Raw genomic sequence first — 56,052 nt, 5'->3', positions numbered from 1 at the left:
AGATCCACCAGGAAGGTCAGACCCGCTTTCGCGCCAGCGTTGTCCACGCCCACGTTTTTCACGTCATACTTGCCGTTTTCAAACTTGAACGCGTAACCGCCGTCGGCAGCAATCAGCGGCCAGGTGAAGTACGGCTCTTGCAGGTTGAACATCAGCGCGGATTTACCTTTCGCCTTCAGCTCTTTATCCAGTTTCGGGATCTCTTCCCAGGTTTTCGGCGGGTTTGGTACCAGGTCTTTGTTGTAAATCAGAGACAGGGCTTCAACCGCGATAGGGTAAGCGATCAGCTTTCCGTTATAGCGAACGGCATCCCAGGTGAACGGGAACAGTTTGTCCTGGAAGGCTTTATCTGGCGTCACTTCAGCCAGCAGACCAGACTGCGCGTAACCCCCGAAACGGTCATGCGCCCAGAAAATAATGTCCGGGCCGTCGCCGGTTGCTGCAACCTGCGGGAACTTCTCTTCCAGCTTGTCCGGGTGTTCTACGGTAACTTTGATGCCGGTATCTTTTTCGAATTTTTTGCCCACTTCGGCCAGGCCGTTATAGCCCTTGTCGCCGTTAATCCAGATAACCAGTTTGCCTTCTTCAATTTTGGCGAGCGCCGGTGCGGAAATCATCATTGCTGCGAGGGCGGACAATGCGAAAACGCGTGCGCCAGTCTTGATATTCATAGCTGCCATCCTTTTTGGTGATGTCTCGTGGTATGACTTCAGTGGTTCAACGTGTCTCAGTCTCCTTATTTGACATCCTCTTTCCATCCTCCCAACCCCTACGCCCCACCCCCCGTTTGTGTGATCTCCGTTGCATAAATTTAAGTTATGAGTGCTGGCGCACATAAAAACCCACCGAATTTTGCAGGCGGCTTCACGAATTTTGCCTCAGCCCGCCCACGGCGGTCGCAGAGCCTGCTCCCTCATCCTCCCGCCTCCTCCCCCATAAAAAAGGCGGGGGGTGGAGGATTCGGGAAAGTAATGAATACCCCATAGTGAACTTATCTTGAATGTTTCTGTCGGTGACAGGTTGTAACGAAGGGAGAAGGGCATGGCGAGCGTACAGCTGCGTAATGTAACGAAAGCCTGGGGTGACGTTGTGGTGTCGAAAGACATCAATCTGGACATCAACGAAGGCGAATTCGTGGTGTTTGTTGGCCCATCAGGCTGTGGTAAATCTACTCTGCTGCGTATGATTGCCGGTCTTGAAACGATTACCAGCGGCGACCTGCTGATTGGTGATACCCGAATGAACGACATCCCGCCTGCCGAACGTGGCGTAGGTATGGTGTTCCAGTCTTATGCACTCTATCCACACCTTTCCGTTGCCGAAAATATGTCCTTCGGCCTGAAGCTGGCCGGCGCGAAGAAAGAGGTCATTAACCAGCGCGTGACGCAGGTGGCGGAAGTGTTACAGCTGGCCCACCTGCTGGAGCGTAAACCAAAAGCGCTTTCCGGTGGTCAGCGTCAGCGTGTGGCGATTGGCCGTACGCTGGTGGCCGAACCGCGCGTGTTCCTGCTCGATGAACCTCTTTCTAACCTGGATGCCGCCCTGCGCGTCCAGATGCGTATTGAAATCTCCCGTCTGCACAAGCGTCTTGGCCGCACGATGATTTACGTCACCCACGATCAGGTGGAAGCGATGACCCTCGCCGACAAAATCGTGGTGCTGGATGCCGGCCGCGTGGCGCAGGTGGGTAAACCGCTGGAGCTGTATCACTACCCGGCAGACCGCTTTGTTGCGGGCTTTATTGGCTCGCCAAAGATGAACTTCCTGCCCGTCAAAGTGACCGCGACAGCCATTGAACAGGTACAGGTGGAGCTGCCAAACCGCCAGCAGGTCTGGCTGCCGGTCGACAGCGCCAACGTACAGGTCGGGGCAAACATGTCCCTCGGTATTCGTCCTGAGCACCTGCTGCCGAGCCACATCGCTGATGTGACCCTGGAAGGTGACGTTCAGGTCGTCGAACAGCTTGGTCACGAAACACAGATTCATATCCAGATCCCCGCCATCCGTCAGAACCTGGTCTACCGCCAGAACGACGTGGTGTTGGTAGAAGAGGGTGCCACATTCGCTATCGGCTTGCCGCCAGAGCGTTGCCATCTGTTCCGTGAGGATGGCACTGCATGTCGTCGGTTGCACAAAGAGCCAGGCGTTTAAGCAATCCCAAAAGAAGACACGAAACCGACAGGTGAAGTGTTCAAAGAAAAGCAATGATCTCAGGAGATAGAATGATGATTACTCTGCGCAAACAAGTCCCTCTGGCAATCGCCGTTGCGGCAGGCATCCTGTCTGCCCAGGCAGGCGCCGTGGACTTTAAAGGTTATGCTCGTTCCGGCATTGGCTGGACCGGGAGTGGCGGTGAACAACAATGTTTCCAGACCACCGGTGCGGATTCTAAATATCGTCTTGGTAACGAATGTGAAACCTATGCGGAAGTTAAATTAGGCCAGGAAGTGTGGAAAGAAGCGGACAAGAGCTTCTATTTCGACTCCAACATCGCCTATAAAACTGCTCAGCTTAACGACTGGGAAGACAGTAACACGCCAGCAGTGCGTGAGTTTAACGTCGTAGGTAAAAACCTGATTGATTCTCTGCCAGGGGCAAATATTTGGGCAGGTAAGCGTTTCTACCAACGTCACGACGTTCACATGATCGACTTCTACTACTGGGATATTTCTGGTCCTGGTGCTGGTCTGGAAAACGTTGACGTCGGTATCGGTAAACTCTCTCTCGCAGCAACTCGTTCTTCTGAATCCGGTGGCTCCTCAGCTTTCGGCGATCGCGATCCGAATACCGGTCTGCGTACCTATAACAACAAAGTGCCAAACGACGTGTTTGATGCGCGTTTAGCCGGTATGGAAATTAACCCGGGCGGTACGCTGGAACTGGGTGTTGACTACGGTCATACCAACATTCCTGACGATTACTACCTGCAGCCTGGTGCATCGAAAGATGGCTGGATGTTCACTGCAGAACACACCCAGAGCATGATGAAAGGCTTCAACAAGTTTGTGGTGCAATACGCCACTGACTCCATGATTTCTCAGGGCAAAGGTCAGGCGCGTGGGGGTTCTGTTGATAATGACGGCAGCCTGATCCGCATCCTCGACCACGGTGCGATCACGCTGGCGGATAAATGGGACCTGATGTACGTCGGTATGTATCAGGATATCGATCGTGACAACAATCAAGGTACCACCTGGTACACCGTGGGCGTGCGTCCAATGTACAAATGGACGCCAATCATGAGCACCTTGCTGGAAGTGGGCTACGACAACGTCAAATCTCAGCAAACCGGCGATCGTAACGACCAGTATAAAATCACTCTGGCACAACAGTGGCAGGCGGGGGACAGCATCTGGTCCCGTCCGGCGATTCGCGTGTTCGCAACCTACGCCAAGTGGGATGAAAAATGGGGCTACGTGAAGACCGACTCTGAGGGTAACTTCTCTTCCACTGCTGCAAGCAACAGCACTGTAACCCCGTTCGGTACGACCAGCCGTGGTGACAGCGACGAGTGGACCTTCGGTGCTCAGATGGAAATCTGGTGGTAATTTTAGACGTAAATGTATTTAAAAGAGGGGCTTAGGCCCCTCTAACTCATAATGCATTTCTCGGAAAGTATGCGCTATTGCCTGGCTACCATGCTTTCGAATAATGAGGTCATAACGATGAAAAAAAGTCTCTTAGCACTCTGTCTGACGGCGGGCATGTTTGCTGCATTACCAGCAGTGAGCTTGGCTGATGTCAATATCGTTCCGCAGAACACGACTGCTGCGCCTGCGATTCCCTCGACCACACTGCAAAGTCTGAACTGGATCCCCGTGAATGTTGCACAAACCCAGACCATCGAACTGGGTAATACAGGCCAGAGCCTGAATGTACCGGGAATTTCAGGACCGGTTGCTGCATGGAGTGTCCCTGCGAATGTGGGTGAATTAACGTTAACGCTGGTCAGTGAAGCCGACAAAACACCATCTGTATTTGCACCAAACGTGTTAGTGCTTGATCAAAACATGTCGCCTTCAGCTTTTTTCCCAAGCAGTTATTTTACCTATCAGAAACCTGGCGTCATGTCGGCTGACCGCCTTGAGGGCGTCATGAAACTGACACCCGCTTTAGGCCAGCAAAAGATTTATATCCTCGCGTTTACTACACCCGAAGATCTGCAGCGCACCACCAAAATGATTGATCCGGCTAAATCCTATGCTCAGGGGGCGGGTAACGCTATTCCTGATATTCCTGATCCGGTCGCACGCCACGTAACGAACGGTACGCTGAAACTCAAAGTTCAAACAAACACCAGCTCAAGTATTCTGGTCGGTCCGTTATTCGGATCCTCTGGCCCTGCTGCTGTCACCGTTGGCAACACTGCTGCACCTATACCTGCTAATGTGGCCCCGACAACGGCCGCTGCGGCTATTGCAGCGCCTGCCCCGGCGAAGAAAGCCGAGCCGGTACTGAACGACACCGAAGAGTACTTCAACAACGCCATTAAGCAGGCGGTGAAGCGCGGCGATGTCGATAAAGCGCTGAAACTGCTTGATGAAGCCGAACGTTTAGGTTCAACCACTGCCCGTTCCACCTTTATCAGCAGTGTAAAAGGCAAGGGGTAACCGTTTCCCCACAGTGCTGATTTGTTAGTAGTTTGGTGCGCCTGAGTGGGCGCACTTTTTTTCGTAGCCGCCAGGCTGTTGCGCCCATGTTGCGATCGTGATCGTTAAATAACGTTTGGCCCCCCTCAATCCGTGTTTCTGCGATACAATGCCATTACGTTATGTATCGGAGAGTCTGGCATGTCACACCCTGCGCTAACGCAACTGCGTGCGCTGCGCTATTTCGACCAAATACCTGCGCTTGATCCGCAGCAACTGGACTGGTTGTTGCTGGAAGATTCCATGACGAAACGTTTTGAGCAACAGGGTAAAACGGTCACGGTGACCCTGATTCAGGAAGGGTTTGTCTCGGGCGATGAGATCGCCAGCGAGCTGCCGCTGCTGCCGCAAGAGCCACGCTACTGGCTGCGCGAAATTTTACTCTGTGCTGATGGTGAGCCGTGGCTTGCCGGGCGGACGGTGGTCCCCGAGTCCACCCTTTCCGGGCCAGAGCTCGCGCTGCAACGTCTGGGGAAAACGCCGCTGGGGCGTTACCTTTTCACCTCGTCTGAGCTTACCCGGGATTTTATTGAGATTGGTCGTGATGCCGAACTCTGGGGGCGTCGTTCCCGCCTTCGCCTGAGCGGTAAACCGTTAATTCTGACGGAGCTTTTTTTACCGGCATCACCGTTGTACTAAGAGGAAGAAAAAATGGAGTGGAGCCTGACGCAGAATAAGCTGTTGGCGTATCACCGCTTAATGCGTACCGATAAACCCATTGGCGCGTTACTGCTGCTGTGGCCGACCCTGTGGGCGCTGTGGCTCGCCACGCCGGGCGTGCCGCCGCTGTGGATCCTGGCCGTGTTCGTTGCCGGCGTCTGGCTGATGCGCGCGGCGGGCTGCGTGGTGAATGACTATGCCGATCGTAAATTCGACGGTCATGTTAAGCGTACTGCCGGACGTCCGTTACCCAGCGGGCAGGTCACCGGGAAAGAAGCCCGCGTGCTGTTCATTGTTCTGGTGCTGCTCTCTTTCATGCTGGTGCTGACCCTCAACACCATGACCATTCTGCTTTCCGTTGCGGCGCTGGCGTTGGCCTGGGTGTATCCGTTTATGAAGCGCTATACCCACCTGCCTCAGGTGGTGCTGGGTGCGGCGTTTGGCTGGTCGATTCCGATGGCGTTTGCGGCGGTTAGTGAGTCCTTACCGCTAAGCTGCTGGCTGATGTTCCTGGCGAACATTCTCTGGGCGGTGGCGTATGACACGCAATACGCGATGGTAGATCGCGACGATGACCTGAAAATTGGCATCAAATCCACCGCCATCCTCTTTGGTCGTCAGGACAAGCTGATTATCGGTATCCTGCAGGTCGCGGTACTGGCGCTGATGGTTGCGATCGGTCGCCTGAACGGGCTGAACTGGGAGTTTTACTGGTCCGTGCTGGTGGCGGGACTGCTGTTTGCGTACCAGCAAAAGCTGATTGCGAAGCGTGAGCGTGACGCCTGTTTTAAAGCGTTTATGAACAACAACTACGTTGGTCTGGTGCTGTTTTTAGGCCTGGCGATGAGCTATTTCTTATAAAAAAGTCGGGTGGCGGCTTCGCCTTACCCGACCTACGAGTTAGCAGGACATGGAGGCCCGGTAAGCGTTAGCGCCACCGGGCTTTTTTTACCGGCGACGCAGCAGCCGAAGCGCGTTCGCCGTCACCAGCACCGTTGCTCCGGTATCCGCCAGCACCGCCAGCCACAGTCCGGTCATGCCGAGCAGGGTCGTCACGAGGAAAATTCCTTTCAGCCCGAGCGCAATGCCGATGTTCTGACGGATGTTGGCCCGCGTCGCGCGCGCCAGGCTAATCATCTGCGCCAGCCCGGTCAGGCGGTTGTGCGTCAATGCCGCGTCAGCCGTTTCCAGCGCCACGTCGGTACCACTGCCCATTGCAATACCGATGGTGGACGCTTTCATCGCCGGGGCATCGTTAATCCCGTCACCGACCATCGCCAGCGGCGCGCGGGCGTTCAGCGCCGTCACGGCGCTGACCTTATCCGCAGGCAACAGTCCGGCTTTAAACTCCAGCCCCAGCTCACTGGCAATCGCTGCCGCCGCGCGAGGGTTATCACCGGTAAGAATAACGCCCTGCACGCCCAGCTTGTGCAGCGCCGCTACGGCTTCTTTGGCGTCATCGCGCAGGGTATCGCGCAGCGCCAGCACTCCCTTCGCGACGCCGTCCTGCAGGACGGTCACGACGGTTTGTCCGGTCTGTTCTAACGCCTCAACCTCTGGACTGGAAGACTTGCCCGCCGCGACAATCAGCACCTTTTTACCGTCAACGGTGGCCTCAATCCCTGACCCGACCAGCGCCCGCTGGGCGGTTGCCGGAGGGATGTTCAGCCCGCGCGACTGCGCTTCTCGCACAATCGCCTGCGCCAGCGGGTGAGTGGACCCCTGCTCAACGGCGGCGGCCAGTGTAAGCAGCTCATCTTCACTGACGTCCTGCGGATAGACACCGGTTACCTGCGGCTTACCCACGGTCAGCGTGCCGGTTTTATCGAAGGCGATATGCTGAACCTGGCTCAGCTGTTCCAGCGCCGCGCCGCCCTTAATCAGCGCGCCGCGACGCGCCGCCGCCGCCAGACCTGAGGTAATCGCCGCCGGGGTGGAAATCACCAGCGCGCACGGGCAGCCAATCAGCAGCAGCGTCAGCCCTTTATAAATCCAGCCCTCCCACGGCGCGCCAAAGAACAGCGGCGGGACGACGGTGACCAGCAGGGCAACCAGCATGATGGCAGGGGTATAAATCCGACTGAAGCGATCGATAAAGCGTTCGACCGGCGCGCGGCGCTCTTCGGCCTCTTCAATCAGCTTAAGGATACGGTCGATGGCGCTGTCGCCCGGCTCGGAAAGCACGGTGAGCTGCACCAGACGGTCGACGCTGGTGGCGCCAGCAGGCACTTTTTCACCCGCGGCGCGCTCTACCGGAATGGATTCCCCGGTCAGGGCGCTTTCATCAAAGCTCGCGGTGGCGGTAAGCAGCGCGCCGTCTGCGGGCAGACGCCCCCCTGCGGCCACCTCAATCACGTCGCCCGGGCGCAGCGTATTGATGGCGACCGTTTCACGCGTGCCGTTTATGACGCGAGTGGCGGTTTCCGGCTTCAGCGCCATCAGCGCGCTGACCCCTTTTCGCGCGCGGCTCGCCGCCCAGCCCTCAAGGCGTTCGCCGATTAAGAACAGCAGCAGCACCATCGCCGCTTCTGCCGTCGCGCCAATGAACAGCGCGCCGATCGCCGCCACGCTCATCAGCGTTTCGATTGCAAACCAGCTGCCGCTTTTCATCAGGCGCAGCGCCTGACGGGCAATCGGGAACAGGCCGACCAGCGTGGTGGCGATAAACGCCAGATTGCCGAATGGATGGTTAATCTGCTCCAGCCCCCAGCTCAGGGCCATCATGATGATGAGGGTAATGAGCGGCAGGTTTTCTTTCAGGGAGGAGGCTTTTTCAACGGGCGCCGTTTCGCTGCGCAGGGTATAGCCCGCCTGGCTGACGGCGGCTTCAACCTGCTTGCTGACGTCGTTATCGGCGCTGACCAGCAGCTTTTCGGTGGCGAACAGCACCTGAACGTGACTCACGCCCGGCACCTGCTTGACGGCGTTTTCCACCTTGCGGGCGCAGGCCGCGCAGTCCATGCCGTTGACGACCCAGCTGTAGCGGTTGCCGCTTTCAGGAAGGGGTTGAGTTGGCGTTTCGCACGCGCCTTCGCAGCAGCAGTCGTCTTTCGACGGCACCGGGCTGAGCTTAAGTGCCGAGAATTGAGGAACTTTTTTAGGTATTTCTGGAGTCGACATAGCAGTCTCCGGCAATGATAATTTTCTCATTAACCGCAGCATACACTCTGGAGTCGACTCCAGAGTCAAGCGCTATTTAGATATACAGCGAACGCACAATCAGGAAATGCCCGGCAAAGTAACACGCGGAGGCTATCGCGTTATCCGCCCGGAAGCGGCGGCGATAGTGGCTGCCCAGCCAGACGACATTCCCGATCAGCAGCAGCGCGGCGCCGAAGAACGCGGACATCGCCGGAGCGGTCGGACGGAAGAACCACAGTTCGCCCGCCAGCCACACCATCACCAGCGTCATGGCGATAAACGTACAGACCGGCAAACGCATCTCTTCCAGACGCGACCAGATCACCGCAATCAGCAGGGCGCCAATCACCAGCAGCACCAGCGGCAGCGGCCAGAAGAAGGAGAGCGTCATCTGGCTGGCAAAGTAGATGGTATAAAGCAGATGGGAGAGGAAGAACGCCCCAACGGCGTACAGCAGGCGCTGGCGCGGCAGCAGGGTTAAGGCATCGCCAATCAGGGATGCACACAGCCCGGCGAGCACCAGATAGCTGACGGCGTTAAACATCGGCGCTTGCCAGGCCAGCAGCAGCAGGAGCAACAGCGTGACCGGTTTAAACAACCAGCGCTGCCAGGTGGGACCGCGGTACGACGCATCGACATAAAGCCATGCGGAAAAACAGACAGCGATAAATGACCAAAGCATATTAACTCCCTGTATCTGTTAAGTCTGAATAATCAGTTTCTGATCCAGTGTAGTGACGCGGGTGGGCGTTTGGCAATGGCGGGGGAGGCAAGGTATCCTGAATTCCGCAAAATCTGATGGGATTGTCGAATGAGCAAGATGCCGCTTTTTTTCATTATCGTGGTGGCGATTATCGTCATTGCCGCCTCGTTCCGTTTCGTTCAGCAGCGCCGCGAGAAGGCGGATAACGATGCCGCACCGCTGATGCAAAAGCGCGTGGTGGTGACCAACAAACGCGAGAAACCTCTCAACGACCGCCGCTCGCGCCAGCAGCAGGTGACGCCTGCGGGCACGGCAATGCGCTATGAAGCGAGCTTTAGGCCGGAAACGGGCGGCCTGGAGATAACCTTCCGCCTGGAGGCGCAGCAGTACCATCAGCTGACGGTGGGGGAGAAAGGGACGTTGAGCTACAAAGGGACGCGGTTTGAAGGGTTCAGGACGGAATAATGCACGAACGGTCCCCTCTCCCTGTGGGAGAGGGTTAGGGTGAGGGCATCAGGCCGCCCCTTACTTCTTCACCTGCGCCTTAAACTTTTTCATCCACACCAGCAGTTCAAACACCCCGAAAATAAACACGCGCAGCTGCTGCCAGCCCGTCATCTGCGGGCCGTCTTTCGGCAGGCCGTTTTTCAGCATCACCATCTGCAGGGCGTGCATAAACGACGTGAAAATCAGCGCCACGTTAACGAAAATATTCATCGGGCGCGGGAACGGGTGCACAAGATTTAAAATCAAAAATGCCCAGACGCCCAGCATCAGCAAACGTCCCAGGTTAGTCAGTACCGGCATCGGAGCCTCCTTGTGCCTGACGGTGATAAAGACGGTAAGCGACCTGGCCTGCGACCTTTTCGCGGTGCAGATCCCAGTGAGTGGGAACCGGCGGCAGACCGTTTTCCACTTCGCTTTCAACGTAAATTAGCGCGTCATCCGCCAGCCAGCCGTTTTGCTCAAGCAGGGATAACGTCTCTTCCAGCAGCCCCTTGCGGAACGGCGGATCGACAAACACCACGTTATGCGGCGTGCCTTTCTGCGCAAGAAAACTCAGCGTGTTGGTGTTCACGACTTTGGCGTTGCTCGCCTTCAGCGTCGCCAGATTTTGCTGCAGCGTCTGCGCCACGCCGCGCTCCATCTCCAGCAGCGTGGCGCTGGCGGCATAGCGCGACAGCGCTTCCAGGCCGAGCGCGCCGCTTCCGGCGAAGCAGTCCAGGCAGTGGGCGTCTACCATTGACGGGGCCAGCCAGTTAAACAGCGTCTCGCGCACGCGGTCGGTAGTAGGGCGTAAACCGGGGCTGTCCGGCACCGGTAATTTCCGGCCTCGCCACTGACCGCCGATAATACGAATTTGACCGGCCGGGGCGCGGTTGGGTTTCTTCATCTCAGGAAAGCTCTGTTAACAATTGGCCTGCGATTGCGGGCGGTGATGTCAATTAAGTAAAGTGTTAGACTATTTCATCATTTTTTTAGCTTCCATGTATATAGCGCCGCGAGGAGTGTAGTCGCAGATGGCAAAACAAAAAAAACGTGGCTTCTTTTCCTGGCTGGGCTTCGGTGAAAAAGAGCAAGAAACAGAACAGAAAACCGAAGAGCAACAAGCCGTTGAAGAGCAGTCACAGCCTGAAACGCCTGTAGAAACCGCCGCGGTTGTCGAAGCGGAAGAAACGGCGCACAGCAAAGAAGAGATTGAAACCTTTGCACAAGAGGTGGTTGAGGTCACGGAACAGGTTCAGGAGAGCGAGAAGCCAGAGCCGGTTGTCATTGAGGCCCTTGCCGAAGCTCCGCAGGCCGTTATCGAGCACGAAGAGCTGCCGCTGCCGGAAGAGGTGAAAGCCGAAGAGGTTTCTGCCGAAGAGTGGCAGGCGGAAGCGGAAACCGTTGAAATTGTTGAGGCGGTGGAAGAAGAAGCGGCACTCGAGCCAGAGCTGACCGACGAAGAGCTGGAAGCCCAGGCGCTGGCGGCAGAAGCCGCGGAAGAAGCGGTCATCGTCGTGCCGGTTGAAGAACAGCCGGAAGAAGAGAGCATACAGGAGCAGGAAAAACCGACCAAAGAAGGTTTCTTCGCGCGCCTGAAGCGCAGCCTGCTCAAAACCAAAGAAAACTTAGGTTCCGGATTTATCAGTCTGTTCCGCGGCAAGAAGATCGACGACGATCTCTTTGAAGAGCTTGAAGAACAGCTGCTGATTGCGGACGTCGGCGTGGAAACCACCCGTAAGATCATCGCCAATCTGACCGAAGGGGCGAGCCGCAAACAGCTGCGCGACGCCGAAGCGCTGTACGGCCTGCTGAAAGACGAGATGGGTGAAATTCTCGCAAAAGTTGACGAACCGCTTAATATTGAAGGCAAAACGCCATTTGTTATTCTGATGGTTGGCGTGAACGGCGTGGGTAAAACCACCACCATCGGCAAGCTGGCGCGTCAGTTCGAACAGCAGGGCAAATCGGTGATGCTGGCGGCGGGCGATACCTTCCGCGCGGCAGCGGTTGAGCAGCTGCAGGTTTGGGGCCAGCGCAACAACATTCCGGTGATTGCCCAGCATACCGGCGCGGACTCCGCGTCCGTGATCTTCGATGCCATCCAGGCGGCGAAGGCGCGCAACGTGGACGTGCTGATTGCCGATACCGCAGGGCGTTTGCAGAACAAATCGCACCTGATGGAAGAGTTGAAGAAAATCGTCCGCGTCATGAAGAAGCTGGACGAAGACGCGCCGCATGAAATTATGCTGACCATTGATGCCAGCACCGGACAGAACGCCATCAGCCAGGCGAAGCTGTTCAATGAAGCGGTAGGACTGACGGGGATCGCGCTGACCAAGCTGGACGGCACCGCGAAAGGCGGGGTGATCTTCTCCGTGGCCGATCAGTTCGGTATTCCTATCCGTTACATCGGTGTGGGCGAGCGTATTGAGGATTTGCGTCCGTTTAAAGCGGACGACTTTATTGAGGCATTATTTGCCCGAGAGGACTAACAATGATTCGCTTTGAACACGTCAGCAAGGCCTATCTCGGTGGGAGACAAGCGCTGCAGGGGGTAACATTCCACCTGCAGCCGGGCGAGATGGCATTCCTGACCGGCCATTCCGGCGCGGGGAAAAGTACCCTGCTCAAGCTTATCTGTGGGATCGAGCGGCCAAGCGCCGGGAAAATCTTTTTCGGCGGCCATGAGATCAGCCGCCTGAAAAACCGTGAAGTGCCGTTCCTGCGTCGTCAGATCGGCATGATTTTCCAGGATCACCACCTGCTGATGGATCGCACCGTTTTCGATAACGTGGCCATTCCGCTGATTATTGCCGGCGCCAGCTATGACGATATCCGCCGTCGCGTCTCTGCGGCGCTGGATAAGGTCGGGCTGCTGGACAAAGCGAAGAACTTCCCGATCCAGCTCTCCGGCGGTGAACAGCAGCGCGTGGGCATCGCCCGCGCGGTGGTGAACAAGCCTGCCGTACTGCTGGCGGATGAACCAACCGGTAATCTGGACGATGCCCTGTCCGAAGGGATTTTGCGTCTGTTTGAGGAATTTAACCGCGTAGGAGTCACCGTATTGATGGCGACGCACGACATCGGGCTCATTTCACGTCGTTCGTACCGCATGCTGACCCTGAGCGACGGGCATTTGCACGGAGGCCACGGTGAATAAGCGTGATGCAATAAACCAGATTCGGCAGTTCGGAAACCGGTTTGACCGTTTCCGTAAGCCGCAGGGCGGTGGTGACGGCAATCGTAATGCGCCGAAGCGCCAGAAGGCCGCGCCAAAACCGGCCTCCCGTAAAACCAACGTGTTTAACGAGCAGGTGCGCTACGCGTTCCACGGCGCGCTGCAGGACCTGAAAAGCAAACCGCTGGCGACGTTCCTGACGGTGATGGTGATTGCCATCTCCCTGACGCTGCCAAGCGTCTGCTATATGGTCTATAAAAACGTCAACCAGGCGGCCTCACAGTATTATCCGTCCCCGCAGATCACGGTCTATATGGATAAAGCGCTCGACGATAACGCCGCCGCGCAGGTGGTCGGGCAAATCCAGGCCGAGCAGGGCGTGGAGAAGGTCAACTATCTCTCCCGTGAAGACGCGCTGGGCGAGTTCCGTAACTGGTCTGGCTTTGGCGGCGCGCTGGATATGCTCGAAGAGAACCCGCTGCCCGCCGTGGCGGTGGTGATCCCGAAGCTGGATTTCCAGGGGACCGATTCGCTTAACACCCTGCGCGATCGCATCACGCGCATTAAGGGCATTGATGAAGTGCGCATGGACGACAGCTGGTTTGCGCGCCTTGCTGCCCTGACCGGGCTGGTCGGACGCGTCGCGGCGATGATTGGCGTGCTGATGGTGGCGGCGGTCTTCCTCGTCATCGGTAACAGCGTGCGCCTGAGCATCTTTGCCCGTCGCGATACCATTAACGTGCAGAAACTGATTGGTGCGACGGATGGTTTCATCCTCCGACCGTTCCTTTACGGTGGCGCATTGCTCGGTTTTTCCGGTGCATTTCTTTCACTGATATTGTCAGAAATTTTGGTGATGCGCCTTTCTTCCGCCGTCACTGAAGTGGCGCAGGTTTTCGGAACGAAGTTTGATATCAGTGGCTTAGGCTTCGATGAGTGCCTGTTGCTGCTGCTGGTTTGTTCGATGATTGGGTGGGTGGCAGCCTGGCTGGCAACCGTTCAACATTTACGTCACTTTACTCCCGACTAATAAAAGCGTGATATAATCTTTCCCTGCACCGAGATGCTCGCTCTGCAGGGAAAGCGTCCCTGTTGTCGCTTCCCCTGTTTTCATCTCCATGTCACAATTTGTGCGTAATTTATTCACCGTTGCACCTGGAACTTGTGGATAAAATCACTGTCTGATAAAAGAGTGAATGCTAATCTCGTTGCTCAAACGCTTTGGCATGGTTGTTGCCTGACGGGGACGACCAGGACCAGAAGAAACATTGAGAGGAATGAATGACCAAAGAAATGCAAACTTTAGCTTTAGCCCCTGTTGGTAACCTGGAATCTTATATCCGGGCTGCGAACACCTGGCCGATGTTAACGGCCGAGGAAGAAAAGGAGCTTGCTGAAAAGCTGCATTACCAGGGCGATCTGGAAGCAGCGAAAAAGCTGATCCTGTCTCACCTGCGCTTTGTTGTTCACATTGCTCGTAACTATGCGGGCTATGGCCTGCCGCAGGCGGACTTGATTCAGGAAGGTAACATCGGCCTGATGAAGGCTGTGCGTCGCTTTAACCCGGAAGTGGGTGTGCGACTCGTCTCCTTCGCTGTGCACTGGATCAAAGCAGAAATTCATGAATACGTGCTGCGCAACTGGCGTATCGTGAAAGTCGCCACGACAAAAGCGCAACGCAAACTGTTCTTCAACCTGCGTAAAGCCAAGCAGCGTCTGGGCTGGTTCAACCAGGATGAAGTGGAAATGGTGGCGCGCGAGCTGGGCGTATCCAGCAAAGACGTGCGTGAGATGGAATCCCGTATGGCCGCGCAGGACATGACCTTTGATATGTCCTCCGACGACGACGCATCTGACAGCCAGCCGATGGCGCCGGTTCTGTATCTGCAGGATAAAACCTCTAACTTTGCTGACGGCATCGAAGAGGATAACTGGGAAGATCAGGCCGCGAACAAGCTGACCCATGCGATGGAAGGCCTCGACGAGCGTAGCCAGGATATTATCCGCGCCCGCTGGCTGGACGAAGACAACAAGTCCACGCTGCAGGAGCTGGCCGACCGCTACGGCGTTTCTGCGGAACGTGTCCGTCAGCTTGAAAAGAACGCCATGAAAAAACTTCGCGCCGCTATCGAAGCGTAATTTCCGCGAAGTACACCGAGAACCCCTGGATGAAAGTCTGGGGGTTTTGTTTTTTTAGCGCCCGCTCTGGCGAATTCCCTCCCCCTGGCAAACACTTACTGATGCGCTAAGCAGGCGACTTTCTCAGGGGGACAGGGTGAAAAATAACGAACTGAACGACCGGCGTTTACAGGCGACGCCGCGCGGCATCGGCGTGATGTGTAACTTCTATGCTGATAAAGCTGAAAACGCCACGGTGTGGGACGTGGAAGGTAACGAGTACATCGACTTCGCCGCCGGGATCGCGGTGCTGAATACCGGCCATCGCCATCCAAAAGTCATTTCCGCCATTGAAAAACAGCTCCATGCGTTTACCCATACGGCGTACCAGATTGTGCCGTACGAAGGCTATGTGGCGCTTGCCGAGCGCATCAACCAGCGCGTGCCCGTTGACGGTCCGGCCAAAACCGCGTTCTTCTCCACGGGGGCAGAGGCGGTCGAAAACGCGGTCAAAATTGCCCGGGCGTACACCAAACGTCCCGGCCTTATCACCTTCGGCGGCGCGTTCCACGGCCGCACCTTTATGACCATGGCGCTGACCGGCAAAGTTGCGCCGTACAAGCTCGGCTTTGGCCCGTTCCCCGGTTCGGTTTATCACGCGCAGTATCCGAATGAACTGCACGGCGTCAGCACGGCGGAAGCGTTGAAAAGCCTGGAACGCATCTTTAAGGCGGATATCGCACCCGATCAGGTCGCGGCCATTATTCTCGAACCGGTTCAGGGAGAGGGCGGTTTCAACATTGCGCCAGCTGATTTTATGCAGGCGCTGCGCGCCCTGTGCGACACCCACGGTATTTTGCTGATTGCCGACGAGGTGCAAAGCGGCTTTGCCCGTACCGGCAAGCTGTTCTCGATGGAACACCATTGCGTGAAGCCCGATCTGATCACCATGGCGAAAAGCCTGGCGGGCGGGATGCCGCTCTCAGCGGTTTCTGGCCGTGCGGAGGTCATGGACGCCCCTGCACCGGGCGGGCTGGGCGGTACCTACGCCGGGAACCCGCTGGCGATTGCGGCGGCGCATGCCGTGCTCGACGTGATTGATGAAGAGGATCTCTGCACGCGCTCGGCGCATCTTGGCCATCACCTGGTGGAAGTGCTGAACAAAGCGAAGGAACACTGCCCGTATATCGCTGACATTCGCGCGCAGGGATCGATGGTGGCGGTGGAGTTTAACGACCCGCAAACGGGCCAGCCTTCGCCGGAATTTACTCGACAGGTGCAGGAGCGCGCGTTGCAGGAAGGGCTTCTTCTTCTGAGCTGCGGCGTCTACGGCAACGTCATTCGTTTCCTGTATCCGCTGACTATCCCTGAAGCGCAGTTCCGTAAAGCGCTGGACATTATCTCCGCGTCGCTGACACGTTAAAGCCATATGCCCGGCGAAAATCCCTGCCGGGCTTATCATATATTCATTTCAAATTAGCTATTCCAAAATCATAAAAATCGGGTATGTTTTAGCAGAGTATGCTGAAAAAGCGCGGACAGCACACCTATAACTGATATAAAGCGCTGCACAACAACATCACAACAATCGTAATAACCATAATAATGGGGAATCTCAGGATGAACATGAAGGGTAAAGCGTTACTGGCAGGATGTATCGCGTTGGCATTCAGCACCATGGCACAGGCAGACATCAAGGTGGCTGTGGTTGGCGCAATGTCCGGTCCGGTAGCACAGTACGGCGACCAGGAATTTACCGGCGCTGAACAGGCGGTTGCAGACATTAATGCTAAGGGCGGTATCAAGGGCGAAAAACTGCAGATCGTAAAATATGATGATGCCTGTGACCCGAAACAAGCGGTCGCGGTCGCGAACAAAGTGGTGAACGACGGGATCAAATACGTTATCGGTCACCTGTGCTCTTCCTCGACTCAGCCTGCGTCTGACATCTACGAAGACGAAGGTATTCTGATGATCACCCCGGCAGCGACCGCACCGGAGCTGACCGCGCGCGGCTACAAGCTGACCCTGCGCACCACCGGTCTGGACTCTGACCAGGGCCCAACCGCGGCGAAATACATCGTTGAAAAAGTGAAGCCGAAGCGCATTGCCATCGTTCATGACAAGCAGCAATACGGTGAAGGTCTGGCGCGTTCAGTGCAGGATAACCTCAAGAAAGCGAATGCCGACGTGGTGTTCTTCGACGGGATCACTGCCGGTGAGAAAGACTTCTCCACCCTGGTGGCGCGTCTGAAGAAAGAGAATATTGATTTCGTTTACTACGGTGGCTACCACCCGGAAATGGGCCAGATCCTGCGCCAGGCGCGCGCTGCGGGCCTGAAAACCCAGTTTATGGGCCCGGAAGGCGTGGCGAACGTTTCCCTGTCTAACATTGCGGGTGAATCAGCCGAAGGCCTGCTGGTAACCAAACCGAAGAACTACGACCAGGTCCCTGCGAACAAACCTATCGTAGATGCCATCAAGGCGAAGAAACAGGATCCAAGCGGCGCGTTCGTCTGGACCACCTACGCGGCGCTGCAGTCTCTGCAGGCGGGCCTGAACCAGTCAGCCGATCCGGCTGAGATTGCCACCTGGCTGAAAGCGAATACCGTCGAGACCGTCATGGGACCACTCTCCTGGGACGCGAAGGGCGACCTGAAGGGCTTCGAGTTCGGCGTGTTTGACTGGCATGCTAACGGTACGGCGACAGACGCAAAATAAACGCAAATGGCAACCGTAAGGTTGCCATTTTAGTGTTTGCACCCTCTCCCCGTGGGAGAGGGTCGGGGTGAGGGCATCAGGCCGCACCGCACGCACCAAGCCGCACAAATCAGCCCTGGCGCTTCTCCCACCCGCTCTCCTGCGCCGTAAACCCTAACGCCTGCATAAACGCCGCCATCACGCCGCGGTCTTCCACGCCCACATCAGCCATCCACCATGAGGTCACGCTCGGGTTTTCGCGGATCACTTCTTCAATTAAATACTGTCCCACACCGCGACGACGGGTGACGTCACGCACGCGCAGCGAGTCCAGCGCCCCTTCCGTACCGCTTAGGGTTACGCGAACCGCTGCCAGCAGGCGTTCGTTAAAACGCGCGGCATAAATGCGGTGGGTCTCATCAACGTGCAGCGACGAAGGGGAATATTCCGGCCAGATCTTGCCCAGGTCGATATGATCCTGGTCGCTAAAGGTCACCAGACGCACGATAGTCAGTTTCATTAGCCACTTGTCCAAATCAGATTGAGTAGGGGCAGTGTACTCAATTTATTCACTCAGCGGCTTCCTCTTTTTATTCTCATTAACCAGGTGATTAGTTTTTTGGCAACGCGTTGGGCAGTTTGAAAACACATGGATCGAAAAATAAGCAGAATTTTAACCTGAAAGGTAGTGATTTATTCGGCGCTTTGTACCGTTATTTTATGCTGCAAACTGCACTTTTATTTGTTTATCTCTGCCTGATTTCAGAATATTATCTTTGCTTAATCGCCTGAAAAATAGAGATTTTAGTCTGGTTTTTGACAAAAAACTGCGCTAAACCATTAAAGGCACTGGTAAAAATAGCGTTGTTCATTAAAAGTACAGAATGCTTTTTAACCATAATAAAACAAAATATAAACACGACATCACGAATGGGGATTCAGAGATGAAAAGGAACGCGAAGACGTTAATCGCGGGGATGGTCGCACTGTCGATCTCGCATGCCGCTATGGCAGACGACATTAAAGTTGCGGTAGTGGGCGCGATGTCCGGCCCTGTTGCCCAGTGGGGTGACATGGAGTTCAACGGCGCGCGCCAGGCCATCAAAGACATCAACGCCAAGGGCGGTATCAAAGGCGACAAGCTGGTGGGCGTGGAATATGACGACGCCTGCGATCCTAAACAGGCCGTCGCGGTCGCCAACAAAATCGTCAACGACGGTATTCAGTATGTGATCGGCCACCTGTGCTCATCCTCCACGCAGCCTGCGTCTGATATCTACGAAGACGAAGGCATTCTGATGATCACCCCAGGCGCAACGAACCCGGAACTGACCCAGCGCGGCTATCAGCACATCATGCGTACCGCCGGTCTGGACTCCTCGCAGGGCCCCACCGCCGCCAAATACATCCTCGAGAGCGTTAAGCCACAGCGCATTGCCATTATTCATGACAAACAGCAGTACGGCGAAGGCCTGGCGCGCTCCGTGCAGGACGGCCTGAAAAAAGGCGGCGCGAACATCGTCTTCTTCGACGGCATTACCGCCGGTGAGAAAGACTTCTCCGCGCTGATTGCTCGCCTGCAAAAAGAGAATATCGACTTCGTTTACTACGGCGGCTACTACCCGGAGATGGGCCAGATGCTGCGTCAGGCGCGCGCCACCGGTCTGAAAACCCAGTTTATGGGGCCAGAGGGTGTGGGCAACGCCTCTCTGTCGAACATCGCGGGGGATTCTGCCGAAGGCATGCTGGTGACGATGCCAAAACGCTATGACCAGGATCCGGCCAACAAGGCTATCGTGGATGCGCTCAAGGCGCAGAAGAAAGATCCGAGTGGTCCGTACGTCTGGATCACCTACGCGGCCGTACAGTCTCTGGCCACCGCGCTGGATCGCTCCGGCAGCAAAGAACCGCTGGATCTGGTGAAAGATTTAAAAGCACACGGGGCGAACACCGTGATTGGGCCGCTGAACTGGGATGAGAAAGGCGATCTGAAGGGATTTGAGTTTGGTGTCTTTAAGTGGCACGCCGACGGTTCATCCTCGGTCGCCAAATAATTATCCCACCGCCCGGCATGACGGGCGGGTATAAAAAGGTTTGCATATGTCCGAGCAGTTTCTCTATTTCCTGCAGCAGATGTTTAACGGCGTTACGCTGGGAAGCACCTACGCGCTGATCGCCATCGGCTATACGATGGTTTACGGCATTATCGGCATGATCAACTTCGCCCACGGCGAGGTGTACATGATCGGTAGCTACGTCTCCTTTATGATTATCGCCGCCCTGATGATGATGGGCATCGACAGCAGCTGGCTGCTGGTCGCCGCCGGGTTTGTCGGCGCGATCGTGATTGCCAGCGCCTACGGCTGGAGCATTGAGCGCGTGGCCTACCGGCCGGTGCGCAGCTCCAAGCGCCTGATTGCGCTTATTTCCGCGATCGGGATGTCGATCTTCCTGCAAAACTACGTCAGCCTGACCGAAGGTTCGCGCGACGTGGCGCTGCCAAGCCTGTTTAACGGCCAGTGGATTGTGGGGGCCAGCGAAAACTTCGCGGCCTCTATCACCACCATGCAGCTGGTTATCTGGGTCGTGACCTTTATTGCGATGCTCGCCCTGACGCTGTTCATCCGCTACTCGCGTATGGGACGCGCCTGCCGCGCCTGCGCGGAAGACCTGAAGATGGCGAGCCTGCTCGGCATCAACACCGACCGCGTGATTGCCCTGACCTTCGTGATTGGCGCCGCGATGGCGGCGGTGGCGGGTGTCCTGCTCGGCCAGTTCTACGGCGTGATCAACCCGTACATCGGCTTTATGGCCGGGATGAAAGCCTTCACCGCGGCGGTTCTGGGCGGTATCGGCAGTATTCCGGGCGCGATGATCGGCGGCCTGATCCTGGGCGTGGCCGAAGCGCTCTCCTCGGCGTACCTGAGCACGGAGTATAAAGACGTGGTGTCGTTTGCCCTGCTGATTCTGGTTCTGCTGGTGATGCCTACCGGTATTCTGGGCCGTCCGGAGGTAGAGAAAGTATGAAACCGATGCATTTTGCAATGGCGCTGCTCTCTGCCGCCATGTTCTTCGTGCTGGCCAGCGTCTTTATGGGCGTCCAGCTTGAGCTGAATGGCACCAAACTGGTTGTCGATACCGCAGCTGACATCCGCTGGCAGTGGGTATTTATCGGCACGGCCGTAGTGTTCCTGTTCCAGCTGCTGCGTCCGCTGTTCCAGAAGACGCTGAAAAACGTCTCCGGGCCGAAATTCGTCCTGCCGGCAATCGACGGTTCTACGGTTAAGCAGAAGCTGTTCCTCGTGGCGCTGCTGGTGGCCGCCGTGGCGTGGCCGTTCGTGGTGTCGCGTGGCACCGTGGATATCGCCACGCTGACCATGATCTACGTGATTCTCGGCCTCGGTCTGAACGTGGTCGTGGGGCTCTCGGGCCTGCTGGTGCTGGGCTACGGCGGCTTCTACGCCATCGGCGCCTATACCTTCGCGCTGCTGAACCACTATTACGGTCTCGGCTTCTGGACCTGCCTGCCGCTGGCAGGGCTGGTCTCTGCCGCTGCAGGCTTCCTGCTTGGCTTCCCGGTACTGCGCCTGCGCGGCGACTACCTGGCGATTGTGACCTTAGGATTCGGCGAAATCGTCCGTATCCTGCTGCTCAACAACACCGAAGTGACCGGCGGCCCGAACGGCATCAGCCAGATCCCGAAACCGACCTTCTTCGGCCTGGAATTTAGCCGTACCGCCCGCGAAGGCGGCTGGGATACCTTCAGCAACTTCTTCGGCGTGAAGTATGACCCGTCCGACCGCGTGATCTGGCTCTATCTGGTGGCGCTGCTGCTGGTGGTGATTACCCTGTTCGTGATCAACCGTCTGCTGCGCATGCCGCTGGGCCGCGCGTGGGAAGCGCTGCGCGAGGATGAGATCGCCTGCCGCTCTCTGGGCCTGAACCCGACCCGCATCAAGCTGACCGCGTTCACCATCAGCGCCGCGTTTGCCGGTTTCGCCGGAACGCTGTTTGCCGCGCGTCAGGGCTTCGTTAGCCCGGAATCGTTCACCTTCGCCGAATCCGCCTTTGTGCTGGCGATTGTGGTGCTCGGCGGGATGGGTTCGCAGTTCGCCGTTATCCTCGCGGCCATCCTGCTGGTGGTCTCGCGCGAGCTGATGCGCGACTTTAACGAATACAGCATGCTGATGCTGGGTGGTTTGATGGTGCTGATGATGATCTGGCGTCCGCAGGGTCTGCTGCCGATGACCCGTCCACAGCTGAAGCTGAAGAACGGGCAAGCGAAAGGAGAGCAGGCATGAGTCAGCCATTATTATCCGTTAACGGCCTGATGATGCGTTTTGGCGGCCTGCTGGCGGTCAACAACGTGAATCTGGATTTGCACAAGAAAGAGATTGTCTCCCTGATTGGTCCGAACGGCGCAGGGAAAACCACGGTCTTTAACTGTCTGACCGGCTTCTACAAGCCAACGGGCGGCACCATCATGCTGCGCGACCAGCATCTGGAAGGGCTGCCGGGCCAGCAGATTGCCCGCATGGGCGTGGTGCGTACCTTCCAGCACGTGCGTCTGTTCCGCGAGATGACGGTGATTGAGAACCTGCTGGTGGCCCAGCATCAGCAGCTGAAAACCGGGCTGTTCTCCGGCCTGCTGAAAACCCCGGCCTTCCGCCGCGCGCAGGATGAAGCGCTTGACCGCGCCGCCACCTGGCTCGACCGAATTGGCCTGCTGCAGCACGCCAACCGTCAGGCGAGCAATCTGGCCTACGGTGACCAGCGTCGTCTGGAGATTGTGCGCTGCATGGTGACGCAGCCGGAAATCCTGATGCTCGACGAACCGGCGGCAGGGCTCAACCCGAAAGAGACCAAAGAGCTGGACGAGCTGATTGCCGAGCTGCGCGACAGTCACGACACTACCATCCTGCTGATTGAGCACGACATGAAGCTGGTGATGGGCATTTCGGACCGTATCTACGTGGTAAACCAGGGCACGCCGCTGGCAAACGGCACGCCGGAAGAGATCCGCAACAACCCGGACGTGATCCGCGCATACCTTGGTGAGGCATAAGATGGAAAAAGCGATGTTAACGTTCGACAAGGTCAACGCGCACTACGGCAAGATCCAGGCGCTGCACGACGTCAGCCTGCATATCAATCAGGGTGAAATCGTGACCCTGATTGGCGCCAACGGCGCGGGCAAAACCACGCTGCTCGGCACCCTGTGCGGCGACCCGCGCGCCACCAGCGGGCGGATTGTGTTCGATGGTAAAGACATTACCGACTGGCAGACCGCCAGAATCATGCGCGAGGCGGTGGCGATTGTTCCGGAAGGGCGCCGCGTCTTCTCCCGCATGACGGTGGAAGAGAACCTGGCGATGGGCGGGTTCTTCGCTCACCGCGATGAATACCAGACCCGCATCAAGTGGGTATATGAACTCTTCCCGCGCCTGTGGGAGCGCCGCATCCAGCGTGCGGGCACCATGTCCGGCGGTGAGCAGCAGATGCTGGCGATTGGCCGCGCGCTGATGAGCCAGCCGCGCCTGCTGCTGCTGGACGAACCGTCGCTCGGTCTGGCGCCGATCATCATCCAGCAGATTTTCGACACCATCGAGCAGCTGCGCAAAGAGGGGATGACCATCTTCCTCGTCGAGCAGAACGCCAACCAGGCGCTGAAGCTCGCCGATCGTGGCTACGTGCTGGAGAACGGCCGCGTGGTGCTGGAGGATACCGGCGACGCGCTGCTGGCGAACGAGGCGGTGCGGAGCGCGTATCTGGGCGGATAGGTAAAAGCAAAAAGGCAACGCAAGTTGCCTTTTTTAATGTTTTCTCCCTCTCCCCGTGGGAGAGGGGCGGGGTGAGGGCACCAGACCGCACGAGGTAAAAGCAAAAAGGCAACGCAAGTTGCCTTTTTTAGTGTTTTCTCCCTCTCCCCGTGGGAGAGGGTCGGGGTGAGGGCACCAGACCGCACGAGGTAAAAGCAAAAAGGCAACGCAAGTTGCCTTTTTTAATGTTTTTTCCCTCTCCCTGTGGGTGAGGGGCGGGGTGAGAACACCAGACCGCACGAGGTAAAAGCAAAAAGGCAACGCAAGTTGCCTTTTTTAATGTTTTCTCCCTCTCCCCGTGGGAGAGGGGCGGGGTGAGGGCACCAGACCACACCCAAACCACCCCCCAGCCCCTTTCACACAACCATCATCCCCCTGACGCCTGGCTGTCACTTATCTGTAAACAAACAGTTATTTTTCTGTCATTCGAGCATGTCATGTTACCTCGCGAGCATAAAACGCGTGATATCGCGCATCCGGCACAATAAGAGAGATGACAATGACATCGTTACGACACACAGCTTTGGGTCTGGCACTGGGTCTGGCTTTTGCGACGAACGCAATGGCTGTCACCACCATTCCGTTCTGGCATTCCATGGAAGGGGAGTTGGGTAAAGAAGTTGACTCCCTGGCGCAGCGTTTCAACGACACCCATCCGGATTACAAAATTGTGCTGGTGTACAAAGGCAACTACGAGCAGAGCCTGAGCGCGGGCATCGCCGCCTTCCGTACCGGTAACGCACCTGCGCTGTTGCAGGTTTATGAAGTGGGTACCGCCACCATGATGGCCTCCAAAGCCATCAAGCCGGTCTATGAAGTGTTCAAAGAAGCGGGCATCAACTTCGATGAGTCGCAGTTCGTGCCGACCGTAGCGGGTTACTACACCGATTCCAAAACCGGCCACCTGCTGTCTCAGCCGTTTAACAGCTCCACGCCGGTGCTGTACTACAACAAAGACGCCTTCAAAAAAGCCGGTTTAGACCCGGAGCAGCCGCCAAAAACCTGGCAGGACCTGGCGGAGTACACCGCGAAGCTGAAAGCGGCGGGGATGAAGTGCGGCTACGCCAGCGGCTGGCAGGGCTGGATCCAGATTGAAAACTTCAGCGCCTGGCACGGTCTGCCGGTTGCGACCAAAAACAACGGCTTCGACGGCACCGATGCGGTCCTGGAGTTCAACAAGCCTGAGCAGGTGAAGCATATCGCGCTGCTTGCCGATCTGAACAAGAAGGGCGACTTCAGCTACTTCGGACGTAAAGACGAATCCACCGAGAAGTTCTACAACGGCGACTGCGCCATTACCACCGCCTCTTCCGGTTCGCTGGCGGATATCCGCCACTACGCCAAATTCAACTACGGCGTGGGCATGATGCCGTACGACGCTGACGTGAAGGGCGCGCCGCAGAACGCCATCATCGGCGGGGCGAGCCTGTGGGTGATGCAGGGTAAAGACAAGGGCACCTACAAAGGGGTGGCCGAATTCCTCGACTTCCTGGCCAAGCCTGAAAACGCCGCCGAGTGGCACCAGAAGACCGGCTACCTGCCGATCACCAAAGCCGCGTACGACCTGACCCGCGAGCAGGGCTTCTACAGCAAGAACCCGGGCGCGGACATCGCGACGCGTCAGATGCTGAACAAGCCGCCGTTGCCGTTCACCAAGGGCCTGCGTCTGGGCAACATGCCGCAGATCCGCACCATCGTGGATGAAGAGCTGGAAAGCGTGTGGACCGGTAAGAAAACGCCACAGCAGGCGCTGGACTCTGCGGTAGAGCGCGGGAATCAGCTGCTGCGCCGCTTTGAGCAGTCGACCAAATCGTAAAAAAATGCCCGGTGACGCGCAGCGTTCCGGGCTTACGGATTAATGCGGCCTGATGCCCTCACCCCAACCCTCTCCCACAGGGAGAGGGAGAAAACCGAAATCGCCAGGAACCAAATCTCAATGTCATCATCCCGTCCGGTGTTCCGTTCCCGCTGGCTGCCCTATCTTCTGGTCGCGCCGCAGCTGGTCATCACCGTTATCTTCTTTATCTGGCCTGCGGGCGAAGCGCTGTGGTACTCGGTACAAAGCGTCGACCCGTTCGGGCTTTCCAGCCAGTTTGTTGGCCTGGACAACTTTACCGCACTGTTCCACGACAGCTACTACCTGGACTCCTTCTGGACGACGATGAAGTTCAGCGCGCTGGTGACCGTCAGCGGTCTGGTTGCCTCGCTGTTTTTCGCCGCGCTGGTGGACTACGTGGTGCGCGGCAGCCGGATTTATCAAACCCTGATGCTGCTGCCTTACGCCGTGGCTCCCGCCGTCGCCGCCGTACTGTGGATCTTCCTGTTTAACCCCGGTCGCGGATTGATTACCCACTTCCTGGCTGAGTTCGGCTACGACTGGAACCACGCCCAGAACAGCGGTCAGGCCATGTTCCTGGTGGTGTTCGCCTCGGTGTGGAAGCAGATCAGCTACAACTTCCTGTTCTTCTTTGCCGCGCTGCAGTCCATTCCGCGCTCGCTGGTGGAAGCCGCGGCAATTGACGGCGCAGGGCCCATTCGTCGCTTCTTCAGGCTGTCGCTGCCGCTGATCGCCCCGGTGAGTTTCTTCCTGCTGGTGGTTAACCTCGTGTACGCCTTCTTCGACACCTTCCCGGTGATCGACGCGGCGACCGCAGGCGGCCCGGTGCAGGCGACCACCACGCTGATTTACAAAATCTACCGCGAAGGCTTTGCGGGGCTGGATCTCTCCGCCTCCGCCGCGCAGTCGGTCGTGCTGATGTTCCTCGTTATCATCCTCACGGTGGTGCAGTTCCGCTATGTCGAAAGTAAGGTGCGCTACCAATGATTGAGAACCGTCGCGGGCTGACGATTTTCAGCCATACCATGCTGATTTTAGGGATTATCGTCATCCTCTTCCCGCTGTACGTGGCGTTTGTCGCCGCCACGCTGGACACCAAAGCGGTGTTCGACACGCCGATGACGCTGATCCCCGGCGGGCATCTGTTCGAGAACATGAAGACCATCTGGACCCAGGGCGTGGGCGCCAACAGCGCGCCGTTCTGGCTGATGATGCTCAACAGCTTCATCATGGCGTTTGGCATTACGGTCGGCAAAATTACGGTGTCGATGCTTTCGGCCTTCGCCATCGTCTGGTTCCGCTTTCCGCTGCGTAACCTCTTCTTCTGGATGATTTTTATCACCCTGATGCTGCCGGTGGAGGTGCGTATCTTCCCGACGGTAGAAGTGATCGCCAACCTGAAGCTGCTCGACAGCTACGCGGGCTTAACCCTGCCGCTGATGGCCTCGGCGACCGCCACCTTCCTGTTCCGCCAGTTCTTTATGACCCTGCCGGACGAGCTGATTGAAGCGGCGCGTATCGACGGCGCGTCGCCGATGCGCTTCTTCCGCGACATCGTGCTGCCGCTGTCGAAAACCAACCTTGCAGCGCTGTTTGTGATCACCTTTATCTACGGCTGGAACCAGTACCTGTGGCCGCTGCTGATTATTCAGGACGTTAACCTCGGCACCGCCGTGGCGGGCATCAAAGGCATGATCGCCACCGGCGAAGGCACCACCCTCTGGAACCAGGTGATGGCGGCGATGCTGCTCACCCTTATCCCACCCGTAGTCATTGTTTTAGCCATGCAGCGCGCGTTTGTCCGCGGCCTGGTCGATAGCGAGAAATAAGATGGCAGGTTTAAAACTTCAGGCAGTAACCAAAAGCTGGGATGGCAAAACCCAGGTGATTCAGCCGCTGACGCTCGACGTGGCGGACGGGGAATTCATCGTGATGGTCGGCCCGTCCGGCTGCGGCAAATCCACCCTGCTGCGCATGGTGGCGGGGCTGGAGCGTGTGACCTCCGGGGATATCTGGATTGACCGCCAGCGCGTCACCGAGATGGAGCCGAAAGACAGAGGCATCGCGATGGTGTTCCAGAACTACGCCCTCTATCCGCACATGAGCGTGGAAGAGAACATGGCCTGGGGGCTGAAAATCCGCGGCATGGGCAAAGGCCATATCGACGAGCGGGTGAAAGAGGCGGCGCGCATTCTCGAGCTGGACGGCCTGCTGAAGCGCCGCCCGCGCGAGCTCTCCGGCGGCCAGCGTCAGCGCGTGGCGATGGGGCGCGCCATCGTGCGCGATCCGGCGGTATTCCTGTTCGACGAGCCGCTGTCTAACCTCGACGCCAAGCTGCGCGTGCAGATGCGCCTTGAGCTGCAGCAGCTGCACCGTCGCCTGAAAACTACCTCCCTGTACGTGACCCACGATCAGGTCGAAGCCATGACCCTCGCCCAGCGCGTGATGGTGATGAACAAAGGCATCGCCGAACAGATTGGCACTCCGGTGGAGGTGTATGAGAAACCGGCCACCCGCTTTGTGGCGAGCTTTATCGGCAGCCCGGCAATGAACCTGCTGGAAGGGCGTATCAGCAGCGCGGGCACGCATTTTGAGCTGGAAAGCGGGATGGCGTTGCCGATCAACTGGTACTATCGTGGCTACGCCGGGCGTAAGATGACGCTCGGTATCCGCCCCGAGCATATCGTTTTAACCTCTCAGGCGGACGGCGGCGTGCCGCTGGTGATGGACACGCTGGAGATGTTGGGTGCAGATAACCTGGCGCACGGGCGCTGGGGCGAACAAAAAATGGTGGTGCGCCTGGCGCATCAGGAGCGTCCGAAAGCAGGCAGCACGCTGTGGCTGCACCTGCCGGAAAACCATCTGCACCTGTTTGACGGTGAAACAGGACAACGAGTATGAGCAACTGGCCTTATCCCCACGTCGTCGCCCACCGGGGCGGCGGTAAGCTGGCGCCGGAGAACACCCTGGCGGCGATTGACGTTGGCGCGCGCTACGGTCACACGATGATCGAGTTCGACGCCAAGCTGTCGAAAGACGGCGAAATTTTCCTGCTGCATGACGATAACCTCGAACGCACCAGCAACGGCTGGGGCGTGGCGGGCGAGCTGCCGTGGCGCGATCTGCTGAAGGTGGACGCCGGAAGCTGGTACAGCGGCGAATTCAAAGGTGAACCGCTGCCGCTGCTGGCGGACGTGGCGGACCGCTGTCGCCAGCACGGCATGATGGCCAATATCGAAATCAAACCGACCACCGGCACCGGGCCGCTGACGGGCAAGGTCATTGCCCTGGCCGCGCGCGAGCTGTGGGAAGGGATGACCGCTCCGCTGCTGTCATCATTTGAAATCGATGCGCTGGAGGCCGCACAGGCGGCCGTACCGGAACTGCCGCGCGGGCTGCTGCTTGACGAGTGGCGCGAGGACTGGCGCGAGCTGACGACACGCTTAGCGTGCGTTTCTATCCATCTCAACCACAGGCTGCTGGATGAGGCGCGGGTGAAGATGCTGAAGGACGCGGGCCTGCATATTCTGGTCTACACGGTTAACAAACCCCAGCGCGCAGCCGAACTGCTGCGCTGGGGCGTGGACAGCATCTGTACCGATGCAATCGACCTGATCGGCCCGGACTTTAGTTCTGCGGATTAAGCATACTGCCATTCGACTGCGGCGGCAGCATGTGCTGCTGTCCGCTGCCTGACGACGTCATTCCTCCTAACATCCCGCCGTTTTTATTCGGCAGCGGCTGCTCGCGCACCTGCCCCTGCTGCACGCGCTGGGTGTTGGCGTTCATCTGATTTTGCAGGCTTTGCTGCTGCATCTGGGTCTGCGTTTTAAGCTGCTGATTAAGCATTCCTTTCTGCTGCTGTTGCTGGCTCATCATCTCCGTCTGCATACGCTGCTGGCTCGGGATAACGTAACCCTGCTGGTTCGGGTTGTTCATGGTGTTGAGTGGCTGTGCGAGCGCGGCAAACGGGATCAGCGCCGTAAGGATCCATAAGCGTTTCATTGTCATTTCCTCCTTTTGAGGTCTCTCTTAAGTTTACCCCGATTTCACCATGACGATGATTTTTTAGGAGTTGTGAACCAGGCTTAAGCGGGGAATATGGATCCCTTCACCTGGAGAACAATAATGATGAAACCAACGTTTTTGCGCTGGGTCGCCATCGCCGCGCTGATGGCAGGCGGTACATTTAGCGTGGCGGCCAACCCGCCAGCGGCGCCTCCGGTCTCTTACGGCGTGGAGGAAGATGTTTTTCATCCCGTGCGGGCAACCCATGGCATGGTGGCGTCGGTGGATGCGCTGGCAACAAAAGTGGGCGTCGATATTCTCAGGCAGGGCGGTAACGCGGTGGATGCAGCGGTCGCCGTCGGCTATGCGCTGGCGGTGACGCATCCGCAGGCGGGGAACCTGGGCGGCGGCGGCTTTATGATGCTGCGTACCAAAGACGGCAAAACCACCGCCATCGATTTCCGCGAAATGGCGCCTTCTCAGGCGTCCCGCGATATGTTCCTCGACGATCAGGGTAACCCTGACAGCAAAAAATCCCTGACTTCGCACCTCGCCACCGGCACGCCGGGCACCGTTGCGGGCTTCTCGCTGGCGCTGGAAAAATACGGCACGATGCCGCTGAACAAGGTGGTGCAGCCTGCCATCAAGCTGGCGCGCGACGGCTTTGTGGTAAACGATGCGCTGGCGGACGATCTCAAGACCTATGGCAGCGAAGTCATTCCGAATCACGAAAACAGCAAGGCCATCTTCTGGAAAGACGGTGAGCCCCTGAAGAAGGGCGATAGGCTGGTGCAGAAGAACCTCGCCAAAAGCCTGGAGCTGATTGCGGAGCACGGTCCGGACGCCTTCTACAAAGGGGCAATTGCCGACCAGATTGCGGAAGAGATGCAAAAGAACGGCGGGCTCATCACCAAAGCGGATCTTGCGGAATACAAGGCGGTGGAGCGCGAGCCGATTAGCGGTACCTATCGCGGATACGAGGTCTTCTCCATGCCGCCGCCGTCTTCCGGTGGGATCCACATCGTGCAGATCCTCAATATTCTCGAAAACTTCGATATGCACAAGTTCGGCTTCGGCAGCGCGGACGCCATGCAGGTGATGGCGGAAGCGGAAAAACGCGCTTACGCCGACCGGTCGGAATATCTCGGCGATCCGGACTTCGTGAAGGTGCCGTGGCAGGCGCTGACCAACAAGGCGTATGCCAAATCCATTGCCGATCAGATCGACATCAACAAGGCTAAACCGTCGAGCGAGATCCGCCCCGGCAAGCTGGCGCCGTATGAAAGCAACCAGACCACCCACTTCTCGGTGGTGGATAAAGACGGTAACGCGGTGGCGGTGACGTACACGCTCAACACCACCTTCGGCACCGGGATTGTGGCGGGCAATAGCGGTATTTTGCTGAACAACGAGATGGATGACTTCTCTGCCAAACCGGGCGTGCCGAACGTCTACGGGCTGGTGGGCGGCGATGCGAATGCAGTAGGGCCGAAGAAACGTCCACTGTCGTCTATGTCGCCCACCATTGTCGTGAAAGACGGGAAAACCTGGCTGGTGACCGGCAGCCCTGGCGGCAGCCGTATTATCACTACCGTGCTGCAGATGGTGGTGAACAGCATCGACTTTGGGATGAACGTCGCCGAAGCGACCAACGCTCCGCGTTTCCATCACCAGTGGCTGCCGGACGAGCTGCGCGTCGAGAAGGGCTTTAGCCCGGACACCATCAAGCTGCTGGAACAGCGCGGGCAGAAGGTGGCGGTGAAGGAGGCGATGGGCAGCACCCAGAGCATTATGGTCGGGCCGGACGGGGCGCTGTTTGGCGCGTCGGATCCGCGGTCGGTGGATGATTTGTCGGCGGGGTATTAACGATTCCCCTCACCCTAACCCTCTCCCCGCAGGGGAGAGGGGATTGCACGGTGCGGTCTTTTCTCCCTCGCCCCTGTGGGGAGAGGGCCGGGGTGAGGGGAGTGTGTCACTTCATTCGCGCCATATAATACGCGTCCACATACTCGCCGTTGCGCAGGGCATAGCGTTTGCCGGTGCCTTCAATTTCGAACCCGTGTTTTTTGTACACCGCAATCGCCGGTTCGTTATCGACAAATACCGTCAGCTCAATGCGGTCAACGCGCAGCCAGTTATCGCACATATCAATCATGGTGCGCATCAGAGCGCTGGCAACGCCCCGGTTTTGCCACTGCGCGCCGACACAAATCCCAAAATCAGCCACATGGCTGCGGCGCGGGCGTTGCGCGACGACGATGCACAGATGGCCGGCGACATGACCGTCTATGCAGGCGACGAGCTGCTTGATGCCGGGCTGGTCGGATAGCCGTTCTTGCCACATTTGCTCAGAGGGATGAGGAACCTGTAGTGTGTTGTGGTACACCTCCGGCTGGGCGTGGATCTGACGAATGGCGTCATAATCTTTCGGTTCCGCATGGCGTATCACTATCTCACTCATTCCTTATTCCTCAGTCAGTTAAACGTCCCTTTCAACATCAATGACTTTAAAATTTGAGTCAACCGCTATTTTTTGCAAAAAGTATTGGACAAGTGCGAATGAGAATGATTATTATTGCTCTGCATTCAGGAAGACCGCTACGGGAACCTGAAAGCACGACATTGCTCACATTGCTTCCAGTATTACTTTAGCCAGCTTTTAGCTGGCTTTTTTTTTGTTATGGTTAGACTCAGTAACCTTCCAAAAGGACTGAGCCATGACACTACATTGCGCATTTATTGGATTTGGTAAAAGTACGACCCGCTACCACCTGCCGTATGTTCTCAACCGTAAAGACAGCTGGCACGTCGCGCACATCTTCCGCCGCCGCGCGAAGCCAGAAGAGCAATCCCCGCAGTATTCCCATATCCATTTCACCAGCGATCTTGATGAAGTGCTTAACGACCCGCAGGTCAAACTGGTTGTTGTCTGCACCCACGCCGACAGCCATTTTGACTATGCGAAACGCGCGCTGGAAGCGGGTAAAAACGTGCTGGTGGAAAAACCGTTCACCCCGACCATCGCCGAAGCAAAAGCGCTGTTCGCGCTGGCGAAAAGTAAAGGCCTGACCGTTACGCCGTATCAAAACCGTCGCTTTGACAGCTGCTTCCTGACGGCGAAAAAGGCGATTGAAAGCGGCAAGCTGGGCGACATTGTGGAAATCGAAAGCCACTTCGATTACTACCGTCCGGTGGCGGAAACCCAACCCGGCCTGCCGCAGGACGGCTCGTTCTATGGTCTGGGCGTGCATACGATGGACCAGATCATCTCTCTGTTTGGCCGACCGGACCACGTGGCGTATGACATCCGCAGCCTGCGTAACAAAGCCAACCCGGACGACACCTTTGAAGCGCAGCTGTTCTACGGCGACCTGAAGGCCATCGTCAAAACCAGCCATCTGGTGAAAATCGACTATCCGAAATTTATCGTTCACGGCACCAAAGGATCGTTCATTAAGTACGGCATCGACCAGCAGGAGACCAGCCTGAAGGCCAACATCATGCCGGGTGAACCGGGCTTTGCGGCGGATAATTCCGTGGGCGTGCTGGAGTATGTGAACGATGAGGGCGTAACGGTCAGGGAAGAGCTGAAACCGGAAATTGGCGACTATGGCCGCGTCTACGATGCGCTGTATGAAACTCTCACAACTAGCGCGCCGAATTACGTCAAGGAATCTGACGTTCTGACCAACCTGGAAATCCTCGAGCGGGCCTTTGAGCAGGCTTCTCCTGCCACGGTAACCCTCGCGAAATAAGCAAAAACGGCTCCTCTGCGCTTGTTCATAATTTTTGAACAGAGGAGTCAATTTTCACCCTCTATGATCCCAGGCGGTTTACGTCCACACTTACTCCATCGAAACGAACTGAGGGTGAAACAATGATCTACTTACGCAAAGCAAACGAACGTGGTCACGCGAATCATGGCTGGCTGGACTCATGGCATTCATTCTCGTTTGCCGACTACTACGACCCGAACTTCATGGGCTTCTCCGCACTGCGCGTGATTAACGACGACGTGATTGATGCAGGCCAGGGCTTCGGTACCCACCCGCACAAAGACATGGAAATCCTGACCTATGTGCTGGAAGGGGCGGTGGAACACCAGGACAGCATGGGCAACAAAGAGCAGGTTCCGGCGGGCGAGTTCCAGATTATGAGTGCGGGTACCGGGGTGCGTCACTCCGAGTACAACCCGAGCAAAACGGAAAAACTGCACCTGTATCAAATCTGGATCATTCCAGAAGAGACCGGCATCACGCCGCGCTACGAGCAGCGCCGCTTCGACGCGAAACAGGGCAAACAGCTGGTGCTGTCCCCGGATGCGCGTGAAGGTTCCCTGAAGGTGCATCAGGATATGGAGCTGTACCGCTGGGCGCTGGCGAAAGACGAACAGTCTGTGCACCAGATTGCCGCCAACCGCCGCGTCTGGATCCAGGTGGTGAAAGGTGAAGTGTCCATCAACGGCACCAAAGCGACAACCGCCGATGGCCTGGCCGTCTGGGATGAGCAGGCGCTTTCCGTGCATGCCGACAGCGAAAGTGAAATTCTGCTGTTTGACCTGCCGCCGGTGTAATAAATCATAAATAAATGCCCATCCTTCCCTTTGACAGGGGAAGGATGGGCTTTGTCCGTGATAAACTGAGCAAATCTCTCACTTCAAGATTTCTCAGGACGATGAAAAAGAAACGCCCCGTACTTCAGGATGTCGCCGATCGCGTCGGTGTGACCAAAATGACGGTCAGCCGTTTTTTACGTAACCCGGAACAGGTTTCCGTGGCGTTGCGTGGCAAGATTGCTGCGGCCCTTGATGAACTGGGTTATATCCCCAACCGCGCGCCCGATATTCTCTCCAATGCGACCAGCCGTGCGGTGGGCGTCCTGCTTCCTTCCCTGACCAACCAGGTTTTCGCCGAAGTTTTGCGCGGCATTGAAAGCGTCACCGATGCTTTTGGCTATCAGACCATGCTCGCCCACTACGGGTACAAGCCGGAACTGGAAGAAGAACGTCTTGAATCGATGCTTTCCTGGAACATCGACGGCCTGATTTTAACCGAACGTACCCACACTGCCCGCACGCTCAAAATGATTGAAGTGGCCGGTATCCCGGTGGTGGAGCTGATGGACAGCCAGTCGCCGTGCCTCGACATCGCCGTTGGGTTCGATAACTTCGAAGCGGCGCGCCAGATGACGGCGGCGATCATCGCCCGTGGGCATCGTCATATCGCCTATCTGGGTGCGCGTCTTGATGAACGTACTATCATCAAACAGAAGGGATACGAGCAGGCGATGCTCGACGCGAACCTAACCCCGTACAGCGTGATGGTGGAACAGTCCTCTTCCTATACGTCGGGTATTGAGCTGATGCGCCAGGCACGACGCGAGTATCCGCAACTGGACGGTATTTTCTGTACCAACGATGACCTTGCGGTCGGTGCGGCGTTTGAGTGCCAGCGTCTGGGGCTCAAGATCCCGGATGATATGGCAATTGCCGGTTTCCACGGCCACGACATTGGCCAGGTGATGGAGCCGCGTCTGGCGAGCGTCCTGACCCCGCGTGAACGTATGGGCCGCATTGGCGCAGAACGCCTGCTGGCGCGCATTCGTGGCGAGACGGTTACCCCAAAAATGTTAGATTTAGGTTTCACCTTGTCACCGGGTGGATCTATTTGAACTGACAAATTTGAAGTAGCTCACACTTATTCACTTCGCGCACGTTTGGATATTGCTTCTCTTTTGCCCCGGCAGGACAATGTTACCGATAACTGTTACCCGTAACAATTGACTGAGGGACACCCTTTGAGCACGACTAATCACGATCACCACGTCTACGTCCTGATGGGCGTTTCCGGTAGCGGGAAATCAGCCGTAGCCAGCGAAGTGGCGCATCAACTCCAGGCAGCGTTCCTTGATGGCGACTTCCTCCATCCGCGCAGCAACATCATGAAAATGGCCTCAGGTGAGCCGCTGAACGATGACGACCGCAAACCGTGGTTGCAGGCGCTGAATGACGCCGCGTTCGCCATGCAGCGCACCAACAAAGTCTCCCTGATCGTCTGCTCTGCGCTGAAAAAAACCTACCGCGACCTGCTGCGCGACGGTAACCCGAACCTCTCTTTCATCTACCTGAAGGGGGACTTCGAGGTGATTGAAAGCCGCCTGAAGGCGCGTAAAGGTCACTTCTTCAAAACCCAGATGCTGGTGACGCAGTTCGAAGCGCTGCAGGAGCCGGGTGAAGATGAGAAAGATGTCTTAGTGGTTGATATCGATCAGTCACTGGAAGGTGTTGTTGCCAGCACCATCGAGGTCATTAATAAAAGGCAGTAAGTTTTGAGTACATTAACGCTAGTTTTGACAGCAGTGGGTTCCGTGTTGCTGCTGCTGTTTTTAGTGATGAAGGCGCGTATGCACGCTTTTGTCGCTTTGATGGTGGTTTCTATAGGTGCAGGTCTCTTTTCCGGGATGCCGCTCGACAAGATCGCCGCGACGATGGAAAAAGGGATGGGCGGCACGCTGGGCTTCCTGGCGATTGTGGTCGCCCTTGGCGCGATGTTTGGCAAGATTTTGCACGAGACGGGCGCGGTCGACCAGATTGCCGTCAAGATGCTGAAATCCTTCGGCCACAGCCGCGCGCACTACGCGATTGGTCTGGCTGGCCTGATTTGCGCGCTGCCGCTGTTCTTCGAAGTGGCCGTTGTGCTGCTGATAAGCGTCGCGTTCTCCATGGCGCGCCATACCGGCACTAACCTCGTGAAGCTGGTCATTCCGCTGTTTGCGGGCGTGGCGGCGGCCGCAGCGTTTCTGCTGCCTGGGCCTGCGCCGATGCTGCTGGCATCCCAGATGCACGCCGACTTTGGCTGGATGGATCCTGATTGGCCTGTGCGCGGCAATTCCGGGGATGATTATTGCCGGTCCGCTGTGGGGCAACTTCATCAGCCGTTACGTTGAGCTGCATATTCCGGACGACATCACCGAGCCGCACCTGGGCGAGGGCAAAATGCCGTCCTTCGGCTTCAGCCTGTCGCTGATCCTGCTCCCGCTGGTTCTCGTGGGTCTGAAAACCATCGCCGCGCGCTTTGTGCCGGTGGGTTCCAGCGCCTACGAATGGTTCGAGTTCATCGGTCACCCGTTCACGGCGATCCTGGTGGCCTGTCTGGTGGCGATTTACGGCCTGGCGATGCGTCAGGGAATGCCGAAAGATCGGGTGATGGAGATCTGCGGTGCCGCGCTGCAGCCTGCGGGCATTATCCTGCTGGTGATCGGCGCTGGCGGCGTGTTCAAGCAGGTGCTGGTGGATTCCGGCGTAGGCCCAGCTCTGGGCGAAGCGCTGACCGGGATGGGCCTGCCGATTGCGGTCACCTGCTTCGTGCTGGCTGCGGCGGTGCGTATCATCCAGGGTTCCGCAACCGTGGCGTGCTTAACCGCCGTGGGTCTGGTGATGCCGGTGATTGAACAGCTGAACTACTCCGGTGCGCAGATGGCGGCGCTGTCTATCTGTATCGCGGGCGGTTCGATTGTGGTCTCTCACGTTAACGACGCGGGCTTCTGGCTGTTCGGTAAATTTACCGGCGCCACCGAAGCGCAAACCCTGAAAACCTGGACGCTGATGGAAACCATCCTCGGCACGACGGGTGCCATTGTCGGGATGATTGCTTTCACACTGCTGAGCTGAATGCGGTGATTTAACAAGGCTCAAAAATAAGGCCCGGTAGCGTTAACGCTTACCGGGCCTTTATATTATGCAGAACGCCAGGCCGGGTCAGGTAAAACCACCAACCCGGCTTTTTCACATCACTCGCCCTGCGTCGCGCTCTCGATCGTCAAACGCACATCTGACGTAATGAGTTCGGCCAGCATCTGGTACACCTTCAGCGTCTCTTCCGGCTCGGCATCACCCGTATCGCTGATGTAGCCTTCGTCACGCAGCGTCAGGACCAGAGAGCTGAAGACCGCTTTGTCGAAGAATTCCGGGGCGTTAATGCCGTGCAGAACGGACAGGCGCTGTGCCAGCGTCCGGCTCTCTTTCTCCAGCGTGCCGCGGTTGATAGACGGGTTCGCACTCAGCAGCCAGAACGTAATGGCGTAGCGCTGCAGCGTTTCGCGCGCACCGGCAGCAAGCAGTTGCAGGGTTCGGGAACGCGACGGATTGATGTGCAGCTCGTCGTTTGAGACGGTGATCAGCCCCTGACGACGCAGCTCTTCCGTCAGTTTGTCCAGTTCGCCCGCCAGCTCGTCTTTGCTCCAGCGCAGGAACAGCTCCGCTTTCAGCATCGGATAGAGCGTCTCAACGTGACGCAATAGCTCCTGACGCGAAATACGGCGATGCTGGGTGATGATAGCCGCCATGAGCGACGGCAGCATCAGCATATGGGTGATGTTGTTGCGGTAGTAGGTCATCAGCACTGCCTGCTCGCGCGGCAGAATAATGATGTCGCCGATCGTGTCCTTTTCGACTTCAAACTTGTTCATCTGCAGCGCGTGATCGATAAGCTCACTGGCGGTAGCAGAAGGCACGGTTGAATCAACGGAATACGGCACGTTGCGCATCATGTCCAGATAGCAATCCAGCTGCTCCGTGAGCTGTTCGCGGGTCAGCGAGCGCTGACGCGAAGCCAGAAGCGCCGTACAGCACAGGTTCATGGCGTTAGCCGCACCGGCGTTGTTAATGCGCACCATCAGCTCGGACGCGATGCCGTTGACCGTTGGCGTCAGCCAGGCCGGACGAATCGCTTCGATAGGATCGATGGACTCGCGCCACTCGGGAACGTGATGGTTCAGATACGTCATCAGCGGCATCGGTTCGCCGAAGTTCACGTAGCCCTGACCGAGATTGCGTAGCTTGCTCAAGCCGCGCAGCATCTGCGGCAGGCTCTCTTTCTCTTTGGTCGCACCGCGCAGCTCTTTGGCGTACGTGCCCACTTCCATCACGTGCTCATAGCCAATGTAGATTGGCACCAGCGTGATTGGACGGGTTCCTCCGCGCAGCATCGCCTGAATGGTCATCGACAGCGTGCCGGTCTTCGGATCAAGCAGACGTCCGGTACGGGAACGACCGCCCTCCACGAAGTACTCCACGGAATAGCCGCGGCTGAACAGCTCGCCCAGATACTCGCGGAACACGGTGGAGTAAAGCTTGTTGCCCTTGAAGGTGCGACGGATAAAGAACGCGCCCAGGCGGCGGAAAATCGGACCTGCTGGCCAGAAATTCAGGTTGATACCGGCAGCAATGTGCGGCGGTACCAGCCCCTGGTGATAGAGCACGTAGGAAAGAAGCAGGTAGTCCATGTGGCTGCGGTGGCAGGGAACATAGACGATCTCATGGCCATCGTGCGCCAGCTGACGCACACGTTCGGCATTATGAACGTTGATGCCCTGATACAGGCGGTTCCAGGTAAAGCCGAGAATACGATCGGACAGGCGAATCATCTCGTAAGAGAAGTTCGCTGCAATCTCTTCCATCAGCGCAATGGCGTTCTGCTGGGCTTTCTCATGCGATATTTTCTTGCTGCGCGCTTCGTCTTCAACGGCGCGGGCAATCGCTTTGGAGGCCAAAAGCTTGTTGAACAGATCCTGACGCGCCGGGAGACGCGGCCCTACGGCAGCGAGGCGCTGGCGCGCGAAGTGCATACGCGCCACGCGCGCCAGTTTTTGCGCGATGATCTTGTCGGTACCGTGCTCGTCCGCCATACGACGCAGCGAAACGGAAGGGGAGAAACGCACAAAGCTGTCGCGTCCCAGCCAGGAGACCGCGAAGAACTTCTGGATGCCGTTAAGCATGCGCAGCGGCGGGTTCTCTTCACCTTTTTCACGGCCCGGACGACGACCAAACATCACCGACACCGGCACCATCTGCACATCCAGATCGGGGTTGCTGCGGTGCAGGTCAAGATAGTCGTGGAACAGCTTGATGGACTCTTCTTTTGGCGTGTAGTAGGTAAACACGCGCGGTCCACCGTGAATGAACACGTAGCGCGGCAGCAGCGTACCGTCAACTTCAAGCGGTTCAAGCGGGTCCGGTAAGTCATGCGCCAGACACTGGGCGCGAAGCGTCAGTAAGTCTGCCTTCGAGTTATAAGGCAAAACGTACATAATAGGACGCGAGGTATCGAGCCCCAATTCCAGCGCGGGTTCTGCTGGGATAGACTTGCTTTTTACCAGGATGCTTAATGGTAAATTAAGTAATTTGTAGTAAATTCGTGGCCAGCCGGACATAAACGATGTAAAGCCTCTGGTTAATAATGCAATTGCGGCGCAAGGATAACAGAAAGCGCGCAAAATTTCTGTTGTTACCCGTCATACTTCAGGCTGTAGCGAAACGCGCTACAGTTCCTGTTACTGACGCTTTTTTTCATAAAAGGTTCTTTTAATGGCCAATAATACCACTGGGTTAACGCGTATCATCAAAGCCGCCGGCTATTCATGGAAAGGTTTCCGTGCCGCGTGGATCAACGAAGCCGCCTTTCGCCAGGAGGGCGTCGCCGCTATCATCGCGGTGATCATCGCCTGTTTCCTTGATGTTGATGCTATTACCCGCGTACTTCTAATCGGTTCCGTGCTTCTGGTGATGATAGTGGAAATTCTTAATAGCGCTATTGAAGCCGTTGTTGATCGCATTGGTTCAGATTTCCACGAGCTTTCTGGCCGCGCAAAAGACATGGGCTCTGCTGCCGTGTTGCTGGCGATTATCACTGCCGTTATCACCTGGGTCACGCTGCTTTGGTCGCATTTCCGATGAGCCTCGAGGAATAATTAAGTCCCTGGTTTTTTGTGCAGTTTTTGGTTCCAAAATCGCCTTTGACTGTATATACTCACAGCATAACTGTATATACACCCAGGGGGCGGAATGAAAGCGTTAACGACCAGGCAGCAAGAGGTGTTTGATCTCATCCGGGATCATATCGGCCAGACGGGTATGCCACCCACGCGTGCGGAAATCGCGCAGCGTCTGGGCTTCCGTTCTCCGAATGCTGCCGAAGAACACCTGAAAGCGCTGGCGCGTAAAGGCGTGATTGAGATTGTTTCAGGCGCGTCACGCGGTATCCGCCTGCTGGTGGAAGAAGAGACGGGCATTCCGCTGATAGGCCGTGTTGCCGCCGGTGAGCCTTTACTGGCACAGCAACATATTGAAGGCCACTACCAGGTCGATCCTGGCATGTTCAAACCGAGCGCAGATTTCCTGCTGCGCGTTAGCGGTATGTCGATGAAAGACATCGGTATTCTTGATGGCGATCTGCTTGCGGTGCACAAAACGCAGGATGTGCGTAACGGCCAGGTAGTTGTCGCGCGCATTGATGATGAAGTTACCGTCAAGCGTCTGAAAAAACAGGGTAACACCGTTCAGCTGCTGCCTGAAAACAACGAGTTCTCCCCGATTGTGGTCGATCTCCGCGAACACAACTTCTCTATCGAAGGACTGGCGGTTGGGGTCATTCGCAACGGTGAATGGCTGTAATCTCTTCCTGACAGGCTATGGCGCCGCTGTAGCCTGCTTCATTCTCCACTCCCGGTATTTTTCATGTCACTGCTGACGGAATCAGATAAGGCATTGTGGCGTCTCGCTCTGCCGATGATTTTCTCCAATATCACCGTGCCCTTGCTGGGGCTGGTCGATACTGCCGTTATTGGTCATCTTGATTCGCCTGTTTATCTTGGCGGCGTGGCGATTGGCGCGACGGCAACCAGCTTCCTGTTTATGCTGCTGCTCTTTTTGCGCATGAGCACCACCGGGCTCACGGCACAGGCTTATGGTGCAAAAGATCCGCTGCGTCTGGCGCGCGCGCTGGTCCAGCCGCTGATCCTTGCGCTTGGCGCGGGAGTGTTAATCGTTTTATTACGTACGCCCCTGATCGACCTTGCGCTCCATGTTGTCGGCGGCAGCGAGGCGGTACTGGCTCAGGCGCGCCGTTTCCTTGAAATTCGCTGGCTCAGCGCGCCCGCCTCGCTGGCAAACCTGGTTCTGCTGGGGTGGCTACTGGGCGTGCAGTACGCCCGTGCGCCAGTGATTTTGCTGGTGGCAGGCAACCTTCTCAACATTGTGCTGGATGTCTGGCTGGTAATGGGCCTGCATATGAACGTGCAGGGCGCGGCGCTGGCGACGGCGATTGCCGAATACGGAACCTTGATTATCGGTCTGTGGATGGTCTGGCGCGTGCTGGCGATGCGCGGGATCTCCCTGGCGCTGCTCAAAACCGCATGGCGCGGCAATATCCGTAAGCTGCTGGCGCTCAATCGTGACATCATGCTGCGCTCGCTGCTGCTTCAGCTCTGCTTCGGCGCGCTGACGGTTTTCGGGGCCCGACAGGGGCCAGAAATCGTCGCGGTCAACGCGGTATTGATGACGCTGCTGACCTTTACCGCCTACGCGCTGGACGGATTTGCCTATGCGGTAGAAGCGCATTCCGGGCAGGCGTACGGGGCGCGCGAAAGCGGGCAGCTTAGGGACGTCTGGCGGGCAGCCTGCCGCCAGTCTGGGCTGGTGGCGCTGGTGTTCGGCCTGGTTTACGCCTGCTTTGGTGAGCAAATTGTCGCGTTGCTTACGTCTCTTCCTGCGCTGCGCGAGCTGGCGAGTCACTATCTCATCTGGCAAGTCATCTTACCGGTGGTCGGCGTCTGGTGTTATCTGCTGGACGGCATGTTTATTGGTGCGACGCGCGGAGCGGAAATGCGTAACAGCATGGCGGTCGCGGCGGCCGGGTTTGGTCTGACGCTGCTGACGCTTCCCTGGCTGGGTAATCACGGTTTGTGGCTGGCCCTGGCCGTTTTCCTCTCGCTGCGAGGGATATCGCTGGCTTTTATCTGGCACCGCCACTGGCAAAACGATACCTGGTTCCCTTCACGTCACGATATATCGTGACGGTTAAAGATTCCGAATATCAAATCAACTGCCGAATCCTTAACTACAATAATTATCACGTCCAGCAGAAAAGAACGTAACGGACGTTACGACCCGACGCTTAACTAAGAGGACACGATGATGAATAAAGACGAAATCGGCGGCAACTGGAAGCAGTTCAAGGGTAAAGCGAAAGAACAGTGGGGTAAGCTGACCGATGACGATATGACCGTCATTGAAGGTAAACGCGATCAGCTTGTCGGTAAAATCCAGGAGCGTTACGGCTACGCAAAAGACCAGGCGGAAAAAGAAGTGGGCGACTGGGAAAAACGCAACGACTACCGCTGGTAACCGGGCTATACCCGCAAGTACAAGGAAGTACACCCTGAGGGCGGCCATGAGCCGCCTTTGCTTTTACTACTGCTAACGCGGTTTTTTCTTCACAAGAATAGAGTGGTCGTGCTGACATGCGTCCTGATGGCGGCAGGCTTCCACTTCCACGCAGGCAGAGCACAGTCCGTGCGCTTCAATCACGTTATGACGCAGGGCAAAACCCATTTTCGCCGCCAGCGTATGCATAATATCTTCCACGCCTTCCGCAGCCTCTTCTTTCACCACGCCGCAGCGGTCGCAGATAAACATCGCCGATGTATGGGTGGGCTGATCGAACAGATGGCACAACACGTAGCTGTTGGTGGACTCAACTTTATGCACGAATCCTTGTTCCAGCAGGAAATCAAGGGCGCGATACACGGTTGGTGGTTTCGCCTGCGGCTCGCTTTCGCGGAGCAGGTCCAGCAGATCGTAAGCGCTGATGGCACCCTGCTGCAGGCTCATCAGACGTAAGACTTCAAGGCGCTGCGGAGTCAGGCGCACATTGCGTTGCGCACACAGCTTTTCGGCCTGCGCTAACAGCTCTTTTGTGGACTTATCCATTTAGCACCCCGGATGTTATAGGACGGAAAACCCTCACTTTATCATGTTCTGGTAAAAACGCCGAGATCCGCCAGTCTGTGCTATACCTGACCCATTGCAAACCGGGAAATAACCAATGAAAAAACCTGACTGTATTCGGCACTGGCGCGACGTTGAAGGCGCGGATGATTCGACCTATCCAGATAGCGATGAGCGTTTTTCTATCGGCGCCCCGTTGGCTCGCAAGCTTGGGCTCGGGCGCATTGGTATCCATCACGAGCGTTTACCGCCCGGGCGCAGGACGTCCTATCCGCACGCGGAAAGCGATGAAGAAGAGTTCGTTTATGTGCTCGAAGGTCATCCAGAAGCGTGGATCAATGGCTATTTATGGAAACTTGAACCGGGCGACAGCGTGGGGTTTCCTGCCGGAACCGGTATCTGCCACACCTTTATCAACAACACGGACGAAGAGGTGCGGTTACTGGTCGTTGGCGAGGCCAACAAAAAGCACAACCGCATCTACTATCCGCTCAACCCCGTGTATGCCGCTACCCGTGAGGATCGCTGGGTAGACCACCCGCCCCAGTTTTTTGGACCGCATGATGGAAAACCTGGGAAAAAATAATTTCCTCTTCTATAAATATTGAGGGCCGTCACAAAATATAACAGGCCGTAAGGGAGTTTTACTTAGGGATAGAAATAGCGGGTCTTTTACTACTTATTCACAGCAATAGTTCGTTCCTGTTTGGGTGATAACAGACAGGGGTTATTTCATAACAGACTATAACGGGCATACTGTGAAAAAAAATTTTAAATTTTCGGTGGTTAGTATCGCTGTTTCCTTGTTTATGGCAAATCAGGCGGGAGCAGCCAATACCTGGACAGAATCACGTAGCGACGCAATGGGTGGCACTGGCGTTGCCTCCGGGAACTATGGTAGCGGGGCGTTAATCAACCCCGCGTTGCTGGCAAAGGCAAAACCGGACGATGATGTGACGGTCATTTTGCCGTCCGTTGGCGTACAGGTAACGGATGAGGACAATCTTCAGGACGAGATTGATACCATCAACGACAAAATCAATCACTATAAGGATGTGGTTGATGACCTCACGCCAAGGGAGATCATCACCAATCCGTTAGGTTCCATTAATCAATTCCAGGGCGCGGCCAAAGATCTGGCCGATGAGCTGGACTACCTGAAGGGCAAAACCGCACGCGCGACGGCAGGTGCAGGGCTTGCCGTGAGTATCCCTAACGATGTGCTTTCCGTGGCCTTTATGGCGAAAGGCTATGCCCATGGCCGGGTGAGCTCGTCTATCGATCAGCAAGATATTGATTATCTGCGCGGTATTCAACAAAGCAAAGTGGTGGCTGCCGGTGTTGCCCTGGACGCTGCGCTGAACGGCACGGATCAGATCACTAAAAATCTCAACTCAACGGCGTCTGGCCGGGCAGCGATTGTGTCCGACTATGGTGTTGCCGTTGCCCGTCAGTTTGACCTCGGCGGCGTCCCGGTTTCCGTGGGCGTGACGCCAAAACTGCAAAAAACCTGGGTCTATAACTACACCACGTCAATCTACGATTACGACAGTAATAAGTGGAACGACAGCCGCTACCGCACGGACGACACGGGCTTTAACGTCGATGCCGGTATCGCGGCTGATTTCGGCGAACACTGGACGGTTGGCGTGAGCGGTCAAAACCTGATGTCGCGCGATATCGACACCAAAGATATCCGTATCCGCAACGGCCGGACGGGAGAAGTGGTGAGCTACAAAGACACCTACCAGATCCGTCCGCTGGTGACCGCCGGCGCCGCCTGGCATAACGACCTGGTGACGCTGACCGCCGATGGCGATCTGACGGAAACCAAAGGCTTCAAGAGCGAAGATACGTCGCAGTACGTTGGCGTCGGTGCCGAGGTTACGCCGCTCAGCTGGCTGGCGGTGCGTGCGGGTTATCGCGCGGACGTGAAGGGTAACGACAGCAATGTCTTTACCGGCGGTGTCGGCTTCGCACCGTTCAGTACCGTTCATGTTGACCTGATGGGACTTTACGGTGAGGACGAAACCTGGGGCGCAGGGGCTCAGCTGAGCATGACGTTCTAAAGTCCACCGGAGGCGCTGCGCCTCCGGCTTTTCTTTGTGCTATAGTAGCGCCCCTTTTCCACCAGATGCTTAAAACTTCGCCATGTCGTCAGAATTACAGACCGCTTTCCCTGCACACCGTTTCTCCATTGCGCCGATGCTCGACTGGACGGACAGACACTGCCGCTACTTCCTGCGCCAGCTCTCCCGCCATACGCTGCTGTACACCGAAATGGTGACCACGGGCGCAATCATTCACGGGAAGGGCGACTATCTGGCCTATAGCGAAGAAGAGCATCCGGTTGCCCTGCAGCTGGGCGGCAGCGATCCGGCCGCGCTGGCGCAGTGCGCGAAGCTGGCGGAAGAACGCGGCTACGACGAGATCAACCTGAACGTTGGCTGCCCGTCCGACCGCGTGCAAAACGGCATGTTTGGCGCCTGTCTGATGGGGAATGCACAGCTGGTAGCGGACTGTATCAAGGCGATGCGCGATGTGGTCTCCATTCCGGTCACGGTCAAAACCCGTATCGGCATTGACGACCAGGACAGCTACGAATTCCTGTGCGACTTCATCAACACGGTATCCGGGAAAGGCGAGTGTGAGATGTTCATCATCCACGCGCGAAAAGCCTGGCTCTCCGGCCTCAGCCCGAAAGAGAACCGCGAGATCCCGCCGCTGGACTATCCGCGCGTGTATCAACTGAAGCGTGACTTTCCGCACCTGACGATGTCCATCAACGGCGGCATCAAGTCGCTGGAAGAGGCCAAAGCGCATCTGGCGCATATGGATGGCGTGATGGTCGGCCGCGAGGCGTATCAGAACCCGGGCATTCTGGCGACGGTCGATCGCGAAATCTTTGGTATCGAAGGCGCGGACACCGATCCGGTTGCCGTCGTGCGTGCGATGTACCCTTACATTGAGCGCGAGTTGAGTAATGGCACGTATCTCGGCCATATCACCCGCCATATGCTTGGCCTGTTCCAGGGGATTCCGGGCGCGCGTCAGTGGCGCCGCTACCTGAGCGAGAATGCGCATAAAGCCGGAGCCGATATTGAGGTGCTGGAACATGCGCTGCGACTGGTGGCAGACAAGCGATAACTTTCGCTAAAAGTTCGTCAAATTCACCACGCCCTGCGAACGCTCGCGGGGCATTTTGCTTTAATAACAACAGGTTAATACTGGCATGATTCTTGTAATGCTGAGTGCATTACTCGGGAACTCGTGGGAGAGCACCATGCTGGAACTACTTTTTGTGATTGGCTTTTTTGTCATGCTGTTAGCGACTGGCGTTTCGCTGCTCGGCATTCTGGCGGCTATCGTGGTGGCGACGGTGGTCATGTTTATTGGCGGACTGTTTGCGCTGACGATCAAACTGTTGCCGTGGCTACTGCTGGCCATTGCGGTCGTGTGGGTGATTCGGGCGATTAAAGCGCCAAAAGTGCCCAGTTATCAGCGCAATAACCGCTTCCGTTACTAAGGTATTGAGGGGTTCGTCACATACTTGTAACTTTTCCGGCGGCATGGCTTAGAACAGAATAGGATTTAGTTATCGAATCTGTCACTATGACTGCCGTTAAAGAATTCATCGAGCTGTACCCTACATACAGCCGAACTAAAAAAAGAAAGGGCTTCCCACGGGAAGCCCAATTTCTTTTTGGGGCTCAGGGAATCAACAAGCTCGACCCCTGCGTCGCCCGGCTCTCCAGCACCTCATGCGCGCGCTGCGCATCGGTCAGCGCGAATTTCTGCGCATCTGCCACATCCACTTTGATGACGCCGCTGGCGATCAGCGAGAACAGCTCGTTGCTGGCTTCCTCAAGTTCTTCCCGGTTGGTGATGTATCCCTGCAGGGAAGGGCGAGTCACATACAGCGAACCTTTCTGATTCAGAATACCGAGGTTAACGCCGGTGACCGCGCCAGACGCATTGCCGAAGCTGACCATCAGACCACGGCGCTGCAGACAGTCCAGCGACGCTTCCCACGTGTCTTTCCCCACCGAGTCATACACCACGCGCACTTTTTTGCCGCTGGTGATCTCCTTCAGCCGCTCAACAATGCTCTCTTCACGATAGTTAATCACCTGCCAGGCGCCCGCCTGCAGCGCGCGCTGCGCTTTTTGTGCATTTCCGACGGTGCCGATCAGCTTCGCGCCCAGCGCCTTTGCCCACTGACAGGCGATGAGCCCGACGCCACCCGCTGCGGCATGGAACAGGAACTGCTCGTCGGGCTTAATTTCATAGGTTTTGCGCAGCAGGTAGTAAACCGTCAGACCTTTCAGGAACGAGGCCGCCGCCTGCTCGAAGGAGATAGCGTTAGGCAGCAGGGCGGCTTTATCCGCCGGAACGTTGTGGACGGAGCTGTAAGCGCCCAGCGCAGACTGCGCGTACACCACGCGGTCGCCCTCTTTAATATGCTTAACCGCGCTGCCCACTTTGACGACGACCCCGGCCGCCTCGGTGCCCAGGCCGCTCGGCATTGACGGCGGCGGGTAGAGACCGCCGCGATTATAAGTGTCGATGTAGTTTATGCCTATGGCTTTGTTTTCAACCTGCACTTCGTTTTCGCCAGGCGCGGCAGGGGTGAACTCCACCGCTTTCAGTACGTCTGGCCCACCGTGTTTCTGGAATTCAATGCGCGTTGCCATGCTCCCTCCGTAAGAAAAATATGGTAATCTTTCGACCCACTCTTTATCTCGGTAACTCCATTCACTATGGCAGGAAACAAACCCTTCAACAAACAGACTGAACCTCGCGAGCGTGATTTCCAGGTCGCAGGGTTAAAGGTCCCGCCGCACTCGATTGAAGCGGAACAGTCGGTGTTGGGCGGTTTAATGCTGGATAACGAGCGCTGGGACGACGTCGCCGAGCGCGTCGTGGCGGAAGATTTCTACACCCGCCCGCACCGCCACATCTTTACCGAAATGGCGCGTCTGCAGGAGTCGGGCAGCCCAATCGACCTGATCACGCTCGCGGAATCGCTGGAGCGCCTTGGTCAGCTCGACAGCTGCGGCGGGTTTGCCTATCTGGCGGAACTGTCAAAAAACACGCCTAGTGCGGCGAACATCAGCGCGTATGCCGATATCGTGCGCGAACGTGCCGTCGTTCGCGAGATGATCTCGGTGGCGAATGAGATCGCCGAAGCCGGTTTTGATCCACAGGGGCGTACCAGCGAAGACCTGCTCGATCTGGCTGAATCCCGCGTCTTTAAAATCGCCGAAAGGCGCGCCAATAAAGACGAAGGTCCAAAAAACATCGCCGATGTCCTCGACGCCACCGTTGCCCGTATCGAACAGCTGTTCCAGCAGCCGCACGACGGTGTGACCGGGGTAAACACCGGCTATGACGATTTGAACAAGAAAACCGCTGGTCTGCAGCCGTCGGATTTGATTATCGTCGCCGCGCGTCCGTCGATGGGTAAAACTACCTTTGCGATGAACCTCGTCGAAAACGCGGCGATGTTGCAGGATAAGCCGGTATTGATCTTCAGCCTTGAGATGCCCTCCGAGCAGATTATGATGCGTTCTCTGGCGTCGCTGTCGCGCGTGGATCAGACCCGCATTCGTACCGGCCAGCTCGATGATGAAGACTGGGCGCGCATTTCCGGCACCATGGGCATTCTGCTGGAAAAACGTAACATCTATATCGATGACTCCTCCGGCCTGACGCCGACGGAAGTGCGCTCCCGCGCGCGCCGTATCGCCCGTGAACACGGCGGCATCGGCCTCATCATGATCGACTACCTTCAGCTGATGCGCGTCCCGTCGCTTTCCGACAACCGTACGCTGGAAATCGCGGAGATTTCCCGCTCGCTCAAGGCGTTAGCCAAAGAGCTGCACGTACCGGTCGTCGCGCTGTCTCAGCTGAACCGCTCTCTGGAACAACGTGCCGACAAGCGCCCGGTCAACTCTGACCTGCGTGAGTCCGGCTCCATTGAGCAGGATGCCGACTTAATCATGTTTATCTACCGTGATGAGGTTTATCACGAGAACAGCGACCTGAAAGGGATCGCCGAAATTATTATTGGTAAACAACGTAACGGCCCAATCGGGACGGTGCGTCTGACCTTTAACGGACAGTGGTCGCGTTTCGACAACTATGCCGGTCCTCAATATGATGATGAGTAATTTCTAAGGAATTCAAATGCAAGCGGCAACTGTTGTTATTAACCGCCGCGCTCTGCGACACAACCTGCAACGTCTGCGTGAACTGGCGCCTGCCAGCAAGCTCGTTGCAGTCGTGAAAGCGAACGCTTACGGACACGGTCTTCTTGAGACCGCGCGAACGCTCCCCGATGCCGACGCCTTTGGCGTCGCCCGTCTTGAAGAAGCCCTCCGCCTGCGCGCGGGCGGCATTACCCAACCCATTCTGCTCCTCGAAGGCTTTTTCGAAGCCAGCGATCTGCCGACCATTGCTGACCAGCATTTGCATACCGCGGTACATAACGAAGAACAGCTCGCCGCACTGGAAACCGCCGAGCTGAGCGAGCCGGTGACCGTCTGGATGAAGCTCGACACGGGCATGCACCGTCTGGGCGTGCGTCCGGAAAGCGCGGAAGCGTTTTATCAGCGTTTATGCCGGTGCAAAAACGTGCGTCAGCCGGTGAATATCGTCAGCCACTTCGCCCGTGCCGATGAGCCCGAGTGCGGTGCGACCGAGCGCCAACTGGATATCTTTAACACCTTCTGCGAAGGCAAGCCGGGGATGCGCTCGATTGCGGCATCCGGCGGGATTCTGCTGTGGCCGCAGTCGCATTTCGACTGGGCGCGACCGGGCATTATTCTCTACGGCGTGTCTCCGCTGGAGAACAAGCCCTGGGGGCCGGACTTTGGCTTCCAGCCGGTTATGTCGCTGGTCTCTAACCTGATTGCCGTCCGTGACCATAAAGCGGGCGAGCCGGTGGGCTACGGCGGTACCTGGACCAGCGAGCGTGATACCCGTCTCGGCGTGGTGGCGATGGGCTATGGTGACGGCTATCCGCGCGCCGCGCCATCGGGCACGCCGGTTCTGGTCAACGGTCGCGAGGTGAAGATCGTCGGCCGCGTGGCGATGGACATGATTTGTGTCGATCTGGGGCCTGAAGCCCAGGATAAGCCCGGCGACGATGTCGTGATGTGGGGCGAAGGTTTGCCCGTCGAACGCATTGCTGAAATTACGAAAGTGAGTGCTTACGAACTTATCACGCGCCTGACGTCAAGGGTGGCGATGAAGTACATCGACTGAGACTCGCAGATAGTCGTCCAACGGCATTAGCTGCCGTTGGACGCGTAACGCTTATTTCAACACGTTATAGATCGCCTGATTAGTCAAATAATCCGACGCGAGCCCTGACTCCGGACTGAAGCGCGAACCCTGGATGGACGAGAACCGTTTTCCAGTGCTGCCCAGTGAGACATAACGCTCCCCCCCATCGTTTTCCGAAATGGTGTACACCGTTTTCTGCATCTCGGCGAATAGCGGAGCGTTACGCTGAATGGCCTGATGCAATTCCAGAAGCTGCACTCCATCCAGATTGAGCTTTTTATCCAGCGTGACGCCCCATCTTTGCAGGCAAACTTCTGCAAAATGACGCACGATCGTGCCGGGCTCATGGACCACTTTTTCCCCGCTATTCCCATTGGCCGAAGCATTCCCTACCAGCGTAGCGTGGCGACCAGACATGGGATAAATATGGACTTTTGTCGCGCTATCGGTCTGCGGAATGACGCACGAGAAACCTTTTGATCGCTCATGTCTGGCATAGAAAGCCACATACTCCTTAACGTTGCTGCCCAGAGTGACTTTGTCCGCCTGGAAATTACCCATACCCGGAACCGGATCGACCGCAAAAATATTCACCGGAATCGTCGTTAAAAGGGGGTCGGCCAGCATTGCATTGGCAAGCATATGGCAGCTAATTCCGCCCCGGCTCCACCCAACAAGGTTCACCTGAGTGGGCAGGATCTGACCCTGGCGGAAGGTTTTGATGATTTGCTGCTGCAGCGCCTGCTGGGTCACTTTACGATCGCCATAGTCATATTTGCGCCACCAAAATGAGCCGGTAACCTCAACGTCCTGAATCGGTACACCCGCCTTTTTAAGCTGCTCATAGTTTTCTTTTGTGAGCTTCTCACGCTGCCAGTCAACGTGTCCTTTGATAATATTGATCGCATGCTGAACATTCTCATTCCAGCCGCTGCCCAGAAGCTGGGCGCGAAGCTGAGAATATTCTCCGCTTTTGACCCAAAGCTCATCGCTTTGTAGATTGCCGCTCCCCGGACCATCAAGAATGACCCATTCGGCGAACTCTTTACCCTTGTTATTGGCTGCCAGAGAAGAGATGAGCTCGCCGTTCCAGTAATTAGCATGAGACTCATCAAATTTATTAGATCCAGTACCACAGAAATACACTGTTAGTATTGTCATAAATGACCTCATTGAAATATTAATATGTAGGTAGATGGCACACGTGCAGTTAAATAATACGTGTCAGCAATTTTTCGGGGAATATGCTATTAAGCCCAGGTTGTTTTTGATAATGATAAGATCGTTTTTAATTAAATATGGCTATGTCTAATGTGTAGTACTGCTTAACTTTTTGCTTTGGGTATATGACGTTTGCCTTATGCCGAATGCTGTTTTTACAGTTTTGTAATAGCACGCATACTTAATTTCGGAATAAGTTGGTTGAATAACCTAAGAAAATAGATTTCATACGGGGTTATGCTACGATGAATATATTAATGATCGATGAATTACCGATCTTCATTCACGGTATGAAAACAGAGCTGGAACGCGTAATGCCGGAATGCACTGTTTTTGCAGCGAGCAATTTTGAAGATGCACACGCAATTTTAACCTCTATGCCGGTCAGCATTATTTTGCTGGATGGTGAAATGAAGTGCCGTGATTTTATCACTAATTTAATGACAAACTGGCCTGAGCTACCGATCGTGGTGATGTTACGAAAAACGACGGATAAGATATTCAACTTCTACATCCGCCAAAGCATTAAGGGCATTTTTACCAAGGATCTCCCCGCGGAGAAAATCAGCCAGATACTTTGCATGGTTTCCTCGGGGGTGGTCTGTTTTCCGGAGCAAGCCGTGGTCCAGCGAGAACAACCCACTGGCGGTTTGCCAATCTATTCCCTGAGTCGTCGGCAGAAGGAAGTTCTTAAGCTGCTGGCGAATGGAGGAACAAATAAGCAGATCAGCCGGCAATTGAATATCAGCGCAGGTACGGTCAAAGTGCATCTGGAATCCATCTTTCACCGACTACAGGTCAACAATCGGACACAGGCCGCAATGCTCTATTTTAAATATATGTCTAATTAGCCGATTTTCAGCAAAGCGAAGGGCTGCAGCCAAAATGCGTTAAAAGAAAAGCGCAACAGATGGACCTCTGTTGCGCTTTGTTTTTTAACGGTACTGAGATTTGAAATAATATATCACCACCACCAGCGTTCCGAAGTCCTGCAATAGCCAGAATGGAAAGCTGTCACTCAGTATATCAGCACCGGTAAGAATAAATTTCATGTTTAAGCTGCTCTCACCAAAAAAACCAAAGGCGAGGGCGGCTAAGCCAATTTTACACATTACCGGCAGGGCATGGACTCTTCGGCTATAGGCGGCAAACAAAATCAGCAGCGATGTTACCAGGTCGACGAAGATAATAAAGGGAAGCACCCAGCCATTCATTATGTTAAGCATTTATTCTCCATCGGGTTTGTTGTGGGTTAAATCAGGCGGAGAAAGTGATTCATGTCTGACTTTACTTTTGATGACGCTTGCAACATCAAAAATATCGCGCTGTTCATGCCGGCGAAAAAAGTTTGCCAGCCAGACGATCAGGCCATTACTCATTGCCCCGAGGATATACCCTAAACCAAGCGTGATATCGGCCTGATTAAGGTCTATCTTTAACCAGCGGGCTGCTAATCCACCTAATGCGACGGCCGCGCCCATGCTGATTCCACCAAAAATAATGCCTGCCATAAATCGGCTGTGCTGGTGCAATCGCTGCGGTTGCCAGAAAAACGAGATACTGACGCCGCCAAATAAACCTGAAAAAGCCAGCAAGGCTTCACTGATAAGAGTCGGGAGATAGATGTCAGACATACGTTCATCCTCTGCAAGGATAAATCCCCTCGGAAAAGGGGATTTATTATCGTAACGGGCGCTTATTATTGGCAGGGATCCAGCTCAACAATATACTGATACTTATCGGTCGTAATAAAACGCTGTTGCCCTGACAGGCTGTAAATCAAACGCTTGGGAGAGCGATATCCCTTCACGACATCAACATCCGCGCTAAGCCAGGGCTGACTGGCAGGAAGAGCGCGATGGCTGTATTTATCGCCACCGATCCATTTTTGATTGGTGGGTTTAAGACCCCAAAGCGATTCGCTTTCACTTCCCGACCAGCCGAGGCGTTTGGCCTCATCCGAGGTGATATAGCGGTCGGGCAGGCGCCCAAAATTTTTTATATGACGAAGCGTTGTCGCCAGATCGGTCACGTTATTGACGGGCACCATACCCTGAGAAGATAAAAAGGCGTTGGCTTCCTTTATTTCCTCTTCGCAGGTTGGCATGGCGGCGGTTGCCTGTAACACGTTGAATAACGAAACAGACAGTACGGCCATTTTCACTATGTATAGTGGTTTCATTGTAATTTTCCTGTTGAATTAACTAAGAAATAGCTTCATTTCCGCCTCGCGGCGTCGGGTAAGCCCGGTCAAAACCTTACCGCCTGCCTTATTCCAGCTTTTGAACTGCAGTGCGGCGCCCTGGATATCGCCAGCGTTGAATTTTTTGAGCAGCGTGGATTTCTTTAAATTGCCCACGCCAAGGTTGAAGGCGAACGAAACCAGCGCGTCGAATTGGTTCTGTGTCGAAGCGTTGTTCAGCAGTTTTTTCACGCCGTCCTCGGTGCGTTTCAGATCTTTGCGCAGCAGATCTTTGGCTTCACCGGTGGTAATTTTGGTGAGCTTTTCCATCTCCTCTTTGAGGATCAAATGGCCGTAGCCGATGGTCCATAAACCTACGGCATCGCGATAACGCTCCAGCCTCAGCCCTTCAAACTGGCAAATAAGCTGAATGCCCTTGTCACCTGTACGTTCTGGTTTTTTTTGCATTACGGAGTCTCCTCTGCTTTCGGGCGGGGAATCACCTTGTTGGTGTATTCGTCAATCAAACGCATGACGCTTTCCGGTGGCTCAAGTGCGGTAAATTGCATCTCTACATCGACGTGGCGGCTGTCACGCCCGCCTTTGTTATCGCTGGAAGGCGAAAGGCTGACGTGAAAGCGGCCAAATTCGTTTTCACCGGACTGGCGGGAAGGCGCCTGCATGCCTTCCGTACGGATCGTCAGGTTGACCTTCATCTTTTCCAGCATCAGCCCGCGCGGTGTCGAAAGCGCGACTAAGGGCAGGTCAAAGTAGTGCTTTTCATCCAGCGCCAGCTGTACCGTGCGTGGAATTAACGAACCGTCTTCTGCGGGTTCGAAAAAGGGATCCAATGCCTTCATATACTGCTGAGCAATCAGTTCGTTGGCCGCAGTGGCCGCGTACTGCATCCCACGCGTGATATCTTCAAGCGAGATCGGCACGCCGGGAATATCGGCTGGAGGCGCTGGAGGCGTGTTTTCCTGTACCGGTGGCGTGCCTTCATCCTCTTTGCCCGCCCTGTTTTCCGGCTCCTCATCCTTGCCGCCGCGCAGCCATTTTTTAAAAGACATATTTCGCTCCTGGAAAAAGGGCTACCCGGGTAGCCCCTGCGTTACGGAATCGCACGTATGTCGCGGCGTGGAAGATTATTGCGCGGCGACAGGCTTGGTTTTGGCGTTGGTCAGGTAATCAATCACGCGCTGCAGAGCTTCAGGTGGCTCCTGGCGTTTAATCTGGGTATGAATGGAATATTTCGCGCGTGTATCGGTCGAACGGGTCTGCTCCGATTTATGGGAGACCTTGCCGGTCATTTTCGCTTTGAAAACACCCCAGCCGACGGACGCTTCCACGGAGGCCTCCGCTTCGGTGCTGCTGGAACTGGCTTCGCTCTGGCTCACTTCCAGCTCAAAGTCGATAGTGCCGTCCTCAATGCAGATGATAGGGTGGGTGACCGCCGCCAGGAGCGGAATACTCATCTTGCGAGTCACGCTGCCTTTATTGACCCCCTGTTCGTCTACCACGGTTTCGTCGTAATCGAACTCGATCGCGACAGCTTTGCCGTCTTTAATACAGACGGAGAGCAGGAAGTCGGTATAGGCCTTGCTCGCCTGGACCTGTGCTTTGATCATCGCCTGCAGCGGACCGCCGATCATATGTTCCAGCGGCAGGGCGTTAATAACTGAACCAATAAATTGTGAATCCATGATGTGAACTCCTTGAATCAGTGAATGCGCGGTTGCGCAGGAGCCACATTACGGAAAGCGAGAAGGGGAAAATATTGGGTAAATGTCATGGCGAGAGGACGCAAAAAACCTATGCCGATCGCAGGATAATCTTAAGGGGTGGTGTTGAGTGATGTTCCGGTTTATTGTTGAAATCCCTGCCTCATCGAATTCCGGAGAACCATCGCGTGTTTCAGAAAGTTGACGCCTATGCCGGCGACCCTATCCTCTCCTTAATGGAGCGTTTCAAAGAAGATCCTCGCAGCGACAAAGTGAACCTCAGCATCGGTCTGTATTACAACGAGGATGGCATCATTCCTCAATTAAAAGCCGTTGCCGAAGCCGAAGCGCGTCTGAACGCTGTTCCACACGGTGCTTCTCTTTATCTGCCGATGGAAGGGTTAAACGCCTACCGCAACACCATCGCTCCGCTGTTATTCGGTGCCGATCACGCGGTGCTCGCGCAAAAACGCGTGGCGACCATCCAGACGCTGGGCGGCTCGGGTGCGCTGAAAGTGGGTGCAGACTTCCTGAAAAAATACTTCCCGGATTC

At 56.3% G+C, this 56,052-nt stretch carries 57 protein-coding genes and 1 pseudogene (2 of these 58 only partly in view); 40 read left to right on the top strand and 18 right to left on the bottom strand.

Annotated features, from left to right (window positions below; translation table 11 throughout):
• A protein-coding gene (malE, locus tag ACWKXN_RS18675; RefSeq protein WP_454544132.1) for a maltose/maltodextrin ABC transporter substrate-binding protein MalE crosses the window boundary here: on the bottom strand, positions 1-671 show its 5' portion. Its footprint begins 520 nt before the window's first position; only the first 671 of its 1,191 coding nucleotides appear in the window; the start codon lies at positions 669-671; the stop codon falls past the left edge of the window.
• Positions 672-1,041: 370 nt separating this feature from the next.
• On the opposite strand from malE, the gene malK reads away from it, so the two are divergent.
• The 5 genes from malK to ubiA all read left to right on the top strand — a co-directional run bounded on the left by malK (position 1,042) and on the right by ubiA (position 6,170).
• Entirely contained in the window at positions 1,042-2,151 is a 1,110-nt protein-coding gene (malK, locus tag ACWKXN_RS18670; RefSeq protein WP_023310005.1) for a maltose/maltodextrin ABC transporter ATP-binding protein MalK, read from the top strand.
• Between the two features lie 71 nt (positions 2,152-2,222).
• On the top strand, positions 2,223-3,548 hold the full coding sequence (locus ACWKXN_RS18665) for a maltoporin (RefSeq protein ID WP_069303516.1): 1,326 nt from the start codon (positions 2,223-2,225) through the stop codon (positions 3,546-3,548).
• 111 nt (positions 3,549-3,659) lie between these two features.
• Positions 3,660-4,610 carry a maltose operon protein MalM gene (gene malM / locus ACWKXN_RS18660; RefSeq protein WP_182383938.1) on the top strand — a complete coding sequence of 317 codons (951 nt, stop codon included), beginning with the start codon at positions 3,660-3,662 and terminating at the stop codon, positions 4,608-4,610.
• 180 nt (positions 4,611-4,790) lie between these two features.
• Positions 4,791-5,288 (top strand): chorismate lyase, encoded by a 498-nt coding sequence (gene ubiC / locus ACWKXN_RS18655; protein WP_023334136.1) that lies wholly within the window; start codon positions 4,791-4,793, stop codon positions 5,286-5,288.
• A gap of 12 nt (positions 5,289-5,300) precedes the next feature.
• The gene (gene ubiA / locus ACWKXN_RS18650) at positions 5,301-6,170 is read left to right on the top strand and encodes a 4-hydroxybenzoate octaprenyltransferase (RefSeq protein WP_029741974.1); all 870 of its coding nucleotides are present in this window, start codon (positions 5,301-5,303) and stop codon (positions 6,168-6,170) included.
• An 87-nt stretch (positions 6,171-6,257) separates the two neighbouring features.
• On the opposite strand, the gene zntA is transcribed toward ubiA, so the two are convergent.
• Both zntA and ACWKXN_RS18640 read right to left on the bottom strand, forming a co-directional pair.
• On the bottom strand, positions 6,258-8,429 hold the full coding sequence (zntA, locus tag ACWKXN_RS18645) for a Zn(II)/Cd(II)/Pb(II) translocating P-type ATPase ZntA (RefSeq protein WP_454544131.1): 2,172 nt from the start codon (positions 8,427-8,429) through the stop codon (positions 6,258-6,260).
• 76 nt (positions 8,430-8,505) lie between these two features.
• Positions 8,506-9,132 (bottom strand): lysoplasmalogenase, encoded by a 627-nt coding sequence (locus ACWKXN_RS18640; RefSeq protein WP_029741976.1) that lies wholly within the window; start codon positions 9,130-9,132, stop codon positions 8,506-8,508.
• 129 nt (positions 9,133-9,261) lie between these two features.
• Here ACWKXN_RS18640 and ACWKXN_RS18635 point away from each other — a divergent pair, with 129 nt between their 5' ends.
• Positions 9,262-9,618 (top strand): DUF2500 domain-containing protein, encoded by a 357-nt coding sequence (locus ACWKXN_RS18635; RefSeq protein WP_454544130.1) that lies wholly within the window; start codon positions 9,262-9,264, stop codon positions 9,616-9,618.
• A gap of 60 nt (positions 9,619-9,678) precedes the next feature.
• Here the strand turns inward: ACWKXN_RS18635 and ACWKXN_RS18630 are convergent, their stop codons facing one another.
• Positions 9,679-9,960, bottom strand: coding sequence for a DUF1145 family protein (locus ACWKXN_RS18630; protein ID WP_087823770.1), 282 nt, complete (start codon positions 9,958-9,960; stop codon positions 9,679-9,681).
• Positions 9,944-10,546 (bottom strand): 16S rRNA (guanine(966)-N(2))-methyltransferase, encoded by a 603-nt coding sequence (gene rsmD / locus ACWKXN_RS18625; protein WP_023334140.1) that lies wholly within the window; start codon positions 10,544-10,546, stop codon positions 9,944-9,946. Before rsmD ends, ACWKXN_RS18630 begins: the two co-directional genes overlap by 17 nt.
• 127 nt (positions 10,547-10,673) lie before the next feature.
• On the opposite strand from rsmD, the gene ftsY reads away from it, so the two are divergent.
• The 6 genes from ftsY to livJ all read left to right on the top strand — a co-directional run bounded on the left by ftsY (position 10,674) and on the right by livJ (position 17,659).
• The gene (gene ftsY / locus ACWKXN_RS18620; RefSeq protein WP_454544129.1) at positions 10,674-12,134 is read left to right on the top strand and encodes a signal recognition particle-docking protein FtsY; all 1,461 of its coding nucleotides are present in this window, start codon (positions 10,674-10,676) and stop codon (positions 12,132-12,134) included.
• Positions 12,135-12,136: 2 nt separating this feature from the next.
• Positions 12,137-12,802 (top strand): cell division ATP-binding protein FtsE, encoded by a 666-nt coding sequence (gene ftsE, locus ACWKXN_RS18615; RefSeq protein WP_025758973.1) that lies wholly within the window; start codon positions 12,137-12,139, stop codon positions 12,800-12,802.
• A complete protein-coding gene (ftsX, locus tag ACWKXN_RS18610) occupies positions 12,795-13,850 on the top strand; it encodes a permease-like cell division protein FtsX (protein ID WP_032662628.1) in 1,056 nt (351 codons plus the stop codon). The genes ftsE and ftsX overlap by 8 nt, the downstream gene beginning before the upstream one ends.
• 251 nt (positions 13,851-14,101) lie before the next feature.
• On the top strand, positions 14,102-14,959 hold the full coding sequence (gene rpoH, locus ACWKXN_RS18605) for an RNA polymerase sigma factor RpoH (protein ID WP_033144392.1): 858 nt from the start codon (positions 14,102-14,104) through the stop codon (positions 14,957-14,959).
• A gap of 136 nt (positions 14,960-15,095) precedes the next feature.
• The gene (locus ACWKXN_RS18600; protein ID WP_029741816.1) at positions 15,096-16,361 is read left to right on the top strand and encodes a 4-aminobutyrate--2-oxoglutarate transaminase; all 1,266 of its coding nucleotides are present in this window, start codon (positions 15,096-15,098) and stop codon (positions 16,359-16,361) included.
• A gap of 197 nt (positions 16,362-16,558) precedes the next feature.
• The gene (livJ, locus tag ACWKXN_RS18595) at positions 16,559-17,659 is read left to right on the top strand and encodes a branched chain amino acid ABC transporter substrate-binding protein LivJ (RefSeq protein ID WP_072163886.1); all 1,101 of its coding nucleotides are present in this window, start codon (positions 16,559-16,561) and stop codon (positions 17,657-17,659) included.
• A gap of 109 nt (positions 17,660-17,768) precedes the next feature.
• Here livJ and panM read toward each other — a convergent pair whose 3' ends face one another.
• Positions 17,769-18,158 carry an aspartate 1-decarboxylase autocleavage activator PanM gene (panM, locus tag ACWKXN_RS18590; protein ID WP_221703263.1) on the bottom strand — a complete coding sequence of 130 codons (390 nt, stop codon included), beginning with the start codon at positions 18,156-18,158 and terminating at the stop codon, positions 17,769-17,771.
• Between the two features lie 424 nt (positions 18,159-18,582).
• Between panM and livK the strand changes: the two genes are divergently transcribed.
• The 10 genes from livK to ugpQ all read left to right on the top strand — a co-directional run bounded on the left by livK (position 18,583) and on the right by ugpQ (position 28,938).
• A complete protein-coding gene (gene livK / locus ACWKXN_RS18585; protein ID WP_047059438.1) occupies positions 18,583-19,692 on the top strand; it encodes a high-affinity branched-chain amino acid ABC transporter substrate-binding protein LivK in 1,110 nt (369 codons plus the stop codon).
• Positions 19,693-19,738: 46 nt separating this feature from the next.
• The gene (gene livH, locus ACWKXN_RS18580; RefSeq protein WP_008500099.1) at positions 19,739-20,665 is read left to right on the top strand and encodes a high-affinity branched-chain amino acid ABC transporter permease LivH; all 927 of its coding nucleotides are present in this window, start codon (positions 19,739-19,741) and stop codon (positions 20,663-20,665) included.
• Complete coding sequence (gene livM, locus ACWKXN_RS18575) at positions 20,662-21,939, top strand: branched chain amino acid ABC transporter permease LivM (protein ID WP_023310023.1); 1,278 nt, start codon at positions 20,662-20,664, stop codon at positions 21,937-21,939. Before livH ends, livM begins: the two co-directional genes overlap by 4 nt.
• Positions 21,936-22,703 (top strand): high-affinity branched-chain amino acid ABC transporter ATP-binding protein LivG, encoded by a 768-nt coding sequence (livG, locus tag ACWKXN_RS18570; RefSeq protein WP_023310024.1) that lies wholly within the window; start codon positions 21,936-21,938, stop codon positions 22,701-22,703. Before livM ends, livG begins: the two co-directional genes overlap by 4 nt.
• Position 22,704: 1 nt before the next feature.
• Positions 22,705-23,418, top strand: coding sequence for a high-affinity branched-chain amino acid ABC transporter ATP-binding protein LivF (gene livF / locus ACWKXN_RS18565; RefSeq protein ID WP_008500102.1), 714 nt, complete (start codon positions 22,705-22,707; stop codon positions 23,416-23,418).
• Between the two features lie 538 nt (positions 23,419-23,956).
• Positions 23,957-25,273 carry a sn-glycerol-3-phosphate ABC transporter substrate-binding protein UgpB gene (gene ugpB / locus ACWKXN_RS18560; RefSeq protein WP_454544128.1) on the top strand — a complete coding sequence of 439 codons (1,317 nt, stop codon included), beginning with the start codon at positions 23,957-23,959 and terminating at the stop codon, positions 25,271-25,273.
• A gap of 120 nt (positions 25,274-25,393) precedes the next feature.
• Complete coding sequence (ugpA, locus tag ACWKXN_RS18555) at positions 25,394-26,281, top strand: sn-glycerol-3-phosphate ABC transporter permease UgpA (RefSeq protein WP_033144396.1); 888 nt, start codon at positions 25,394-25,396, stop codon at positions 26,279-26,281.
• A complete protein-coding gene (gene ugpE / locus ACWKXN_RS18550) occupies positions 26,278-27,123 on the top strand; it encodes a sn-glycerol-3-phosphate ABC transporter permease UgpE (RefSeq protein ID WP_033144397.1) in 846 nt (281 codons plus the stop codon). Before ugpA ends, ugpE begins: the two co-directional genes overlap by 4 nt.
• Before the next feature lies 1 nt (position 27,124).
• Positions 27,125-28,195 carry a sn-glycerol-3-phosphate import ATP-binding protein UgpC gene (locus ACWKXN_RS18545; protein ID WP_029742187.1) on the top strand — a complete coding sequence of 357 codons (1,071 nt, stop codon included), beginning with the start codon at positions 27,125-27,127 and terminating at the stop codon, positions 28,193-28,195.
• On the top strand, positions 28,192-28,938 hold the full coding sequence (gene ugpQ / locus ACWKXN_RS18540) for a glycerophosphodiester phosphodiesterase (protein ID WP_069303524.1): 747 nt from the start codon (positions 28,192-28,194) through the stop codon (positions 28,936-28,938). Before ACWKXN_RS18545 ends, ugpQ begins: the two co-directional genes overlap by 4 nt.
• Here ugpQ and ACWKXN_RS18535 read toward each other — a convergent pair.
• On the bottom strand, positions 28,922-29,299 hold the full coding sequence (locus ACWKXN_RS18535) for a DUF2756 family protein (protein ID WP_033144399.1): 378 nt from the start codon (positions 29,297-29,299) through the stop codon (positions 28,922-28,924). The two genes, ugpQ and ACWKXN_RS18535, sit on opposite strands and share 17 nt — an antisense overlap.
• A gap of 123 nt (positions 29,300-29,422) precedes the next feature.
• Between ACWKXN_RS18535 and ggt the strand changes: the two genes are divergently transcribed.
• Complete coding sequence (ggt, locus tag ACWKXN_RS18530) at positions 29,423-31,168, top strand: gamma-glutamyltransferase (protein WP_073001667.1); 1,746 nt, start codon at positions 29,423-29,425, stop codon at positions 31,166-31,168.
• Positions 31,169-31,274: 106 nt separating this feature from the next.
• Here the strand turns inward: ggt and yhhY are convergent, their stop codons facing one another.
• The gene (gene yhhY / locus ACWKXN_RS18525) at positions 31,275-31,763 is read right to left on the bottom strand and encodes an N-acetyltransferase (protein ID WP_045143059.1); all 489 of its coding nucleotides are present in this window, start codon (positions 31,761-31,763) and stop codon (positions 31,275-31,277) included.
• A 256-nt stretch (positions 31,764-32,019) separates the two neighbouring features.
• Between yhhY and ACWKXN_RS18520 the strand changes: the two genes are divergently transcribed.
• The 5 genes and pseudogenes from ACWKXN_RS18520 (at position 32,020) to gntU (ending at position 36,971) form a co-directional block, all read left to right on the top strand.
• Positions 32,020-33,057, top strand: coding sequence for an oxidoreductase (locus ACWKXN_RS18520; RefSeq protein WP_058842053.1), 1,038 nt, complete (start codon positions 32,020-32,022; stop codon positions 33,055-33,057).
• Between the two features lie 122 nt (positions 33,058-33,179).
• Entirely contained in the window at positions 33,180-33,875 is a 696-nt protein-coding gene (locus tag ACWKXN_RS18515; protein ID WP_003861565.1) for a pirin family protein, read from the top strand.
• Positions 33,876-33,976: 101 nt separating this feature from the next.
• Complete coding sequence (gene gntR / locus ACWKXN_RS18510) at positions 33,977-34,972, top strand: gluconate operon transcriptional repressor GntR (protein ID WP_021242747.1); 996 nt, start codon at positions 33,977-33,979, stop codon at positions 34,970-34,972.
• Positions 34,973-35,098: 126 nt separating this feature from the next.
• A complete protein-coding gene (gene gntK, locus ACWKXN_RS18505; protein WP_008503362.1) occupies positions 35,099-35,626 on the top strand; it encodes a gluconokinase in 528 nt (175 codons plus the stop codon).
• A 3-nt stretch (positions 35,627-35,629) separates the two neighbouring features.
• Positions 35,630-36,971: pseudogene (gene gntU, locus ACWKXN_RS18500) on the top strand (gluconate transporter).
• Between the two features lie 119 nt (positions 36,972-37,090).
• On the opposite strand, the gene plsB reads toward gntU, so the two are convergent.
• The gene (gene plsB / locus ACWKXN_RS18495) at positions 37,091-39,511 is read right to left on the bottom strand and encodes a glycerol-3-phosphate 1-O-acyltransferase PlsB (protein WP_033144402.1); all 2,421 of its coding nucleotides are present in this window, start codon (positions 39,509-39,511) and stop codon (positions 37,091-37,093) included.
• Positions 39,512-39,665: 154 nt separating this feature from the next.
• On the opposite strand from plsB, the gene ACWKXN_RS18490 reads away from it, so the two are divergent.
• From ACWKXN_RS18490 to ACWKXN_RS18475, 4 genes are all read left to right on the top strand, one after another.
• Positions 39,666-40,034, top strand: a complete 369-nt coding sequence (locus ACWKXN_RS18490; RefSeq protein ID WP_023334158.1) for a diacylglycerol kinase — start codon at positions 39,666-39,668, stop codon at positions 40,032-40,034.
• Positions 40,035-40,142: 108 nt separating this feature from the next.
• Positions 40,143-40,751 carry a transcriptional repressor LexA gene (gene lexA, locus ACWKXN_RS18485; RefSeq protein ID WP_023310039.1) on the top strand — a complete coding sequence of 203 codons (609 nt, stop codon included), beginning with the start codon at positions 40,143-40,145 and terminating at the stop codon, positions 40,749-40,751.
• A gap of 63 nt (positions 40,752-40,814) precedes the next feature.
• Positions 40,815-42,152: an MATE family efflux transporter DinF gene (dinF, locus tag ACWKXN_RS18480; RefSeq protein WP_182931435.1), complete on the top strand. Its 1,338-nt coding sequence runs from the start codon at positions 40,815-40,817 to the stop codon at positions 42,150-42,152.
• Between the two features lie 120 nt (positions 42,153-42,272).
• A complete protein-coding gene (locus tag ACWKXN_RS18475) occupies positions 42,273-42,482 on the top strand; it encodes a CsbD family protein (protein WP_014830284.1) in 210 nt (69 codons plus the stop codon).
• A 72-nt stretch (positions 42,483-42,554) separates the two neighbouring features.
• Here the strand turns inward: ACWKXN_RS18475 and zur are convergent, their stop codons facing one another.
• On the bottom strand, positions 42,555-43,067 hold the full coding sequence (gene zur, locus ACWKXN_RS18470; RefSeq protein WP_008503369.1) for a zinc uptake transcriptional repressor Zur: 513 nt from the start codon (positions 43,065-43,067) through the stop codon (positions 42,555-42,557).
• Positions 43,068-43,182: 115 nt separating this feature from the next.
• Here zur and ACWKXN_RS18465 point away from each other — a divergent pair, with 115 nt between their 5' ends.
• The 4 genes from ACWKXN_RS18465 to pspG all read left to right on the top strand — a co-directional run bounded on the left by ACWKXN_RS18465 (position 43,183) and on the right by pspG (position 46,611).
• Entirely contained in the window at positions 43,183-43,671 is a 489-nt protein-coding gene (locus ACWKXN_RS18465; protein ID WP_023310041.1) for a cupin domain-containing protein, read from the top strand.
• 172 nt (positions 43,672-43,843) lie between these two features.
• Positions 43,844-45,154 (top strand): conjugal transfer protein TraF, encoded by a 1,311-nt coding sequence (locus ACWKXN_RS18460; protein WP_039264135.1) that lies wholly within the window; start codon positions 43,844-43,846, stop codon positions 45,152-45,154.
• Positions 45,155-45,236: 82 nt separating this feature from the next.
• Positions 45,237-46,232, top strand: a complete 996-nt coding sequence (dusA, locus tag ACWKXN_RS18455; protein ID WP_045355242.1) for a tRNA dihydrouridine(20/20a) synthase DusA — start codon at positions 45,237-45,239, stop codon at positions 46,230-46,232.
• 136 nt (positions 46,233-46,368) lie between these two features.
• Entirely contained in the window at positions 46,369-46,611 is a 243-nt protein-coding gene (gene pspG / locus ACWKXN_RS18450) for an envelope stress response protein PspG (protein WP_023310044.1), read from the top strand.
• 184 nt (positions 46,612-46,795) lie between these two features.
• On the opposite strand, the gene ACWKXN_RS18445 is transcribed toward pspG, so the two are convergent.
• Positions 46,796-47,779 carry an NADPH:quinone reductase gene (locus ACWKXN_RS18445; RefSeq protein WP_454544127.1) on the bottom strand — a complete coding sequence of 328 codons (984 nt, stop codon included), beginning with the start codon at positions 47,777-47,779 and terminating at the stop codon, positions 46,796-46,798.
• Between the two features lie 66 nt (positions 47,780-47,845).
• On the opposite strand from ACWKXN_RS18445, the gene dnaB reads away from it, so the two are divergent.
• Positions 47,846-49,258, top strand: coding sequence for a replicative DNA helicase (gene dnaB, locus ACWKXN_RS18440; protein ID WP_454544126.1), 1,413 nt, complete (start codon positions 47,846-47,848; stop codon positions 49,256-49,258).
• 16 nt (positions 49,259-49,274) lie between these two features.
• Positions 49,275-50,354 carry an alanine racemase gene (gene alr, locus ACWKXN_RS18435; RefSeq protein ID WP_032662599.1) on the top strand — a complete coding sequence of 360 codons (1,080 nt, stop codon included), beginning with the start codon at positions 49,275-49,277 and terminating at the stop codon, positions 50,352-50,354.
• A 51-nt stretch (positions 50,355-50,405) separates the two neighbouring features.
• Here alr and ACWKXN_RS18430 read toward each other — a convergent pair whose 3' ends face one another.
• Complete coding sequence (locus tag ACWKXN_RS18430) at positions 50,406-51,536, bottom strand: ENY2 family protein (RefSeq protein ID WP_032662597.1); 1,131 nt, start codon at positions 51,534-51,536, stop codon at positions 50,406-50,408.
• A gap of 317 nt (positions 51,537-51,853) precedes the next feature.
• On the opposite strand from ACWKXN_RS18430, the gene ACWKXN_RS18425 reads away from it, so the two are divergent.
• Positions 51,854-52,447 carry a response regulator transcription factor gene (locus ACWKXN_RS18425; RefSeq protein WP_224435039.1) on the top strand — a complete coding sequence of 198 codons (594 nt, stop codon included), beginning with the start codon at positions 51,854-51,856 and terminating at the stop codon, positions 52,445-52,447.
• 84 nt (positions 52,448-52,531) lie between these two features.
• Here ACWKXN_RS18425 and ACWKXN_RS18420 read toward each other — a convergent pair whose 3' ends face one another.
• The 6 genes from ACWKXN_RS18420 to ACWKXN_RS18395 form a co-directional block, all read right to left on the bottom strand.
• Positions 52,532-52,822, bottom strand: coding sequence for a hypothetical protein (locus ACWKXN_RS18420; protein ID WP_033144410.1), 291 nt, complete (start codon positions 52,820-52,822; stop codon positions 52,532-52,534).
• The gene (locus ACWKXN_RS18415; protein ID WP_033144411.1) at positions 52,823-53,230 is read right to left on the bottom strand and encodes a hypothetical protein; all 408 of its coding nucleotides are present in this window, start codon (positions 53,228-53,230) and stop codon (positions 52,823-52,825) included.
• Positions 53,231-53,295: 65 nt separating this feature from the next.
• Positions 53,296-53,778 carry a ribonuclease gene (locus tag ACWKXN_RS18410; protein ID WP_454544125.1) on the bottom strand — a complete coding sequence of 161 codons (483 nt, stop codon included), beginning with the start codon at positions 53,776-53,778 and terminating at the stop codon, positions 53,296-53,298.
• An 18-nt stretch (positions 53,779-53,796) separates the two neighbouring features.
• Positions 53,797-54,246 carry a lysozyme gene (locus ACWKXN_RS18405; RefSeq protein ID WP_033144413.1) on the bottom strand — a complete coding sequence of 150 codons (450 nt, stop codon included), beginning with the start codon at positions 54,244-54,246 and terminating at the stop codon, positions 53,797-53,799.
• Positions 54,246-54,848 (bottom strand): DUF2589 domain-containing protein, encoded by a 603-nt coding sequence (locus tag ACWKXN_RS18400; protein ID WP_033144414.1) that lies wholly within the window; start codon positions 54,846-54,848, stop codon positions 54,246-54,248. Before ACWKXN_RS18400 ends, ACWKXN_RS18405 begins: the two co-directional genes overlap by 1 nt.
• 75 nt (positions 54,849-54,923) lie before the next feature.
• A complete protein-coding gene (locus ACWKXN_RS18395; RefSeq protein ID WP_023334176.1) occupies positions 54,924-55,481 on the bottom strand; it encodes a DUF2589 domain-containing protein in 558 nt (185 codons plus the stop codon).
• Positions 55,482-55,687: 206 nt separating this feature from the next.
• Here ACWKXN_RS18395 and tyrB point away from each other — a divergent pair, with 206 nt between their 5' ends.
• A protein-coding gene (gene tyrB, locus ACWKXN_RS18390; RefSeq protein WP_454544124.1) for an aromatic amino acid transaminase crosses the window boundary here: on the top strand, positions 55,688-56,052 show its 5' end (the start). Its footprint extends 829 nt past the window's final position; 365 of the gene's 1,194 nt are visible here — the first part of the coding sequence; it begins with the start codon at positions 55,688-55,690; the stop codon falls past the right edge of the window.

Source organism: Enterobacter sp. UPMP2060 (genome assembly GCF_053709655.1).
The sequence above is the reverse complement of the archived record's forward strand: the minus strand, read 5'-3'. Positions and strand labels throughout refer to the sequence as shown.

Bases quoted from the DNA above. Each gene is read 5' to 3' on its own strand.
- malK (WP_023310005.1), top strand. From the start codon at position 1,042: ATGGCGAGCGTACAGCTGCGTAATGTAACGAAAGCCTGGGGTGACGTT.
- ACWKXN_RS18665 (WP_069303516.1), top strand. From the start codon at position 2,223: ATGATGATTACTCTGCGCAAACAAGTCCCTCTGGCAATCGCCGTTGCG.
- ubiC (WP_023334136.1), top strand. From the start codon at position 4,791: ATGTCACACCCTGCGCTAACGCAACTGCGTGCGCTGCGCTATTTCGAC.
- ubiA (WP_029741974.1), top strand. From the start codon at position 5,301: ATGGAGTGGAGCCTGACGCAGAATAAGCTGTTGGCGTATCACCGCTTA.
- zntA (WP_454544131.1), bottom strand. From the start codon at position 8,429: ATGTCGACTCCAGAAATACCTAAAAAAGTTCCTCAATTCTCGGCACTT.
- ACWKXN_RS18640 (WP_029741976.1), bottom strand. From the start codon at position 9,132: ATGCTTTGGTCATTTATCGCTGTCTGTTTTTCCGCATGGCTTTATGTC.
- ACWKXN_RS18635 (WP_454544130.1), top strand. From the start codon at position 9,262: ATGAGCAAGATGCCGCTTTTTTTCATTATCGTGGTGGCGATTATCGTC.
- ACWKXN_RS18630 (WP_087823770.1), bottom strand. From the start codon at position 9,960: ATGCCGGTACTGACTAACCTGGGACGTTTGCTGATGCTGGGCGTCTGG.
- rsmD (WP_023334140.1), bottom strand. From the start codon at position 10,546: ATGAAGAAACCCAACCGCGCCCCGGCCGGTCAAATTCGTATTATCGGC.
- ftsY (WP_454544129.1), top strand. From the start codon at position 10,674: ATGGCAAAACAAAAAAAACGTGGCTTCTTTTCCTGGCTGGGCTTCGGT.
- ftsE (WP_025758973.1), top strand. From the start codon at position 12,137: ATGATTCGCTTTGAACACGTCAGCAAGGCCTATCTCGGTGGGAGACAA.
- rpoH (WP_033144392.1), top strand. From the start codon at position 14,102: ATGACCAAAGAAATGCAAACTTTAGCTTTAGCCCCTGTTGGTAACCTG.
- livJ (WP_072163886.1), top strand. From the start codon at position 16,559: ATGAACATGAAGGGTAAAGCGTTACTGGCAGGATGTATCGCGTTGGCA.
- panM (WP_221703263.1), bottom strand. From the start codon at position 18,158: ATGAAACTGACTATCGTGCGTCTGGTGACCTTTAGCGACCAGGATCAT.
- livK (WP_047059438.1), top strand. From the start codon at position 18,583: ATGAAAAGGAACGCGAAGACGTTAATCGCGGGGATGGTCGCACTGTCG.
- livH (WP_008500099.1), top strand. From the start codon at position 19,739: ATGTCCGAGCAGTTTCTCTATTTCCTGCAGCAGATGTTTAACGGCGTT.
- livM (WP_023310023.1), top strand. From the start codon at position 20,662: ATGAAACCGATGCATTTTGCAATGGCGCTGCTCTCTGCCGCCATGTTC.
- livG (WP_023310024.1), top strand. From the start codon at position 21,936: ATGAGTCAGCCATTATTATCCGTTAACGGCCTGATGATGCGTTTTGGC.
- livF (WP_008500102.1), top strand. From the start codon at position 22,705: ATGGAAAAAGCGATGTTAACGTTCGACAAGGTCAACGCGCACTACGGC.
- ugpB (WP_454544128.1), top strand. From the start codon at position 23,957: ATGACATCGTTACGACACACAGCTTTGGGTCTGGCACTGGGTCTGGCT.
- ugpA (WP_033144396.1), top strand. From the start codon at position 25,394: ATGTCATCATCCCGTCCGGTGTTCCGTTCCCGCTGGCTGCCCTATCTT.
- ugpE (WP_033144397.1), top strand. From the start codon at position 26,278: ATGATTGAGAACCGTCGCGGGCTGACGATTTTCAGCCATACCATGCTG.
- ACWKXN_RS18545 (WP_029742187.1), top strand. From the start codon at position 27,125: ATGGCAGGTTTAAAACTTCAGGCAGTAACCAAAAGCTGGGATGGCAAA.
- ugpQ (WP_069303524.1), top strand. From the start codon at position 28,192: ATGAGCAACTGGCCTTATCCCCACGTCGTCGCCCACCGGGGCGGCGGT.
- ACWKXN_RS18535 (WP_033144399.1), bottom strand. From the start codon at position 29,299: ATGAAACGCTTATGGATCCTTACGGCGCTGATCCCGTTTGCCGCGCTC.
- ggt (WP_073001667.1), top strand. From the start codon at position 29,423: ATGATGAAACCAACGTTTTTGCGCTGGGTCGCCATCGCCGCGCTGATG.
- yhhY (WP_045143059.1), bottom strand. From the start codon at position 31,763: ATGAGTGAGATAGTGATACGCCATGCGGAACCGAAAGATTATGACGCC.
- ACWKXN_RS18520 (WP_058842053.1), top strand. From the start codon at position 32,020: ATGACACTACATTGCGCATTTATTGGATTTGGTAAAAGTACGACCCGC.
- ACWKXN_RS18515 (WP_003861565.1), top strand. From the start codon at position 33,180: ATGATCTACTTACGCAAAGCAAACGAACGTGGTCACGCGAATCATGGC.
- gntR (WP_021242747.1), top strand. From the start codon at position 33,977: ATGAAAAAGAAACGCCCCGTACTTCAGGATGTCGCCGATCGCGTCGGT.
- plsB (WP_033144402.1), bottom strand. From the start codon at position 39,511: ATGTCCGGCTGGCCACGAATTTACTACAAATTACTTAATTTACCATTA.
- ACWKXN_RS18490 (WP_023334158.1), top strand. From the start codon at position 39,666: ATGGCCAATAATACCACTGGGTTAACGCGTATCATCAAAGCCGCCGGC.
- lexA (WP_023310039.1), top strand. From the start codon at position 40,143: ATGAAAGCGTTAACGACCAGGCAGCAAGAGGTGTTTGATCTCATCCGG.
- dinF (WP_182931435.1), top strand. From the start codon at position 40,815: ATGTCACTGCTGACGGAATCAGATAAGGCATTGTGGCGTCTCGCTCTG.
- ACWKXN_RS18475 (WP_014830284.1), top strand. From the start codon at position 42,273: ATGAATAAAGACGAAATCGGCGGCAACTGGAAGCAGTTCAAGGGTAAA.
- zur (WP_008503369.1), bottom strand. From the start codon at position 43,067: ATGGATAAGTCCACAAAAGAGCTGTTAGCGCAGGCCGAAAAGCTGTGT.
- ACWKXN_RS18465 (WP_023310041.1), top strand. From the start codon at position 43,183: ATGAAAAAACCTGACTGTATTCGGCACTGGCGCGACGTTGAAGGCGCG.
- dusA (WP_045355242.1), top strand. From the start codon at position 45,237: ATGTCGTCAGAATTACAGACCGCTTTCCCTGCACACCGTTTCTCCATT.
- pspG (WP_023310044.1), top strand. From the start codon at position 46,369: ATGCTGGAACTACTTTTTGTGATTGGCTTTTTTGTCATGCTGTTAGCG.
- ACWKXN_RS18445 (WP_454544127.1), bottom strand. From the start codon at position 47,779: ATGGCAACGCGCATTGAATTCCAGAAACACGGTGGGCCAGACGTACTG.
- dnaB (WP_454544126.1), top strand. From the start codon at position 47,846: ATGGCAGGAAACAAACCCTTCAACAAACAGACTGAACCTCGCGAGCGT.
- alr (WP_032662599.1), top strand. From the start codon at position 49,275: ATGCAAGCGGCAACTGTTGTTATTAACCGCCGCGCTCTGCGACACAAC.
- ACWKXN_RS18430 (WP_032662597.1), bottom strand. From the start codon at position 51,536: ATGACAATACTAACAGTGTATTTCTGTGGTACTGGATCTAATAAATTT.
- ACWKXN_RS18425 (WP_224435039.1), top strand. From the start codon at position 51,854: ATGATCGATGAATTACCGATCTTCATTCACGGTATGAAAACAGAGCTG.
- ACWKXN_RS18420 (WP_033144410.1), bottom strand. From the start codon at position 52,822: ATGCTTAACATAATGAATGGCTGGGTGCTTCCCTTTATTATCTTCGTC.
- ACWKXN_RS18415 (WP_033144411.1), bottom strand. From the start codon at position 53,230: ATGTCTGACATCTATCTCCCGACTCTTATCAGTGAAGCCTTGCTGGCT.
- ACWKXN_RS18410 (WP_454544125.1), bottom strand. From the start codon at position 53,778: ATGAAACCACTATACATAGTGAAAATGGCCGTACTGTCTGTTTCGTTA.
- ACWKXN_RS18405 (WP_033144413.1), bottom strand. From the start codon at position 54,246: ATGCAAAAAAAACCAGAACGTACAGGTGACAAGGGCATTCAGCTTATT.
- ACWKXN_RS18400 (WP_033144414.1), bottom strand. From the start codon at position 54,848: ATGTCTTTTAAAAAATGGCTGCGCGGCGGCAAGGATGAGGAGCCGGAA.
- ACWKXN_RS18395 (WP_023334176.1), bottom strand. From the start codon at position 55,481: ATGGATTCACAATTTATTGGTTCAGTTATTAACGCCCTGCCGCTGGAA.